The following is a 54,977-nucleotide window of genomic DNA, read 5'->3' on the forward strand; positions in this document are numbered from 1 at the left end:
GATCGGCACCGCTTCGCCCGGCAGGCCGACCGGGCCGCCCGCGACGCCGTACGCGCCGCCACGACCGAATGGGAGCGGGCCCGGCGGCGACTGCGTTGACGCCCGGGCGGCCGGACCGTTCAGGTGTCCCGCCGCTGTCCCGAATCCTATGATGGGAGAAGGGGTTCGCCGCTGTTCGGGGGTTTCATGCGTCCACCGTCACCACATCCGTTCGATACCGGGCCCGACCGGCACCCGGCCCCTCCGCCGCGGCGCGGGGCCCGGATCCGGAGCATGCTGCGTTCGCCGCGCGCGACCAGTATCGCGGTGGTGGTCCTGGTCGGCCTGCCGCTGCTCGTGTTCGGGCTGGTATCGGCCGCCGACGCGGTATTCGGCTCCGGGGAGCCCGATCCGTCGGCCGGTGCGCCGCCGCCCGCCTTACGGGTGGACGCTCCGGTGGACCTGTCCCGGCCCTTCGCCGGGACGCCGGCCGTCGACTGGCCCGAAGGCGAGGCGGGAATCATCGCGCCGCCGGCGGTGCGGATGGGACGGTATACGGCCGAGGACGTCGCGACCGCCACGGCGGCGGTGCGGCGGTTGATCGCCACGGCGCGGCTGGATCGGCATGTTCTCGAAACCCACGACGCCGAACCGGTACTCGCATTGCTCGCCCCGCACCAGGCCGCGGAGGCGCGTGCGCTGCTGCGTCCCGGCAACGAAGCCGAGACCTGGTGGATCTCGACCAAGATCGCGCCCGGGTTCCGGCTGTTGCCGGTGGCGCCGCGGGTCACCGGATGGCTGACGCCCGTCGTGGACGCGAAGGGCGAATTGGTGATCGAGACCAACGTCCTGGTCGCCTACGCCTTCGACGCCGACGACCCGCGGACCCTGACGGGCCCGCTCGATATCGTCGCGGTGGACCGCTGGGAGGCCGATTACGTCTGGGTGCACGACGCGCAGTACGACGCGGGATCGCAGGGCCTGTACTACGGCGAAGTCCGGGGCTACATGTATCCGGTCGGCTGTGTACACGGCGACAAGGGTTTCCTCGCCCCGAACTACAGCAATCCGCCGGTCGCGGTACCGGATCCGGATCAGCCGGATCCGGAGACCTTCTTCGACCCGGAGGCGGAGTTGCCGGCCGGGAGCGGGTGCTGACGGCCGTTCGCCGCCGCTGACCCGGCGTGCCCGGCGGGGGCCGAACGGTTACGGCACAGAACGCGCGGGTGACCGTCAGGTCCCGGGCCGGCTCCCGGTGTCCGAGAGCGGCAGGCCCATGACGACCGCGTCCCAGAGTTCGCCGTTGCGGCGCCGGTAATGCGCCCGCAGCACGCCCTCGACCTCGAAACCGGCGCGGGCGTAGAGGGCCAGGGCCCGGACATTGTGCGGCCACACCTGCAGGGCGACCTTGTGCGCGCCGTGCTCGCGGGACCAGTCGATCACCCGGGCCAGCAGCGCGCCGCCCAGGCCCCGGCCGCGCTGGTCCGGGAGCAGCATCATGCCGAATTCGGTGACCCCGCTGCCGGTGAACCGGACCGTGGCGGAGCCACACACCGCGCCGTCGGTCTCGGCGACGAACACGGCGAATTTCTCGTCATCGAGCGCTTCACGGAGCCGGTCGGCGGCCTCGGTGGTATCCAGCGGGCCCTCCGTGCCGATCCAGCGGCCCTCCGCGGCCACGCTCGCGCGGATCGCGACGATCCGCTCGATATCCTCCGGTCCGGCGGTCCGGACGGGGGAGCGGGGGTCCGGATCGGCCGCCGGGCGGGGTTGTTCTGTCACTCGATCATCATCGCCGAGACCTCGCTTCCCGGGCGATTGGTTTCACCGGGGCGGGGTATGCCGGGAGCCCGGAGGGTCCGGGGGAACGGGGTCCCCAGGACCTCGGGATTCATGCTACTTTTCGTTACACATATCCCCGCCAGCAGTGTGGAGGTTCCGTGCCGGAGGGTACGTACGAAATGGTCGAGTGGACGGCCGCGCCGGGCAGCGAGGGCGGCGGCGCCGCCTGGGATCAGGTCGCGATCATGTCCGGGTCCGCCGGGCTCATCGCCCTGGTGCTGCTGTGGATCGGATATCTGCACCGCACCCGGCGGATCACCTGGCTGCAGCGCCTGGCCGACCGGCTGGGCCGGATCTTCAACCGGCCCGGCTGGGTGGCGCTGCCGCTGGCGATGTTCCTGGCCACCATCCTGACCGCGCTGCTCGGCTTCATCTGGGACGTCAGCCTGCATATCGGCAACGGCCGCGACGAGGGCCCGCTGGCCAATCCGGCGCACTATTTCATCCTCGCCGGGCTCTTCTTCCTGTTCACGGCGGGGATGTCGGCGATCGTGCTGCCCTTGGACGAGAAGCCCGGCGCGGCGGCCGTGCGGATCACCCGCACCTGGTACGCCCCGGTCGGCGGTATCCTGCTGGCCGGCGCCGGGCTCTACGCGCTCATCGGGTTCCCGCTCGACGATGTCTGGCACCGGATCTTCGGCCAGGACGTCACGCTCTGGGGCCCGACCCATCTGATGCTGATCGGCGGCGCCGGACTGTCCCTGGTCGGGGTGCTGCTGCTGGAGTTCGAGGGCAGCCACAACCGGCCCGATCCGGACCGTCCGGAAACCCGGCGCATGTGGTTGCTGCGCGCGTTCGCCTTCGGCGGTCTGCTCATCGGGCTGTCGGTGTTCCAGGTCGAATTCGATTTCGGGGTGGAGCAGTTCCGGCTGGTACTGCAGCCGATGCTCATCGTGGCGGCGGCCTCGATCACGCTGGTCGCCGCCCGCCTGACGCTGGGCGCGGGCGGCACGCTCGTCGTCGTGGTGTTCGCCGCGGTGGTGCGCACGGTGGTCGCCGTACTGGTCGGCGGTCCGATCATCGACGCGCCCCGGAACGTCTTCCCGCTCTACCTCGGTATCGCGGTGGTGGTGGAACTGCTCGCGCTGCTGCCCACCGACCGGCGGATCCTGTGGGGCGCGGGCACCGGCCTGGCGGCGGCGACTGCCGGGCTGTGGCTCGAATCGCTCTGGGTCGGCGCGATGTTCGTCGATCCGTGGCCCGCATCGATGTGGCCGGAACTGCTGGCGATGGCGATCCCGACCGGTATCGCCGGCGGTGTGATCGGCGCGATGCTGGCCACGGTCCTGCGCGGCGAACCCCTGCCCCGGCCGCCGGTACGCCGGACCCTGGTCGCGGCCGCGGTGGTGGTCGTGGCGGCGGCGACCGCCAACGGCCTGATGATCTCGGTTCCCCAGGACGCCCGCGCCACTGTGGCGCTGACCGAGGCCGGTGAACAGGGCGGCCGGATGGTGCACGCCGATATCCGGCTCACCCCGGACGACCTGGTCGGCGACGACCCCGAATGGATCCAGATCCTGGCCTGGCAGGGCGGCGTCGGCAGCGACAGCCCCGGCCGCGGTCTGGTGGTGGATCAGCTGCGCCGGGCCGGGCCGGGACACTACGTCACCACGAAACCCGTTCCCGTACACGGTTCCTGGAAGACCGTGCTGCGCATCCAGGACGGCCGGACGCAGACCGCGCTGCCGATCTTCATGGCCGCCGACCCGGGAATCGGCGCGGAGGAGGTCCCGGCGCTGGAGAGCTTCACCCGCCCGTTCGTCGCCGAGATCACCGTGCTGCAGCGGGAGCGGTCCTTCGACCACCCGGCCTGGCTGTTCGCCGCGGCGTCGCTGGTGGTGCTGGCCTGCAGCCTGATCCTGATCGCGGCACTGTCCTGGGGCGCCGCCCGGATCAACGACCGATACCCGCACCGCGCGCCCGCCGCGGAAAGGGAACGGGCGCCGGTGCCATGACCGATCGATACGACGGTGTGGACATCCTCGCCGACCACTCGATCCTGCTGGCGGTTCCCGCCTTCCTCCCGGCGTTCCTCATCGCCGGTGTCGTGATCGTCATCGCGGTCCGCGATCGCCGCCGCGGTGACGAGCACGAGCCGATCGAGGAGCCGGATGCCGAATCCGGTACCGACAAGGAGAATTGATCGATGTCCTCCCTGACCCGGTCGCCCCTGACCCGCCTCTGCCTGCCACTCCTCGCCGCCGCCCTGCTGGGCGCCGGCTGCGCCGCGGCGGACGAGAAGTCCGGCGAGCAGCCGGTAGCCGCGGAGAATTCACAGACCGCGGAATCATTGCGTATCGACGTGCGGATCGCCGGGGGCACCGTGACCCCGGTCGACGAGCGGCTCGAGGCCCGGGTCGGTCAGCCCATCGAAGTGCTGGTCACCAGCGATACCGCCGACGAACTGCATGTGCACGCCCATCCCGACCACACCTTCGCCGTCACCCCGGGTGACGATCAGCGGTTCCGGTTCACCGTCGACATTCCGGGCCGGGTGGATATCGAACTGCATCACGCCGAGCGCACGGTGGCGACCGTGCTCGTTCGCGAATGACACTGCTCGCCCAGGGGCGAACAACACTGCTCGCCCACGGGCTCGGCGGCGCGAGTGATCTGCCGATCCCGCTGACCTACGCATTGATCGGTGCGGCATGGGCGCTGGCCTTCTCCTTCGCCGTGATCGCGTTCGCCTGGCGGGAACCGCGACTGGATCCGGATTCGGCGGGAATCGCGCTGCCGCCGGCGGTCCGCGCGACGGCCGATTCCCCGGTGGTCCGGGCCGCGCTCGCGGTCGCGGGCGTCACCGGGTTCGGATTCGTCCTGGCCGTCGGCGTGTTCGGGCCCGCCGATCCGGCCCGCAATCCGGTACCGGGCGTCGTCTACGTGTTCCTCTGGGTGGGCGTCATGGTCGCCTCCCTGATCGCCGTGCCGGTGTGGAAAGTGCTGTCGCCGGCGCGGGCCCTGCACCGGCTGCTGTGCCGGATCCAGGGCCGGTCGCCCGTGGCCGGCCGCCGGCCCTATCCGCGGTCCTGGGGCCGGTGGCCCGCCGCGCTCGGATTGTTCAGCTTCGTCTGGCTGGAACTGGCCTCCCCCGAACCGGGTTCGGTGCTCGCGGTGACGGTCTGGCTGCTCGGTTACCTGACCGTCACCCTCACCGGCCTGCTCGTCTACGGCACCGCCTGGGCCGAGCACGCCGACCCGCTGGAGGTGTACAGCAGTCTGCTGGGCCGGCTCAGCCCGCTGGGCCGCGACGCGGCCGGGGCGCTCGTCCTGCGCTCGCCGCTGGCGAATCTCGCGGGGACCCCGGTGGGACGCGGCTCGGTGGCGGTCGCCGCGACGCTGCTGGGTTCCACCGCGTTCGACAGCTTCTCGATGTTCCCGTGGTGGCGCGATCTCCTCGCCGCGGCCGGAAGCGCCGCGGGCCGCACCCTGGTGAGTACAGCCGGTTTGCTGGTCTTCGTCGCGGTCGTCGGGGTGAGCTTCCATCTCGCGGCCGCGGCCACGGGCGGCCTGCCGCGGGCCGAACGGACACTGTTGCCCACCCGGCTGGCGTATACGCTGACACCCATCGTCGCCGGATACGTCGTCGCCCACTACCTCACCTTCCTGGTGGAGAAGGGGCAGGCGACCGTGATCCTGTTCGCGGACCCGTTCGGGGCCGGCTGGAATCTGTTCGGGCTCGGCGGCCGGGACGTCGCCTACGTCCTGTCCACGCATCCCGGGCTGCTGGGCACCGTGAAGGTCCTGGCGGTGGTTCTCGGCCATATTCTCGCGGTCGCGGCCGCCCACGACCGGTGCCTGCGGCTGCTGCCGCCCGCGCACCGTCTGACCGGGCAGCTCGCGCTCATGCTGCTGATGGTGGGGTTCACCTTCACCGGCCTGTACCTGCTGTTCGACGCCTGACCCGGGCCGGATCAGCCCGAGCCGCCGACCGCGACCCGGTCGTCGGGCACCAGGTGGGTGATCGACAGGTCCCGGCGGGCGATCCCGGGGCCGTGCGCGTGAATCGGGCGCAGCGCCTCCACGACGTTCACGCAGGTCAGATGATCGGCGGGATGCAGTCCCTCGGTGAACCGGAACCGGACGTTCGCGGTGCCGCGCGCGGTCCCGGTGGTCGTCACGAGCTGATAGCGCAGCGGTGCGCGGTCCGCGCCCGGCGCCGACCAGATGGACCGGTAGCTCAGGGTGGGCCCGAGATCTCTTTCCACGATGACCTTTTCGACGGCACCGTCGGCGTCGGTGACCACCTCCACTTCCGACCGGTGCGTGGTCGTGGCACCGGCCGCCCCTGCGAAGACCGCGTCGTCGAGGACACGCAGCCCGGCGGCGTAGTACCCGTCCACGACCGCCGCCGCGGCAGTGGCGGTAGCGGTCTCGGTGGTCCCGATCCCGATATCGCGCACCGTATCCCACGGATAGACGCCCGAGGTGCCGAAATCGAGTTCCTCCACCAGTTCGACACGGCGGATATCGCGGGTCACCTCCGCCAGGGAGCGCAACATCCGGGCCGGAATGGTCGACTGGAACGCCCCCGTGGCGTGAAACGTCGATTCGCCGGCGTGGCAGGCGTCCACGAGTTCGGCGGGGGCCACATGGTCGTCCAGCGGAGCGGTGGAGACGACATCGAATCCGTCGCGCAGTAGTTGCGGGAGAACGATATCCGGCGCGGCTCCGGTGATCTCGGCGAAAGCCGGTACGTAGACCACACATTCGGTTCCCGAGGGCGGGGCCTGCGACGCCGGAGTGCAGGCGGTCACCTCGAGACCGGGTCGCGCGCCGATCCGTTCGGCGATCCGTTCGGCGAGGAGGCCGCCCCCCAGCACCGCGACGGCGAGAGCGGGTGAACTCATTCGGACTCCAGACGATAGTGAGGACTCAGATCCGGCATCACCACGCCGGGCGGTGCCGCGCACAACTCCGGAATCACGCTCAGCATGGCGGCGACCGAGATATCCGTCACGGCCGACCAGTCGTTGTCGTCGGTGGTGTCGTCCAATTCGTTACGCATCTCGATACCCCCGGGACTTCCGTCGATGGTTATCACATGCCCACCGGAGGCACTGCGTGGATGGTCCGGCCCCAGATGGGCATTGCCGCTGCCGACATGCCAGCACTCCTCGTTGGTCATGAACAGCCGGTCACCGAGGTAGCCACGGTAGGTCATATGGATCGCGCCGACCGTGCCGGGTTCCACCACCGTGCCGCCGGCGGTGACCCGCACCCGGGCCGGGACCGGATAGACCTGTCGTTCGACCCGCACGTCGTCCGGAGCGGCGCCGAAGAGCGTATGCGCCACATTGCCCAGGACGGCGTCGAAATAGAAATGCTGCATCAGGGCGATGGCGTGGTCGGAATCCACCGCACCCAGCGGCATACCGAAGCCCAGGCTCGACAGCCCGCCCCACATCCCGTCGGGTGCGGGGGACAGATCACCGACTTCGAGGAACCGGACCTCGCGGACCTCGTCGAGCAGCCCCGCCAGCCGCAGCAGGAGCTGTTCCACCATGAGGCCCGGATGCAGGCCGGTGCCGTGCAGCGAGACACCCCCGGCCAGACAGGCCGCCTGCAGCCGGCTGCCGAGCTGCCGGCGCGGGAGTACCCGGTCGACCACCGGCCCGGCCAGCAGCTGCAGTCCGGGTCGCAGTGGTCTCAGCAGCGGGGAATCGACGATCCGCATCCCCGCCCGGAGCGCGGCCAGCCCCCGCCGCAGGCCGCCGCCGAAGGCGTCCCCGGTGACCTTCATCCGCGAGACCGTGCGCAGCACGTCCAGAGGCGGGCGCGCGGCCGACAGCCAGGTGTTCGCCGCCGGATTGTGGTAGGAGGCCGCCGATACGACGTTCTTTCCCGATTCGAGGAGTGCGACGACGTCGGCGTCGACGCCCTGTACGAGGGCCGGGGTGGTGGGTGTGTGGATCACGCAGTCGGCGTCGAGGGCGAGTATCTGCGCGGTGGAGGTCGTGGCGGTCACGCCCACCGGCGCCAGTCCGGCCAGTTCGCCGATATCCCGGCCGTGCTTGTGCGGGCTGAAGACCTTCACACCGACGACCTCGAACCGTGGTGATTCCAGGGCCGTACGCAGGGCTCGCCCGCCCATGTCGCCGGGGCCCCAGACGATGAGCCGATATGGACGTGACACACCCGTCTCCTTGCCGTTCGCGCACTTTCTAACACACCGGCGCGGACAATGATCGGGAACAGCCGGGTCTTGTCCGACACATGAGGATTGTCATGAAACCCACCCCATCCGAGCCGGCGGAAATCGCGGTGCGCGCACTCCGGGTCATGTCCGAGGGATCCCTCGCCGATTTCGAGACGGTGGTCCATCCCGACGCGCGCAACCGCGAAGCGCAGGCCGAACCGCCCGCCTGCCGGGCGCCCGGACCGGCCGGATTCCACGCCACCGCGGTCTGGCTCCGGGCGACCTACGCCGATCTGCGCTGGGAGGTCCACGAGGTGGTCGCGTCCGGCGACCTCGTCGCCGCCCACACCACCATGTCCGGACGCCAGGTCGCCACCTTCGTCGTCTACGACGCGGCCGGCCGCCCGGCGCAGGCCTTCCCGTCCACGGGCCGGTCGTTCGCCGTCACGCAGACCCATTGGTTCCGTATCGCCGACGGCACCGTCATCGAGCACTGGGCCAACCGTGACGACCTCGGCAACGCCCAGCAACTGGGCTGGGTACCGCCGACCCCGCCGTACCTGTTCCGGATGTGGCGGGCGCTGCGCGCCGCCCGCCGCGCCGCGCCGGACACCCCGCGCTGACGGGCTACCCCGGAACGCGGCTCACAGCGGACCCCAGGTGGTGGCGGTGCCGTCCCGGAACGCGGCGAACGAGGCGCCGAGTTCACCGGTCGCGCTGCACATCACCTGGGTCCGGTTCTCGATATCGAGGGCGTGGCGCAGACTCGGGGCGTCCACCGTCTGCCACATCGTCTCCTTGGTCATCCACACCGCGAGCGGGGAATGCGCGGCGATCTCCTCGCCTTTGGCCACGGCCCGCTCGACCAGGGTGTCGCCGCCGGTCACCTCGAGGACCAGCCCGATCCGCTCGGCCTCCGCGGCATCGAAGACCCGGCCGGTGAGCAGCAGCTCGGCCGACCGTGACGCGCCGACCAGCCGGGGCAGGTGGTAGCTGGTGCCCATATCGCAGGCCGAGATCCCGTGCCGGATGAACACCGCGCCGAAGGTCGCCTCCGCCGCCGCGAACCGGATATCGCAGGCCAGGGCCAACGCGAACCCGCCGCCGACCGCCGCGCCGTTCACCGCGGCGATCACCGGCTGACGTAACCGGTGGATCTTCTCGAAGGCCGAGGCCATCAGCTCCTGGGAGGCGTAGATCCGGGCCACCGGTGAGCGCACCGAATCCAGCAGCGCGGCGGTGGGGGTGGCGCCGGTGGCGGTGAAGTCCTCCGGGTCGGCCCTGAGGTCGGCGCCGGCACAGAATCCCGCGCCCGCGCCGGTGACCACCACCGCGCGGATCTCGGGGTTGCCGTTGATCTCGTCGAGGGCCGTATGCAATTCGGCGACGGTCTGGTTGTCGAGAGCGTTGCGCCGGTGCGGGCGGTCGATCGTCAGCACGGTGACACCCGAGGGCAGGTGTTCCACGGTCAATTCCGACACTGTCGTCTCCTTTCCGGGGTGGTGATCTCAGCGGGCGACGGTGCCGCCGTCGATCAGGAACGTCTGCCCGGTGATGAAACTGCCCGCGTCCGAACAGAGCAGCAGCGCGGCGCCCACCATCTCGTCGGGTTCGGCGATCCGGCCCAGCAGCGCGGCTCCGGCCATGGCCTCGATGAACTCCGGTGGGTTCTTCCGGACCATATCGGTGTTCACCGCGCCGGGAGCCATGGCGTTCACCCGGATCCCGTCGGCGGCGAATTCGGCGGCCATGGACCGGGTGAACGACAGCAACGCCGCTTTACCCGCCGCGTACATCGACAGCGCGGGTGCGAACTGCATGGCCGCGACCGAACCGAAGTTGAGTACCGCCGCGTGTGCGCTCGCCCGCAGATAGGGCAGCGCGGCCTGGACCAGGAACAGCGGGCCCTCCACGTTGACCCCGAACGATTTGCGCACCGCCTCGGGGTCCATAGCGCCCAGCGGCTGTGCCAGCGCGTTGGCGGCATTGTTGACCAGGATGTCGATCCCGCCGAAGGTATCGGCCGCGGTCTGCACCAGCGCCGAGAGCGCCGCCACATCGCCGAGATGAGTGGGGACGCCGATCGCCTCGGCGCCGAGGTCCCGCAACCGGGCCGCGGCCGACTCGCAGGCCTCGGGTTTGCGGCTGGCCACCACCACGTTCGCGCCGGCGCATGCGAACCCCTCGGCGATCGCGAGCCCGATCCCGCGGGTGCCCCCGGTGATCACCGCCGTCCGTCCGCTCAGGTCGAACAACGTCTGGAAGGTTTCGGTGTTCACTGGCCAACCTCTCGATCCGCGGGCCGCGTCGCCCGCATCCGGAAACCACGCGGCCCGCGCCACGGGGCCGCAGCCAAGTTGTACCAATCCGGGCGGCGCCGGGGTCCACCGGCGGAGTGCGACCGGCCGGTGCGGCCGCGGCGGGGCCCGCTGCCACAGCGGTTCGACACGCGTGTGTTTGACATGCCGAATCCCGGGAATGCCGGACGCACACTGTTTCTCGACACATGGGAATTGCCATGATCATCGTTCTAGGGCTTGTCCTCGCCGTCGCGGCACTCGCCGCCGGAGTGGCCGGAGTCGCGGCCAACACCAGCGATACCAACAAGCTGACCAGTGATTTCTCGGTATTCGACTACCAGTTCTCCGGAACCACCGGTGAACTGTTCCTGATCGGCATCGTGATCGGTGTGATCGGCGGCCTGGGTGCGGGCATGGTGGCGGCCGGCGCCATCCGGTCCACCCGCACCGGGCTGGCGACCCGCCGGGAACTGCGGCAGTCCCGTCGTGAGACCGCCGCGGCACACAAGGATCTCGCCAAGACGCGGGATTCGTCGAAGAAATCCCCGGCCACCACGGCCACCACACCGACCTGGTCGGTGAACCGTTTCCTGCCCAAACCGGGCAAGCGCGGGGCCGCGGCCGAATAGCCTCGCTCGCGCTCTCCACCACACCGCTTCAGCACAGAAAGACCTGATCATGATCGTTCTCGGACTCGTTCTGCTCATCGTCGGCTACCTGCTCAATATCGGGCTGCTCACCACCGTCGGCATCATCCTGCTGCTCGTCGGCGCGGTGCTCGCGATCGCCGGCTCCGTCGGCCGCCCGGTCGGTAGCCGCCGACACTATTACTGACCCCGGTCCCGGCGCCGGCGGACGACTTCCGAGTCGTCCGCCGGCGCCGTCGGTTCGGCGGTCCGGACGGTGATCCGGTAGGACAGCACCGCCATCGCGAACAGGCCGGCCGCGACCGAGATCAGGGCGCCGAAACCCTCGGTCGCGAAATCGGCGAAGGCGTTGAGAACGGTGAAGATCAGGGCCGCGGTACGCAAGGTCTGCAGCGGCCACAGCGGCCCGTCCCCGCGATAGCGGATCATGGACGGCGTCGCGATCAGGAAGGTCAGGCAGGCGCTGACGAAAAGGATCAGCTCGGCGATCCCCATTCGCTGGATATCCAGAGTCGTATCGGAGGTCTTCAGCGCGAGTCCGCCGGTAGCGAGCGCGATGATCCCGGTGACCACTCCCGCCGCGGAGGCCAGCACCAGCGACCAGCCGATCACCGGCACCCACCGCGGACTGCGCAGGAATCCGGGAACGAGCCGGGGCAGGAACTGCTGCATCGAATACAGCCGGTCGGCCCGGTGGCCGGCCGCGTCCAGGAGCAACCGGATACCCCGCACGGCCGTCGGATCGGCGCCGCCCTCTTCGGCCCGGACGAGCATCGCGTGCGCCGCGGCCCGCCGATGCGCGGGCAGCCCGCCCGACATCCCGGTCGCCGCGACCGCGGCCGCGTTGGCGAGATACTCGTCCACCGTGGGCGCCCGCAGCACCCGGACCAGCCGGTTGGCGACCAGGATCAGCAGCACCAGGACATACATGATCTCGGCCGAGGGGCCGTAGAAGTAGTCGTTGTCCGCGGTGACGAATTTGCCGACCTCGTCGAGGAACAGCCCGAACCCGATACCGCCGATCACCACGGCCACCGCCCGGGCGGTGGTACCGAGCAGCAACCAGCCGAGCAGCAACGCCACCATCATGGCCGCTCCGCCGTACAGGGCGTGCGCGATATGCAGTGAGCCCCGCCCGACCTGGGGGTAGCCGGTGGCGGCCAGATAGGCCCGGGTCACCAGGATGGTCGTGATCGCGATGACCAGGAAGGTTTCCGCGGCCGAACTGCCGTAGGCGTTGCGTATGACGCGAGTGGGCCGCCGGGTGCCGCGGATCCCGGGCATCGCGCTCACGCCGCTCCTCCCACCACCTCGTTGCCGACGCGCCCACCGGGCCCGGAAGGCGACGATAACCCCGGGGCCGGGTGAATCTCCGGCAACGCGCGGCGGGCGGGCCGGATCACGCGACCGGCGCCCGCGGTCGTGTTGGGGACCCGCGTTCCGCCCGGATCCGTACAGTGCGTTGGGGTGAGCACCACGGAGCTGCCCCGGCTCGGCACGGCCACCGGCCGCTGGATCGTGCTGGCCACCGTCCTGGGATCGTCGGTGGCGTCGCTGGACGCGACCGTCGTCAATATCGCGCTGCCCCGGATCGGCGAAGTGCTGGACACCGATGTGGCGGGGTTGCAGTGGACGCTCAACGGCTACACCCTCACGCTCGCGTCGTTCATCCTGCTCGGCGGTTCGTTCGGCGACCGGTTCGGCCGGCGCCGGGTATTCCTCACCGGTGCGGTGGGGTTCGCGGCGACCTCCCTGCTGTGCGGGGCGGCGATGAATATCGAGATGCTGGTGGTCGCGCGGGTGCTGCAGGGGGTGGCGGGCGCGATGCTCACACCGGGCAGCCTGGCCCTGATCTCCTCCTCGATCGATCACCGCGATCAGGGCGCGGCCATCGGGCTGTGGTCGGGGTTCGGCGGGGTGTCGGGCGCGCTGGGCCCGTTTCTCGGGGGCTGGCTGATCGAGGTGGCGGGCTGGCGTTCGATCTTCTTCATCAATGTGCCGCTGGTGCTGGTCGTGGTGCTGGTGTCGCTGCGGCATGTGCCGGAGAGCCGTGATCCGAATGCCGCCACCCGGCTCGATCTGCCGGGTGCGCTGGTCGTCGCGATCGCGCTCGGCGCGCTCACGCTGGGACTGATCGAGGGCACCGCGCTGCTCGTGGTCGCCGGACTGCTGCTGCTCGCCGCGTTCGTGGTGATCGAACTGCGTAGCGATCATCCGCTGGTGTCGCCCTCGTTGTTCGCCTCGCGGGTGTTCACCGCGGCCAATCTGGTCACTCTCGCGGTCTACGCCGCGCTGGGCGGAGCGTTCTTCCTGCTGGTCCTGCAACTCCAGGTGGTGGCGGGCTATTCGCCGTTGCAGGCCGGCGTCGCCACCGTGCCGTTGACCCTGCTGATGCTGCTGCTCTCCGCGCCGTCGGGCCGGTGGGCGCAGCGGCACGGGCCCCGGCTGCCGATGACCGGCGGGCCGCTTCTCGCCGCGAGTGGGCTGGTGCTGCTGCTGCGTATCGGACCGGACGCGTCCTACGTGGCCGATGTGCTGCCGGGTGTCCTGGTCTTCGGGCTCGGGCTGTCGGTACTGGTGGCCCCGCTCACCGGCGCGGTACTCGGTGCGGTGCCCGCGAGTGAGGCGGGGATCGCCTCCGGGGTGAACAACGCCGTCGCCCGGACCGCGCAACTGCTCGCGGTGGCCGCGTTACCGGGGCTGGCCGGTATCTCCGGGGCTCTGGACGATCCGGCCGCCCTGGACGCCGGGTTCACGGTCGCGATGTGGATCTGTGCGGGGTTGCTGGTCACCGGTTCACTGCTGTCCGCCGTTCTGCTGCGGCCGCCGCGCCGCGCGCCCGATCTGGGGCATATCGACTGTCTGCCGCAGTGCGGGGTCGGGGGGCCTGCGGTTTCGCCCGTTCCCGATACCGCCGGCGGCTCCCGCTGAGGGTGCCGGGTGGCACGGATCGGCTGCTCCCGGCCGGACGCTTCGGGGAACTCCGGATCGGGGCCGGAGATCTGCGCGGTCACTGACACGCTGGCGAGGGTTTCCCTCTTATAGCCGATCGGTATCGGGAGTAGCATCACAGTCGTTCGTCGACGAGTCGAGATGAGATGCACGAACTCGCCCTGACACAGAGTGTCGTCGACGCCGTATGCGAGCACGCGGCCGGTCGGCGGGTACATCGTGTGACGGTCGAGGTGGGCGTTCTGACCGCGGTGGTGCCGGACGCGATGCGCTTCTGTTTCGAACTGGCCGCCGAGGGGACGCTCGCGGAAGGCGCGAGTCTGGACCTGCGGTCCGTCCCGGGCGCGGCGCACTGCCGCACCTGCGGTGCGGACTTCAGCATGACCGATCTGATCCTGCTCTGCCGGTGTGGAAGTGCCGATGTGGAGATCAGGGCGGGCCGGGAACTCCGAATCCGATCGATGGAAGTGAGCCGGGAATGTGCGCAACCTGCGGATGCGGGAAGGACACGGCGGGCGTGACCGTCATCGGGCGCGACGGCCCGGCACGCCACGACCATCCGCACGATCACGATCACCCGCATGATCACGACCACTCGCACGAGCACGGTGATCACGGACATCCGCCGCTGACCGAGACGGTATCGCTGGAGCAGCGGGTGCTGGCCAAGAACGATCATCTCGCACAGCACAACCGCGAGTGGCTGCACGATCGCGGAATTCTGGCGCTGAACATGACCAGTTCGCCGGGTGCGGGTAAGACCACGCTCCTCGAGCGGACCATCCGCGAACTGCCCGACACCCCGATCGCGGTGATCGAGGGCGATCAGGAGACCCTGCTGGACGCGGAGCGGATCGCCGCGACGGGCGCTCGATCCGTGCAGGTCAATACCGGTGCCGGCTGTCACCTCGACGCGGAGATGACGCGCCGCGCGCTGGATGCGCTGGATCCGCGGCCCGGCACCGTGCTGTTCGTCGAGAATGTCGGCAACCTCGTCTGCCCGGCACTGTTCGATCTGGGGGAGCGCCGCAAGGTCGTGATGATCTCGGTGACCGAGGGGACCGACAAACCGCTGAAATACCCGCATATGTTCGCGGCCGCCGGCCTGGTGCTGGTGAACAAGACGGATCTGCTGCCGTATGTGGATTTCGATCTCGCCGCCTTCACCGAGTACGCCCGCGCGGTGAATCCGGGGGTGGAGATCCTGTCGATATCGGTCACCGCGGGTGCGGGGCTCGACCGCTGGTACGAGTGGCTCGGCGCGCAGCGCCGGGCTGTCGCGGCCGGTCTTGAGGGTGCGATCGGCCCCGTCTAGACTGTTGTGATCGACGTCACAAATCCGTGAGATACGAGCCGGAACGGTCAGCCTCCGCTTCGACTCCGGAAGGTGGCAGCGCATGCCAACCCAGGAAGCGGTCCGAGCTGAAGAAACGTTGATCCACGTGCTGTGGATCAACGCCGGACTCAGTTGCGATGGCGATTCGGTGGCGTTGACCGCCGCCACCCAGCCCAGTGTCGAGGAAATCGCCCTCGGCGCGTTACCAGGTCTACCGAAAGTGGCCGTGCACTGGCCGCTCATCGACTTCGAATGCGGCCCCACCGGGGGAGCCGACGATTTCCTCGAATGGTTCTTCCGCGCCGACCGCGGTGAACTCGAACCCTTCGTCCTCGTGGTCGAGGGCTCCATTCCCAACGAACGATTGCACGAGGAGGGCTACTGGTGCGGGTTCGGCAACGATCCCGCGACCGACCAGCCCATGACCACCAGCGCCTGGCTGGACCGCCTCGCCCCGAAGGCCACCGCTGTCGTCGCGGTCGGCACCTGCGCGACCTACGGCGGTATCCACGCGATGGCCGGTAATCCCACCGGCGCGATGGGGGTGCCCGACTATCTCGGCTGGGGGTGGAAGAGCAAAGCCGATATCCCGATCGTGTGTGTCCCCGGTTGCCCCATCCACCCGGACAACCTGTCGGAAACGCTCACCTACCTCCTCTACATGGCCACCGGCCAGGCTCCCATGATCCCGCTCGACGAGGCATTACGACCCACCTGGCTGTTCGGCGCGACCGTGCACGAGGGCTGCGACCGCGCGGGATACTACGAGGAGGGCGATTTCGCCACCGAATACGGGTCGCCGAAATGCATTGTGAAACTCGGTTGCTGGGGTCCGGTGGTCAAATGCAATGTGCCCAAACGCGGCTGGATCAACGGCGTGGGCGGCTGCCCGAATGTGGGCGGTATCTGCATCGGCTGCACGATGCCCGGCTTCCCGGACAAATTCATGCCGTTCATGGATGAACCGCCCGGCGGCAAATTGTCGTCCACCGCCTCGGGACTCTACGGATCGGTGGTCCGCAGCCTCCGGCACATCACCGGCCGCACCGTGGACAAGGAGCCGCGCTGGCGGCGCCGCGGCGACAAGCTCGAAACGGGCGCGACCCGTACCTGGTAGGAGGAGCTCCGATGACTCAGATCATCCCCGAGCCGTCGCACCGGACGATCGAACCCGACAGCCTCGTCGAGATGGCATGGGATCCGATCACTCGTATCGTCGGCAGCCTCGGTATCTACACCAAGATCGACTTCGCGAACCAGGAGGTGGTCGAGTGTCACAGCACCTCCTCCATCTTCCGCGGCTACTCCGTGTTCATGCGCGGTAAGGATCCGCGCGACGCCCACTTCATCACCAGCCGGATCTGCGGTATCTGCGGTGACAACCACGCGACGTGTTCCTGCTACTGCCAGAACATGGCCTACGGCGTGCAGCCGCCGCATCTGGGTGAATGGATCATCAATCTCGGCGAGGCCGCCGAGTACATGTTCGACCACAACATCTTCCAGGAGAACCTGGTCGGTGTGGACTTCTGCGAGAAGATGGTCGCCGAGACCAATCCCGGCGTCCTGGCCCTGGCCGAGCGCACCGAAGCTCCCCATACCGAGGCCCACGGTTATAAGACCGTCGCCGACATCATGCGCGCCCTCAATCCGTTCACCGGCGAGTTCTACCGGGAGGCACTGCAGGTCAGCCGATACACCCGCGAGATGTTCTGCCTGATGGAGGGCCGGCATGTGCATCCCTCGACGCTGTACCCGGGCGGTCCGGGGACGGTGGCGACGGTACAACTGATGACCGACTACATGACGCGACTGATGCGCTACGTCGAGTTCATGAAGAAGGTCGTCCCGATGCACGACGATCTGTTCGACTTCTTCTACGAGGCGATACCGGGGTACGAGAAGGTCGGCCTGCGCCGCACCCTGCTCGGCTGCTGGGGGTCCTTCCAGGATCCAGAATTCTGCAACTTCTCCTATGCGGATATGGAGGAATGGGGCCGCAGGATGTTCGTCACCCCGGGCGTGGTGGTGGACGGTGAACTGGTCACCACCTCCCTGGTCGACATCAACCTCGGCCTGCGCATCCTGCTCGGGAGTTCGTACTACGAGGACTGGACCGACCAGGAGATGTTCGTGACAACCGACCCGCTGGGCAACCCGGTGGACCGGCGGCACCCCTGGAACCAGCACACCAACCCGAAACCGCAGAAACGCGACCTCGAGGACAAGTACAGCTGGGTGATGTCACCGCGCTGGTTCGACGGCACCGACCATCTCGCGCTGGATACCGGCGGCGGTCCGCTGGCGCGGCTGTGGGCCACGGCGCTGGCGGGTCTGGTCGATATCGGCTATGTGAAATCGACCGGTCGCGGTGTGGAGATCAACCTGCCCAAAACCGCGCTGGCCGGGCCGGTGACGCTGGAGTGGACGATCCCCGCGCACGGCAGCAACACCATCGAACGCGACCGGGCCCGCACCTACTTCCAGGCCTACGCGGCGGCCTGCGCCCTGCATTTCGCCGAGCAGGCCCTCGCGCAGATCCGGGCCGGCAACACCAAGACCTGGCAGGAGTTCGAGGTACCCGACGAGGGGATCGGCTGCGGATTCACCGAGGCGGTGCGCGGTGTGCTGTCGCACCATATGGTCATCCGCGACGGCAAGATCGCGAACTATCACCCCTATCCGCCGACCCCGTGGAACGCCAGTCCGCGCGACGGGTACGGCACGCCGGGCCCGTACGAGGACGCGGTCCAGGGGCAGCCGATCTTCGAGGAGAACGACCGCGAGCATTTCAAGGGCATCGACATCATGCGCACGGTGCGCAGTTTCGACCCCTGTCTGCCGTGCGGTGTGCACATGTATCTCGGCAAGGGGCAGACCCTGCAGAAACTGCACTCACCGACCCAGGCGCTCACCCCGGAGTGAGAGACGGACCGGAACAGCGACGGGAGGCCGGCTGTGGACGTTTCGCCGGTAGACGACCACCCGGCGCCTGCCGAGCAGCACCGGCGGGCGGCGGGTGACCGGATAGAGACACTGCTCGAGGCCACCTCGGCGGGCGGCGCCGCGGCTCGTGAACGCGCCGAACAGCTGGTTCGCGAGGTGGTCGACCTGTACGGCGCCGGGCTGGCGCGGATGGTGGATCTGGTCGATGCCGACACACTGGCACGGCTGGCCCGCGACGATCTGGTCGGCAGCCTGCTGGTGGTGCACGGCCTGCACCCCGACGAGGTGGAAACCCGGGTGCGGACGGCACTGGACAGTGTGCGGCCCTATCTCGGATCGCACGGCGGCGATGTCGACCTGGTGAGTGTCGATGACGGGGTGGTCCGCCTGGAACTGACCGGCAGCTGCCGGGGTTGCCCGTCCTCGTCGGTGACCCTGGAGCTGGCCGTCCAGGACGCGGTCCGCGCCGCGGCGCCGGAGATCGAGGCGATCGAAGTGGTCGCCGAGACCGCGCCGCAGGCAGAACCGATACCCGCCGATTCGCTGTTCTCCCGGGTGCGCGCCGGTGCGGAGACCGGTACCTGGGTGCCCGTGCCCGCACTGGCCGACCTGGCTCCGGGCGAGGTGGGCGGTTTCGATGTCGCCGGTCTCGGAGTGCTGGCGTGCCGGGTGGGTTCGGATGTCTTCGCCTACCGGGATATCTGCCCCGTCTGCGTGCGGTCGCTGGCGGGCGCCGTCCTGCATCGCCGGCCGGGCGGCTCGGCCGGTGATGCCGTCCTGCGCTGCCCGACCTGCCGCGCCCATTTCGACGTCATCCGGGCCGGTGCCCGCATCGACGGTGAGGGGCATCTCGAACCGCTCCCGGTCCTCGTGCGGGCGGGTGAGCTGTCGGTGGCCGTACCGGTAGGGGTGCACGGGTGAACACCTCGTTCGGCGTGCTGCGCCGGATCGCCACCGGACCTCCGCCCGCCGCGCGGCCCGGTGAACGGTGCGAGATGTGTGCCGAGCCGATCGGGGGTGAGCACCAGCACGTGGTGAATATCGAAGGCAGGCAGCTGATGTGCGTCTGCCGCCCCTGCTACCTGCTGTTCTCCGATCAGGACGCGGTCCTGCGCTACCGGGCCGTGCCCGACCGCTACCGGGCCTTCCCCGATTTCACGATCTCCCAGGGGGAATGGGACGCGTTGGAGATACCGGTGGGCCTGGCGTTCTTCTTCCGGAACTCCGCGCTGGGCCGGACGGTGGCGTTCTATCCGGGACCGGCGGGTGCGACCGAATCGGAACTACCGCTGGCGCACTGGCAGGCGATTCTGGACCGGCATCCGGAGCTGGACACCCTGGCGGCCGATGTCGAAGCGCTGCTGATCCGGGTGCCGGAGCACGGCACCGCGGCCGCGAGCTGCCTGTTGCTCCCGATCGACGCCTGTTACGAATTCGTCGGCCGGATGCGGCTGCTGTGGCGCGGGTTCGACGGCGGGCCGGAGGTGCGCCGCTACCTGGACGAATTCTTCGAGACGGTGTCGGCGCGGGCGGGAGGTGCGCAGTGAGCCCGGTCCATTCGACGACCTTCGCGGTGCTGGAGATCAAGCCGGAGCCGTACGCGGTGGCCCCCATCCTGACCGCGCGGATAGGTATCGCCGCCCTCGCCGAGGAGCCCATCCACGCGGTCGCTCTGCGTGCCCAGGTGCGGATCCAGCCCTCGCGCCGCCGCTACTCCGACGAGGAGAGCGCGGGACTGACCGATCTGTTCGGGGCCCGTGACCGCTGGCCGGATACCCAGCGCTCGTTCGTCTGGATGCATTGCGCCACCATGGTTCCCGGGTTCTCCGGGGGTGCCGAGGTGGAGATGCCGATGCCGTGCACCTACGACTTCGAGGTGACCGGTTCGAAGTATCTGCACGCGCTACGGGAGGGCACCGTACCCCTGTTGTTCCTGTTCAGCGGCACGGTCTTCATCAAGGGCACTACCGGGTTCGCGATCCAGCAGATCCCCTGGGATCGGGAGGACACCTTCGATATGCCGGTCTCGGTCTGGTCGGACCTGATGGCCGCGCACTTCCCGAACACCGGCTGGCTGCGCCTGCACCGCGACACCCTGGACGCGCTGGCCGCCTTCAAATCCGGGCACGGTCTGCTCGGACTCGACGACGCCGTGACCCTGCTGCTCGCCCGCGCCGGGAATTCGCCGTGACCACCACCCCGCTCGCCCGGGCCCGCGCCGTCGCCGACGCGGTCCTCTACGAGGGCTATCTGCTGTACCCCTACCGGGCGGACGCCCGGAAGAACCTGTCGCGGTGGCAGTTCGGCGTGCTGGGTCCGGAAGGTGCGGCGGAATCCGGGTACGGCGAGGAGCCGGCCATGTCGGCGGAGTTCGTGGTCGATCCCGGCGCGTCCCCCATGCTGACCTGGACCCTGCGATTCCTCCAGCTGCAGCGCCGCCAGGTGCGCGACGGTGCGGGCCGGCCGCGTGCCGAACTGTCTCTCGGCGGATCCTCCTGGCTGACCTGGGACGAGGCCGTCACCCAGGAGATCGTCACCGGTCCGGTGGCGCCGGGCCGCCTCGTCCGGGCCGTGGCGGTGCCCGGTGGTTCCGAGACCGAGGACCTCACCGGCGATACCGGGCAGGTGGCCGGCGCCCTGGTCCGAACCCGGCAGCCGCTCGCGGCCGAACTCGACCTCGCCGTCGTTCGCGACGGCCGGTTGCTGCGGATCACGGCCGGGGTCCGCAATACCGCCGCCCCCGCCACCGGCGCCCGGGACGCGATCGCCACATCGCTCATCGGCGCCCACCTGCTCGTGGAAATCACCGGGGGACAGTTCGTTTCCGCGCTGGACCCGCCGCCGCGGGCCGCGCCCGCCGTCGAACGCTGCCGACGGCACCGGTGCTTTCCGGTGCTGGCCGGACCTCCCGGCGATCACAGCCTGCTGCTGATCTCGCCGATCATCCTGTACGACCACCCCGAGATCGCGGAGCAGAGCGCGGGCGATCTGTTCGATGCCACCGAGATCGACGAAATCCTGACCCTGCGCGTTCTGACCATGACCGAGGAGGAGAAGGCCCGCGCCCGCGCCACCGATACCCGAGCCGCCGATATCATCGACCGCTGCGACGCCGTGACACCCGAGGAGATGCGGCGACTGCACGGCGTGCTGCGGGACCCGGATGCCGGCCGGACGCGCCCCGTCCCCGACGTTCCGGAGGGCCTCGACTGGTGGGACCCGGCGGCCGACGGCGCGGTGCGGCCGGACAGTGACGCCGTACCGGTGGCGGGAGTGCCGGTGCGCAACGGGAGCCGGGTCCGGTTGCACCCGTCGCGCCGGGCCGACGCACAGGATCTGTTCACCGACGGGCGGTCGGCCCGGGTCGTCTCGGTTCACTCCGATGTCGAGGGGCAGACCTACGTCGGCGTCGTCCTGGACGACGACCCCGCGGCGGACCTGCACGAATGGTTCGGCCGCTATCTGTACTTCGCACCCGACGAACTCGAACCCCTCGAGGGAAAGGAAGGTCTGCCATGGCAACCGTCGGAATGATCGCGACCGGGGCCGCCGCGCTGGTGGCGGCGATCGGCGTGTACATCGGGATCCGGTCCGTCCCGGATATGCGCCGGTATCTCCGGATCCGCCATATGTGAGATGACCGGTCGGGTACTGGTCGCCGGGATCGGCAATATCTTCCTCGGCGACGACGGATTCGGTTCCGAAACCGTGCGCGGACTGCGTTTCGACGCGGATCCGCGGGTACGGGTGGTCGACTACGGTATCCGCGGTATGCATCTGGCCTACGACCTGCTCGACGGCTGGGATGCGCTGGTGCTGGTCGACGCGATCCCCGGCCGCGGCGCGCCGGGACAGGTCGAGGTGTCGCGCGCCGACCCGGGTGACGACGGGCCCGCCGGACTGGACGCGCACGCCATGGATCCGGCCGCCGTGTTCGCGAGTGTCCGGGCGCTGGGCGGCGCCCTGCCGCCGACGGTGGTCGTCGGATGCCAGGTCGAGTCGGTGGGGGAGCGGATCGGACTGTCCGCACCGGTGGCGGCGGCGGTCGCGCCGGCGGCGCGCGCCGTAGAACGCGTGGTGGCGGATCTGCTGCGGACGAAGCAGGAGGTGTGACGATGTGCCTCGGTATTCCCGGCCGGGTCGTCGAGATACCCGACGGCTACCACGGCCAGATCGCGCTGGTGGATGTCGCCGGGCAGCAGCGCCGGGTCAATATCGGCCTGCTCGAGGACGACCCGGCGCGACCCGGCGACTGGGTGATCATCCATATGGGGTTCGTGGTCGAGAAAACCGATGCGGCCGGCGCGGACGCGGCGCTCGCCGGTCTGCGCGTCCTGGGCCGGGGCGACGGGCCGTGACCGGGGGCCGGGCGCGGCGGCGCCTCGTGGTACGCGGTGTGGTGCAGGGCGTGGGCTTCCGGCCCTTCGTCTACACCACCGCGGCCGAACTGGCATTGAGCGGGAGGGTGTCCAACGACAGCAGCGGAGTATTCGTCGAAACCGAGGGCGCGCCGGCCGATCTCGACGAATTCGAACGGCGGCTGCGCTGCTCGCCGCCGCCGCTGGCGGTGATCGAATCGGTGGAGCGCACCGAGATCCCGGTCCGGGGCGGGACCGGGTTCGAGATCGCCGGCACCACGCGCGGGGGCGGGCGCACGCTCGCCTCACCCGATATCGCCGTCTGCGCCGACTGCGCCGCGGAGTTACGCGACCCCGGCGACCGGCGCTATCGCCACCCGTTCGTGAACTGCACCAACTGCGGACCCCGGTTCACCATCATCGCCGCCCTTCCCTACGACCGGGCCAACACCTCGATGGCCGATTTCCCGATGTGCGACCGCTGCGCACGCGAATACCACGACCCCGCCGACCGTCGTTTCCACGCCCAGCCCATCGCCTGCCCCGACTGCGGTCCCCGCCTGTTCTACACCGGGCCGGGCACCGGCGATCCGCTCGCCGCGGCCCGCGCCCTGCTGCGATCGGGCGGAATCCTGGCGGTGAAGGGGGTCGGCGGCTACCACCTGGCCTGCGATGCGTCCGATTCCGCCGCGGTGACCGAACTGCGGCGCCGCAAGCGCCGGGGCGGCAAACCATTCGCCGTGATGGTGCCGGACCTGCCCCGCGCGCGGGAGATCGCCGTCGTCGACGCCGCGGCGGCCGGACTGCTCACCGGACCGCAGCGTCCGATCGTGCTGCTGCCCCGATCGGGCGGGCGGACGGCCGCGGCCGTCGCGCCGAACAACCCCGATCTCGGTGTGCTGCTGGCCTATACCCCGCTGCATACCCTGCTGTTCGGCCTCCCCGATGATCCGCCCGGCCCGGACGTGCTGGTGATGACCTCGGGTAATCGCAGCAGCGAACCGATCTGCTTCGACGACGCGGACGCCCGCGAGCGTCTCGCCGGCCTGGCCGACGGGTGGCTGTGGCATGACCGTCGCATCCTGGTGCCCTGCGACGATTCGGTGGTCCGGCTGGTCGACGGTATCGAATCCCCGGTCCGGCGCTCGCGCGGCTACGCGCCGCTGCCGCTCGCGCTCCCGGCGCCGGCCCCGCCGACCCTGGCCGTCGGCGCCGATCTGAAGAACGTCTGCGCCGTCGCCGAGGGCCGCTACGCGTGGCTGAGCCAGCACGTCGGCGATATGGATGATCTGGCGACGTTGCGCGCTTTCGGGGCGACCGAACAGCACCTCGAGGAGCTGACCGGGGTGCGGCCCACCCAGCTCGTCGCGGATGGGCACCCCGGCTACCGCTCTACGGAGTGGGCCCGCCGGCACGCGGGCGATCGCCCGGTCCGTACGGTTCAGCATCATCACGCGCATATCGCCGCCGTCATGGGCGAGCACGGGCTCGGGGCCGGCGATACGGTGCTGGGTATCGCCTTCGACGGCACCGGGTTCGGGCCCGACGGCGCGATCTGGGGTGGCGAGATCCTCGCCGCCGGCTACAAGGGGTACCGGCGCCTGGCCCATCTGAAGTATGTGCCGCTCGCCGGTGGGGACACCTCGGTGCACCGTCCGTACCGGATGGCGCTCGCGCACCTGTGGGCCGCGGGCCTCGACTGGTCGCCGGATATCGCCTCGGTGGCGGCCTGTCCGGAAGACGAGCGCGCGGTTCTCGCGCACCAGCTCACCAGCGGACTGGGCTGTGTCCCGACCTCCAGCGCCGGGCGGCTGTTCGACGCGGTGGCCTCGCTGGCCGGGGTACGCCATATCGTGGACTACGAGGCGCAGGCCGCCATCGAACTCGAGGCGCTCGCCCGCCGCGGCGACCCCGGCGCCGCCGTATACCGCTTCGCGACCGGCGCCGATGCCGATCCGGCCCCGATCGATCCCGCCCCGGTGATCGCTGCGGTCGTCGCCGACGCGGCGGCGGGGGTACCGGCGGCGACGATCGGCGCCCGCTTCCACGCCGCCCTCGCACGGCTGGTCCTCGAGACCGCGGTGGCCTTCGCGGCGCCGGACCGGGTCGTCGCGCTGTCGGGCGGGGTCTTCCAGAACGCGCTGCTGCTGTCCATCACCCGGCGACTGCTGCGCGACCACGGATTCACAGTGCTCACCCATCGCAGACTGCCGCCCAACGACGGCGGCCTCGCGTTCGGACAGGTGCTCGCGGCGGCCGCGGGCTGAGCGGAGAGGAGGAACACTATGTGCCTGGCAGTTCCCGGAAAGGTGCTCAGCCTCGAGGAGCGTGACGGCACCCTGATGTCGGTCGTCGATTTCGGCGGCGTGCACAAGGACGTCTGCCTGCAATACATCCCGGACGCGGCGATCGGCGATTACGTCGTCGTACACGTCGGTTTCGCGATCCAGCGGCTGGACGAGAAATCCGCGCTCGAAACCCTGGCGGAGTTCGAACACCTCGGTGTTCTGAAGGAGGAGTTCGCGGACGGTTTCGCCCTCGCGGCCGCCCAGGCGGGCGAGGAGAACCCGGAGACGCGGCAGCGTGACCGTGAAACCGCGACGCGGCAGCGTGACCGTGAAACCGCGACGCGGCAGGACGACCACGAGGAGCAATTATGAAATACCTCGACGAATTCAGTGATCCGGAGCTGGCCCGGCGTCTTCTCGACCGAATCCGGGCCACTACCGACCGCCGCTGGGCCATCATGGAAGTGTGTGGCGGGCAGACGCATTCGATCATCCGGCACGGGATAGATCAGCTGTTGCCGGACCGGATCGAAATGATCCACGGCCCGGGGTGCCCGGTGTGCGTGACACCGCTCGAAGTGATCGACAAGGCGCTCGAGATCGCCGCGCGGCCGGGAGTCGTCTTCTGCTCGTTCGGCGATATGCTCCGCGTCCCGGGTAGCGAGAAGGATCTGTTCCACGTCAAGAGCGAGGGCGGTGATGTCCGGGTGGTCTACTCGCCTTTGGACGCGCTGGAATTGGCCAAGGCCAACCCGGACCGGCAGGTCGTCTTCTTCGGTATCGGTTTCGAGACCACCGCCCCGGCCAACGCGATGACCGTCTATCAGGCGCGGCGACTCGGGATCGAGAATTTCTCGCTGCTGGTATCGCATGTGCTGGTGCCCCCGGCGATCGCCGCCATCATGGAATCGCCGCAGTGCCGCGTACAGGCGTTCCTGCTGGCCGGGCACGTGTGCACCGTGATGGGCACCCAGGAGTATCCGCCGTTGGCGCAACGGTACGAGGTGCCGATGGTGGTGACGGGCTTCGAGCCGCTGGACATCCTGGAAGGTATCCGCCGCACGGTGGCGCAACTGGAATCGGGCCGCCACGAAATGGAGAACGCCTATCCGCGCGCGGTCTCGGACGCCGGGAACCCGGCGGCCAAGGCCATGCTGGCCGATGTCTTCGAGGTCACCGACCGGGCCTGGCGCGGTATCGGCGTGATCCCCGGCAGCGGCTGGCGCCTGTCGCCGCGCTACCGCGACTACGACGCCGAATACCGTTTCTCCGTGGGCGAGATGCGCACCTCGGAATCGGCGATCTGCCGATCGGGTGAGGTCCTGCAGGGTCTGATCAAACCGAACGAATGCGCCGCCTTCGGCACCCAGTGCACACCGCGCAATCCGCTGGGCGCCACCATGGTGTCCTCGGAGGGCGCGTGCGCCGCCTACTACCTCTACCGGCGCCTGGACCAGCCCGCGGAGGTGGCCCATGCGTGAGGACACGGGGACCACCGGGCCGGCGACGATCGACGTGGACGGGTGGGTCTGCCCCATGCCGCTACGTGATTCGCCGAATATCGTGATGGGCCACGGCGGTGGCGGCGCGATGTCGGGGGAACTGATCGAGCATCTGTTCCTGCCGGCGTTCGGTCCCGCGGCCGACGCGGGGATGGGCGATTCCGCCGTGCTCATGGTCGGAGCCTCCCGGCTGGCCTTCTCCACCGACTCCTTCGTCGTGAAACCACTCGTCTTCCCCGGTGGTTCGATCGGTGAGCTCGCCGTGAACGGGACCGTCAACGACCTGGCCATGGCCGGTGCCCGCCCGCTGGTACTGTCCACCGCCTTCATCCTCGAGGAGGGCACCGCGCTGTCCGAGATCGCCGGTGTCGCCGCCGCGGTCGGCACCGCGGCCTCGGCCGCCGGGGTGCGCCTGGTGACCGGCGACACCAAGGTCGTCGACGCGGGGCACGGGGACGGGATCTTCGTCAACACCGCCGGTATCGGTCTCCTCGGCGAGGAGGTCGATATCCGGCCCGAGCGCGCCCGCCCCGATGATGTGGTGATCGTCAGCGGTGATATCGGCGTGCACGGTATCGCGGTGATGAGCTGCCGCGAGGGCCTGGAATTCGGGACCACGGTACTCAGCGATACCGCGCCGCTGCACGGGCTGGTGGCCGCCATGCTGGACACCGGGGCCGATGTGCACACCCTGCGCGATCCGACCCGGGGCGGAGTGGCCGCCACCTTGAACGAGATCGCCCGCGCCGCCGGGATCGGGGTCACTCTCGAGGAGACCGCGCTCCCGGTGCCCGCCGGGGTGCGTGATGCCTGCGGACTGCTCGGCCTCGACCCGATGTACGTCGCCAACGAGGGCAAACTGATCGCCTTCGTACCTCCGGACGACGCGGATCGGGTCCTGGCGGCGATGCGCGCCCATCCACTCGGCGCGCGGGCGGCGGTGATCGGCCGCTGCGTCGAGGAACATGCGGGAATGGTGGTGGCGCGGACCGCCCTCGGCGGTACCCGGGTGGTCGATCTGCCCGCCGGGGAGCAGTTGCCGCGAATCTGTTGACGCGGCGTGATCCAGGACCGCCGCCCGGAAGGAAATGAGGTGCCCGCAGTGGGGGTATCGGCGGCGGCCGTCAGGGCCGGATGGTCGGATCTCGATCCGGCGCAACGACGCAGCATCGTGGGAATGGGCCTGGCGATCGCCGCGCTACATCTCGTCGGGTTCGGCACACTGCTGTTCCTCGTGGTACCCGGCGGCTACCTGGTGGACGGCGCGGTTTTCGGTCTCGGCCTCGGCATCACCGCCTACACACTCGGGGTGCGGCACGCCTTCGACGCCGACCACATCGCCGCCATCGACAACACGACGCGCAAGCTCGTCGCCGAGAACCAGAAACCCATATCGGTCGGATTCTGGTTCTCGCTGGGCCATTCCACCATCGTCTTCGTTCTCGTCGCGCTGCTGGCGGCCGGAGTGAAAGCGCTCGCGGCCAACCTCGAGGACGAGAATTCGCGGCTGCAGCAGTGGACCGGCGTTTTCGGCACCAGTGTTTCCGGTACCTTCCTGATCCTGATCGGTCTGCTGAACCTCGTATCCCTGATCGGGATCTGGCGGGTGTTCCGCGGGATGCGGCAGGGCCGGTACGACGAGGCCGAACTCGAACGCCGCCTCGACGACCGGGGCGCCCTGAACCGGGTGTTCGGGCCGCTGATGCGTGCCGTCCGCACGCCGTGGCAGATGTACCCGGTCGGCCTGCTGTTCGGGCTCGGCTTCGATACCGTCACCGAGGTCGGATTGCTGGTCATCGCGGGCGGCGCGGCCGCCACCGATCTGCCCTGGTACGCGATTCTCGTCCTGCCCGTGCTGTTCTCGGCGGGAATGTCGCTGTTCGACGCGATGGACGGCACCTTCATGAACTACGCCTACGGCTGGGCGTTCGCCCGCCCGGTGCGCAAGATCTACTACAACATCGTGGTCACCGGGCTGTCGGTCGCGGTGGCGCTGCTGATCGGCGCCCAGGAGATCATCTCGATCATGACCGAGAAACTGGATCTCACGACCGGCCCGCTGGCCTGGGTGGGCGCGCTCGACCTCGGTGCGATGGGTTTCATCATCGTCGGGTTGTTCGTGCTCACCTGGGTGGTCGCGATCGCGGTGTGGCGTCTCGGCGATGTCGAACGACGGTGGCAGCCCGATGTTCCGGTGGACCCGTGAACGCGCGGGGCGCGGGGACATGAACGCGCGGGGCGCGGGGACATGAACGCGCGGGGCGCGGAGGTCTTCGCGGCGTTCGCCTACGAGCCCAACCGGCTCGGATACTGCGGACCGCCCGGGGCGAGCGCGCTGCGGGAGGGCACGCCCGAACAGATACGCGACGTCGCACGCACTTTCACCGGAGTGTGGCCGTATCTGCGGGTGCTGTCGCGGATGACCGGGATCGCGGATCCGCTGGATTCGCGCCTCGTGGAGTCGTATTGGCTCGGCGGCGGTATCGGGGCACGGGTGGACCGGGTGGGGTTCGTGGCCGAACTGCTGGCGGCGATCGGCCCGGCCGCCGGGCACTACTGGAGTTACCTGTCGGAGGGCTCCCTGAGCGAGGAGGCCGCGCCGAACCACTGTTTCCACGTCTTCGGCATCTATCCGTGGACCCGGCTGCTCGGCCGGGGCGATCAGCCGCTGCGCGTGCTCGACAACTGCCGGATCAGCTGGGGCACGGTCCGGTCGCGTGCGGGCGGCGAGGTCCTGGTCGACACTCCGCGACTGGCATTCGACGGCCGGCGGCTGGTGCTCACCGCCCCGGAGACGCGGCGGATTCCGCTGTGGACCGAGGGTTTCTCGTCGATGCCCGACGCCGCGCCCGGACAGCGGGTGGCGCTGCACTGGGACCGGGTTTGCGGGCCGCTGACTCCGGTCCGGGCCTATATGCTGGCCGTGACCACCGAACGGCAGTTGCGCGTCACGAACCGCAGGCTCGCCGGCTGAGACGCGATCAGCAGGTCACGGATACATCGGCGGCCGAGGCGAACGAGACGTGCACATGGTCGTAGTGGTTCTCGGTGGGGCTGCCGCGGTCTTCCATATAGCTCCAGCCGCTGCCGTCGTTGTAGCGCTGCTGCCAGATCACGTAGGTGACCCCGAAGCGTTCCTTGTTGGCGAGGACGAAATTCGCGATCGCGTCGCCGTGTGCGGGATCGGACGTCATGAAATCGAGTGCCTGGCCCGCGCCGTGGTCGCCGTCGTAGCGGCCGTGGGCGCCGCCGATATCGGAGATGCCGAAGGTCTTGCCGATCAGATTGCCCACCTGCGCCACATGCGGCAGGGTCCCGGCGAGTTCCGTCGAGCACGGTATCGCGGGTGGCGCGAGCCGTTTCGCGGATCTCGGCGGCTCGAGCGGGCGGTCGACCGCGGCCACCGCCATCGGCGCTCCGGGCGCTGCCTCCGGAGCCCTGCCGAGGCCGGCGGCGGGAACCTCCGCCGCGTCGACCGCGGCCGCGGCGGCCGGCGGAGCGTCCGGGCCGGGGCGGGCCGCCACCGATATAGCGATCACCGCGGTGGCCGCGACCGCGCTGCCTGCCAGCGGTACGAACTTCGTGGCTCGGGGCGGTTTGCGGTGTCGACCAGGCATAATCGTGATAACTCGTAACGCTCGGAGACAAGATCACCGTTAGATTACGAAACAGTCGCGGCAAAGTCACGGCAACTGTCGCACTTCGGTCATTTCGGCCGACGCGGTCCGAGGCGGCCGGTATGCGGCGGTATTTCCGGCTCGAATCGCCGAGTTCTCCCGGCGGAAACTGATCAGGAATCGAGAAGTGCTGGTCACGGCGCCGCCGATAGCGTCCTCGGTATCGAACTCGCGCGGCAGGCCGCCGCGGGACGTGAGCCGCTCGGAGGAGACGCGATGAACTGGAACAGGCAGGTCCGCCGGACGCACCGGGTGCTGGCGATCGTCTTCACCGCGACCGTGGTGATCACCGTCGCGGTACTGGCACTACAGGGACCGGAGTGGGTGTCCTATCTGCCGCTGCCCCCGCTCGCGCTGCTGTTCTTCTCCGGCCTCACCCTGTATGCGCGGCATATCGCCGCGGCCCGGCGCGGCCGTCGTGGCGCCGGGGCACACCCGCGCCCCGGGACCGGTGCCCCCGCGCCCCGGGTCCGGCAACTGCACCGGTGGGGCGCCGCGGTCTTCACCGTGACCGTGCTCGCGACCTTCGTCGCGCTGTCGCTACCGGAACCGATCGTCTGGGTGTCGTACCTGCCGCTGATCCCGCTCGCCCTGCTGCTGTTCTCAGGGCTCTACCTGTACGTACTCCCGTATCGCGCGGCCGGCCGGAACTCGGGCGGTGCCGGCGAGCGGTCCGCCGCGGTCCGCGCCCGCTGATCCGGGCGCCGGAAACACCATCCGGGCATAGGATTCGGACATGGTCCCCACCGCGAATCTGCTCGCCTTCTTCGTTGCGGCCACCCTTCTCATCATCGTCCCCGGACCCGGAGTGCTGTTCACCATCGGGCGCGCGCTCACGCTGGGGCGGCGGGCGGCCTTGATCTCCGTGCTGGGCCACACACTGGGGGTGCAGATCGCGCTGCTGTTCGTCGCGGTCGGGCTGGGCGCGCTCCTGGCGGCATCGGCGGTGGCCATGTCGGTGGTGAAGGTGGCGGGTGCGCTGTATCTGATCCACCTCGGGGTGCAGGCGATCCGGGAGCGCAAGGCGTTGCGCGAGGTCCTGGGTGCGCCCGCGCCCGCGGCGAGTGGGCGCCGGGTGTTCCGGCAGAGCGTGGTGGTGGGGGTGACCAACCCGAAGGCGATCGTCTTCTTCGCGGCGGTGCTGCCGCATTTCACCGATGCGGCGTCCGGGTCGATTCCCCTGCAGCTGCTGGTGCTCGGCTGGGTGTTCCTGGTGATCGCGCTGGTGAGCGATAGCGCGTGGGCGTTGCTCGCCGCCGCCGCGCGCGATTGGTTCGCGCGGTCGCCGAAGCGGCTCGAAGCCGTCGGCGGCGCGGGCGGCGCGCTGATCGTCGGCCTGGGTGCGTCGGTGGCGGTGGAGCCGGCCCTGTCCGGTCGCTGAACGAGGTTCCGGAGCAGCCGCGCACGGGTCGGCGCAGTTCAGCGGTTTTCCGGGTCGGGGGCTGCCGATACGGGCGGGGGAGCGGCCCCACCGGCACGCGCACGGCTGATATGGTCGGAATCGTTCCGACACGGGGTGCTCCACGCGAGTGGGGCTGAGATGAGACCCGAGAACCTGTTCAGGTAATGCTGACGAAGGGATGTCCTGGTTTTGCGCGCGCAATCCTCCGAAACCGCCCGATTCACCGACCACCTCTGGGATCGGACGAAAGAACTGCGCGGCGCCATCGACGACCTCGAATTCCTGCGCCGGCTCGGCGACGGCAGCCTGCCGCTCGAGGTATTCCGCACCTATGTCGAGCAGGATTCGCTGTATCTGGCCGGATACTCGAAGACACTGTCGCTGCTGGCGGCCAAAGCACCCGATCCGGAGACCGCGCAGTTCTGGGCGCAGTCGGCCGGAACGGCGGTCGCCGTCGAATCGGCCCTGCACCACGACCTTCTCACCGGCGGCCGGATCCCGGTCCGGGAGGGTGAGCCGGAGCATTCGACGGCCTGCCTGGCCTATATCTCCTATCTGATCGCCACGGCCGCGACCGAGTCCTATGCCGTGGGCGCGGCGGCGGCGTTGCCGTGCTTCTGGATCTATGCCGAGGTGGGCCGCGATCTGGCCGCGAAGGCCGCCGAAGTTCTCGCCGCCGATCCCGAGCACCCCTACGCGCAGTGGGTGTCCACCTACGGCGCCGAGGAGTTCCAGGAGTCCGCGGCCGCGGCCAGGTCGCTGGTGGACGCGGCGGCCGAGGCCGCGAGCGCCCGGGACCGGGCGGCGATGGAAACGGCGTTCGTCGTCGCCACCCGCTACGAACTGATGTTCTGGGATACCGCCCTGCATCCGCAGCCCTGGCCCGCCGGATGACCGGGAGCCTGCGCCGCGCCCTCGTATGCGCCGTCGTCGCGGTGGCGGCGCTCACCGCGCTGACGGCCTGCTCCGGTGCCGATCAGGGCCGGACCATCCGGTTCGCGCTGGACTGGACGCCCAACACCAACCACACCGGACTGTTCGTCGCACTGCAGCGCGGGTATTTCGCCGATGCCGGCCTGGATGTGGAGGTCCTGCCCTACAACAACACCGCCGTGGATACGGTGGTCGACGCCGGGAACGCCGAATTCGGTGTGAGCACCCATAATTCGTCGACCTTCTCGCGGGCCTCCGGCGCGCACACCGTATCCGTGCTGGCGCCGCTGCGGCATTGGGCGACGGGGATCGGGGTGAAGGCCGACCGCGCCGATATCGCGAGCCCGAAAGACCTCGACGGCAAAACCTATGCCGGTTTCGGCGATCCCGGTGAAGTGGAGGCGCTGCAGCAGGTGATCCGCAACGACGGCGGCACCGGCGATTTCACCTCCGTCACCCTGGGCACCTCGGCGTACGAGGCGGTCTACTCCGGCCAGGCGGATTTCACCGTGTCCTATCTGGGCTGGGAGGGGATCGAGGCCGAACACCACGGCACCCCGATGAAGTATTTCCGGTACACCGATTTCGGTTTCCCCGACGCCTACGCCATCGTGATCGACGGCAACGAGGACTGGCTGCGAGCGAACCCGGACCGCGCGGCGAAGTTCGTCCAGGCGCTGCAGCGCGGATACCAGTTCGCCGCCGACGATCCGGACGCCGCCGCCCGGGACCTCATCGACGCCAACCCCGGTGCGTTCAACGACGAGAACCTGGTGTTCGAGAGCCAGCGCATGCTCGCGAGCCGATTCATGAAGGACACCGACGGCCGGGTGGGCGCGCAGACCCGGGAACAGTGGGCCGCGAACTCCGGGTTCCTGTACGAGAAGGGGCTGCTCGCGGGTCCCGACGGCGCGCCGCTGACCGAGGAACCCGACTGGTCGGGGTATTTCACCAATGACTACCTCGCCCCCACTTAGCGATCCAGTCCACGCGAAGCCTGGCCGGATCGCCGCCGACACCCCACGGAGGGCGCGGGCCGGGCGGCTGGTGCCGGCGGTCGTCACCGTCGCGGTGCTGGTCGCGTGCTGGCAGGTGTATGTCGAGATCAGCGGCATCCGCCCGCAACTGCTCCCGTCTCCGCTGCGGGTCGTGCGACAGGGCTGGGCGCATCGCGACGAGATCGGCACCCACGCCGCCGCCACTGTCCAGGTGACTCTGACCGGATTCGCGGTCTCGCTGAGCCTGGCCTGGTTACTGGCCGTGGTGGTGGATTTCTCGCCGTGGCTGCGCCGCGCGTTCGTCCCGCTGTTCGTCGCCTCCCAGACCCTGCCGATCATCGCCATCGCGCCGCTGATGGTGATCTGGTTCGGTTTCGGACTGCTGCCGAAGGTGCTCGTGGTCGCACTGGTCACCTTCTTCCCGATGGCGATCGGGCTGATCGAGGGGTTCGCGGCGGCCGACCGGGACGCCGGCGCCCTGCTGCGCAGTATGGGCGCCTCCCGTGGTCAGATCTTCCGCTACGTCCGGCTGCCCTCGGCGCTCCCGCGGTTCTTCACTTCCTTGCGGATCGGGATCACCTACGCGGTCGTCGGCGCGGTGTTCGCCGAATACGTCGGAGCGACCGAGGGGCTCGGCATCTATATGAGCCTGCAGAAGAATTCGTTCCGTACCGATCTGGTGCTGGCCGCGGTGCTGGTCACCGCCGTGCTCAGTATCCTGCTCTACCTACTGACCTTCGCGATCGAACGGCTCGTGGCCCCGTGGGCGCGCGCGGAGAACAGGAACGGGGATGTCTGATCCGCGCGGCGGCCTGATCGTCGATTCCCTCACCAAATCGTTTCCGGTGCCCGGCCGGCATCGCCCGGCCCGGCAGGTCCTGGACGGGGTGTCGTTCACCGCGCGGCCGGGTGAGTTCGTCTCCGTTATCGGCCCGAGCGGCTGTGGCAAGAGCACCGTGTTCGCCATGCTCGCCGGTCTGGACACCCCGGATTCCGGCAGTATCCATTTCGGGCGCAGCGACGACGAACCGACCGCGTCGCACTGTGCCTATATGCCGCAGAAGGATCTGCTGTTCCCGTGGCGAACGGTCCTCGACAACACCATCCTGGGCCTGCTGGTTCGCGGCGTGCCCAAGGCGGAGGCCCGGCGCCGGGCCCGCGAACTGTTCCCCGTTTTCGGGCTGTCCGGTTTCGAGGATGCCCGCCCGTCCCAGTTGTCCGGCGGGATGCGGCAGCGGGCAGCCGTGCTGCGGACGGTGGTCCAGGAACGTGACCTGCTGTTGCTGGACGAACCGTTCGGCGCCCTCGATTCGCTGACCCGTACCGAGATGCAGTCCTGGTTGCAGGAGGTCTGGCAGCGGTACCGGTGGACGGTGCTGATGATCACCCACGATATCCGCGAGGCCGTCTACCTGTCGGATCGCGTGGTCGTGCTGTCGGCGCGCCCGGCCACCGTGCGCCGTGAGGTGCGCGTCGAACTGCCGCGTCCGCGGGATCTGGCGATGATCACGGCTCCCGAGTTCGTCGCGGTCGAACAGGAATTGCTCGAGGTGCTCCACGACGAAACCCGCCACGCGGCGGCCCGGCGGGATCTCTGAGCCCGGTATCGGGCGCACGTCCCGGATCAGCTGCCGATATCGCGGGCCAGCAGGTCGGCGGTGGTCTCCCGGCGCACCAGTTCCCGGGCGTCACCGTCACGCACGGCGACGATCGGCGGCCTGCCGACGCAGTTGTAGGTAGCGGACAGGCTGTGGTGGTAGGCGCCGGTACAGGGCACCGCCAGCAGATCGCCGGGATGCAGGTCCGCCGGCAACCGGACATCGCGAGCGATGATGTCACCCGCTTCGCAATAGCGGCCGGCCACGGTGACAGTCCGGTGCGGGCCGTGTGGGCGCCGGTTCGCGAGTTCGGGCTCGTAGTGCGCGCCGTACAGCGCGACCCGCAGGTTGTCGTTCATACCTCCGTCGACGGTGACGAAGGTCGTCCCGCCCTCCGTGTGTTTGATCGACATGACCCGGTACAGCGTGACCCCGGCCCGCGCGACGATCGCCCGGCCTGGCTCCATGGCCAGCGTGGGCCGGGGGAACCGGTGCCGGGCGCAGGCGGCGTCGCACGCGTCCTCGAGGATCTCGGCCAGCTCGACGAGGTTGAGTTCGGCATCCCCGGGCCGGTACGCCACCGCGTGACCGCCGCCCAGATCGAGTTCGGTCAGCACCTGCCGGTATTCGTGCCGGATCCAGGACATCTCGCCGATCAACCGGCGGACGGCCTCCCCGTAGTGGTCGGGATCGCAGATCTGCGACCCGAGATGGCAGTGCAGGCCGACCAGCTGCAGGAGCGGCTGCTCCATCACCCGCCGCACGGCTTCGGCCGCGATATCGCTGCCGAGCGGGAAGCCGAACTTCTGGTCCAGGACACCGGTCCGCACCGCCGGATGCCCGTGCACGTCGATACCGGGGGACAGCCGCAGCAGGACCGCCTGGGGCCTGGTCAGCTGGCTGGCCAGCAGCGCGATCTCGGAGAGCGAATCGATCACGATACGACCCACCCCGGCGCGGACGGCGGCTTCGAGTTCGTCGCGGGACTTCCCGGCTCCGTGCAGGATGACGCGTCGCGGATCCACCCCGGCCGATAAGGCCACCGCGAGCTCGCCCGCGGAGCACACGTCGATCGAGAGTCCCTCCTCGCTCACCCATCCGGCGACCGCTCGGGTGAGCAGGGCTTTGCCCGCGTAGTAGATCCGGACCCGGGGAAAGAACGCGTGGTAGGCGCGGCAGCGGGCCCGGACTTCCGCTTCGTCGAGCACGTAGGCGGGGGTTCCGAACCGGTCGGCGATATCGGTGACCGCCACCCGGCCGAGGGTGATGCGGCCCTCGGCGTCGTAGTGGGCGTCGCGCGGCCAGATCGCCGGGCTCAGCCGGGGCGGTATCCCCGGCTGCAATGACGGGATCATGTCGAGCAAGGTCACGGTGTGCTCCTGGTGTGTCCCCGCCGTTCGGTATGCGGGGCCGACCCCAGGACTACGCCGCTCATGGCCGGGTGGGCGGGCTCCTGACGATTTCTTGACCGTCCGGGGCGGATTGTTGCCGCGGAATTCCGGCCCGCCCGTCACCGGTCCGGAGAGACAATCGTCGGACCGGGAAGCTCGCACCGTCGTTTCCGGGCACGACCCGTAGGAGGACCATGTTCGTCCCGCTCACTGTCTCCGACTTCCTCGACCGCGCCGAAACCGTGTACGGCGATCGGGTCGGTGTGGTCGACGAACCCGCGCAACCGGCCCCGGACCAGGGTTCGCTGACCTACGCCGAGGTCGCCGATCTCGCCCGCAGACAGGCCGCCGCGCTGGACGCGTTGGGTATCGGCGTGGGTGAGCGGGTCGCGATCGTCAGTCACAACTCGAGCCGCCTGCTGACCTCGTTCTTCGGGGTGAGCGGCTGGGGCCGGGTGCTGGTGCCGATCAACTTCCGGTTGCGTCCCGACGAAGTGCGATACATCGTCGAGGATTCCGGCGCCAGGGTCCTGTATGTGGACCCGGAACTCGCGGATTCGCTCGCCGATGTCGCGTGCGAGCACGTCTTCGTACTCGGCGCCGATACGGACCTCTACGCGGCCCCGGGCGCGGCACCCCGGCCGTGGGAACCGGACGAAGGCGCCACCGCGACCATCAACTACACCTCCGGCACCACCGCCCGGCCGAAGGGTGTGCAGATCACCCATCGCAATATCTGGGTCAACGCCGTCACCTTCGGCCTGCACGCGACGATCGGTGACCGCGACGTCTATCTGCACACCCTGCCCATGTTCCATGCCAACGGCTGGGGAATGCCGTTCGCGATGACCGGTGTCGGCGCCCGGCACATCGTGTTGCGCAAGGTCGACGGCGCGGAGATCCTGCGGCGGGTCCGCGACCACGGTGTCACCGTGATGTGCGCGGCCCCGGCCGTGGCGGCCGCGGTGCTCGAGGCCGCCCAGACCTGGGAGGGCGAGATTCCCGGCCGGGACCGGGTGCGGATCATCATGGCCGGCGCGCCGCCGCCGACGAAAACCGTCGCCCGGGTCGAGGAGGAGCTCGGCTGGGAGTTCATCCAGATCTACGGCCTGACCGAGACGTCCCCGCTGCTGACCGTCAACCGCGCGCGAGCCGAATGGGACGACCTCGACCCGGAGACCAAGGCCGCGAAACTGACCCGCGCGGGCGCCCCGGCGCTCGGTGTCCGGTTGCGGGCCGAGGAATCCGAGGAGGAGGGGTCCGGGGAGGTGCTGGCCCGGTCCAACGTGGTGATGGAGGGCTATTGGGGCCGGCCCGAGGAAAGCGCGTCGGCGCTGGCCGACGGCTGGTTCCACACCGGTGACGGCGGTGAGATCGGCGCGGACGGCTACCTCACCATCGCCGACCGCAAGAAGGATGTGATCATCACCGGCGGTGAGAACGTCTCCTCGATCGAGGTCGAGGACTGCCTGTTCTCCCACCCCGCGGTGGCCGAGGTCGCGGTGATCGCGGTGCCCAGCGAGAAATGGGGCGAGACGATCAAAGCGCTGGTGGTGCTGGGTCCGGATACCGACGCGAGCAACGCGACCGAAGCCGAACTCATCGCCTGGTGCAAACAGCGGCTGGCCGGTTACAAGGCACCGACCTCGGTCGAATTCCGCGACGAACTGGCCCGGACCGCGACCGGCAAGCTCCAGAAGTTCAAGCTGCGGGCGCCGTACTGGAGTGGACGGGGCCGCCAGGTCAACTGACCCGGATCGGAACAGCGGAACATTTCTCCAATATCCCGGTGTGATCGGTAGTGGACAGTGATATCGCCCGGCGGGATCGGTCGGCGACCGATATCCCGGCGTGGGCGATATCCGTGTTCACGAAAGGACATGCCGTGACGAGTTCACTCGATTCCGCGACCCTGCGGGAAGCTCTGGACGCCGTGCACCGAGCCGGGATGCCGGGGGTGGCCGCCGAGGTTCGCGACCGCGACCTGGTCCGGCGGGCCGCCGCCGGGGTCGCCGATCTCGGGACCGGGGAACCCCTCACGACCGAGATGCGGCACCGTGTCGGGAGTATCAGTAAGACATTCGTCGCGGCGGCGGTGATGCAGCAGGTCGAGTCCGGGACGATCGAGCTCGACACGCCGATCGATCACTATCTGCCGGGGCTGGTTCCCGGGAGCCGGGGCGCCGCGATCACGGTCCGGATGCTGCTGAACCACACCAGCGGTCTCGCCGAATACCTGCCGTGTGCGTTCCCTTCGCTGGCCGGATTCCCCGATCTCGCGCGGACCCGGCCCGACAGCCTGGAAACCCACCGGTTCACCCGGTTCGATCCCCTGGAGCTGATCGAGAGGGGTGTCGCGGAACCCGCCGCCGGAGCGCCCGGCGTCGCGCCCGGGGTGTATTCCAACACCAATTACCTGCTGCTGTGCGAATTGCTGCAGACGGTGACCGGTGCGTCCCCGCACGAGTACATCACCCGTCACGTCATCGAACGGGCCGGGCTCCGTGATACCGGACTCGCGGTGGGATCGGCCATCGCCGGTCCGCACCCGCGGATGTACGAGGCCTGGTTCGGCATGCTCGAACCGCCACGGGATTTCAGCGTCTACGACATGTCCTGGGTGGGACCGTCCGCCTCGCTGGTCTCGACCGTCGCGGATCTGAACCGGTTCTTCGGCGAACTGCTCTCCGGCGCGATAGTCGGCCGGGACTCGCTGGCGCAGATGCAGCGGACCGTCCCGGTGATCTCGCTGGAGGGCAAGACCATCGACTACGGATTGGGCCTGCACCGGCTGGAGATTCCCGGCCACGGCACCTTCTGGGGACACGACGGCTCGGTCTGGGGAGCCGGGGCATGGTCCATGACCCGCGCCGACGGGCAGCGGCAGGTATCGGTGGCGGTGACCATGCAGCGATGGAACAGGCTGGATTCCGCCGGCCGGCCGCAACCGCATCCGATAGACGGTGCGCTGGCGGCGCTGTACCGGTCGGCTCTGTGCGATACGTGGGGAGCCGGCGCGACGGTCTGACCCGTGGTCGTCGCGTCCGGGCGGCGAGGTCGCGATCCGGGCCGGCGCGGAGGCGTCACCGGAAGTAGGACGCGTAATCGCCGAAGGGGACCCGGCCGGTGGGACTCGCCTCGATCGCGGCGGCGACCGGCGGCGGTATGGGAGCCCACGCTGCGGGCATGGCCGCAGCCAGGGCCGGGTTCAGGACGTAGATCAGGGCGAAGTTCACGATCCACAGCGGGGGCGCCATCGACATGCCGACCTGCGCGGTGACACCGCCCGCGGTATTGGTCACCAACTGTGCCGTACCCGAGATCTGTTGTGCCGCGAAGCCGTAGGCGGCCTGCACCGTATAGGCCGACCGATAGAGCGCGACCAGCGTGTGCGCCGCCCCGTTGTTCCGCAACCAGGTGCCGACGTAGCCGCCGGGTGCGATCAGGGTGTTCACCTGCCTGGTCGGCGCGTCCGCGTTGGCAGGGCTCTCCAGCAGCCCGTCCGGGTTCACATACAGCCCGTAACTCGCCAGTACCGACGGTGTGCGCTGTCCGTTCACCTGCGAGTAGACGGGCCGGCCGGCGGTATTGGTGAGGATCGCGACGCAGGCGTCGATCACCTCGGCGGCCGCGGGGTCACCGCCGGCGCCGCCGCCGGTGCTCAGATCGTGGTACTGCTGTTCGGTCAGCGCGTCGGCTCTGCCGAGACCGATCCGGCCGGCGATCGAATCGGCCGCGGCCTGCCCCAGCGGCCGGTTGATCTGGTCCGGACCGGTGATCTGCGCCGGCGCCACCTGCTCGAAGCCGGGAGCCCCGGAGAAGGGGGGCGCGAATCCGGCTCCACCCGCCGGCTGGGCGTGCGCCGCGGGGGCGACCGCGGCGAAGAGCAGGCACGCACCCAGCAATGCCAGTATCGAGAAGATCCCGCGGGCCGCTCCGTGCCGATGCTCCGGTCCCGCCGACCACGTGCAGTGCATATGTCGACCTCTCTGAACACAGTCGGATGAGGTAACACAAGCTCTCCGGTAGTCAAAGCCGTGACCGGCGCCGTGTCAAGGCCCGGCGGATCGGCTCCGGCCGGCCGCGGTCTTCGCCGCCGCCTACTCCGCCGATCCGGCGCGCACCCGGTCGGCCGAGGCGAGGGGTATCGGCTCGAACATCGCCGGTTCGTCCGCCGGGAACAGCGCCGTCGGGCCGTAGACCCAGTCGGTGAACGAATAGTCGCCGGTCTCCCGCTCCCGCAGCAGCACATTGCGCTGCTCCCGCCGGAGCCCGTCGAGATGCCACAGCTCACCCCAGACCCGGGCCGTCAGCACCACCCGCCGACAGTGTTCCGGACGGACCGCCTCGTACGCGGCGAGCGCCCCGGCCCAGTCCACGGCCCCGTCCGCGCCGCGTAGCCGCCGCACATGTTCGGCCAGCACCCAGCCGTCCTCGATCGCCATGATCGCGCCCTGCGCCATGTACTGCAGCGGTGGATGCGCGGCGTCGCCGAGCAGGGCGATCCGGCCGTCGACCCAGGTGTCGATCGGATCGCGGTCGTACATCCGCCACCATTTGTCGCGCCACATATGGGGCACCCGGTTCCGGACGAAATCACAGGTCGCGGCGAACGCGGTATCGAGTTCGTCCGGTGTGCCCCACTCGTCGAGCCCGGCGACGGCCTTCGGCGATTCGAATACCGCGACCTGGTTGAGCAGATCTCCGCCCCGCAGCCCGTAATGGACGAAATGGCAGCGCGGGCCCACGTAGACGACCACCTCGGAGAGGTCCACCGGACGATCCACCTCCGTGATCGGCACGGTGCCGCGGTAGGCGACATAGGCCGAGGAGACGGGCCGGTCATCGACGAAGAGTGCGCGTGCGACGGAATGCAGTCCGTCGGCCGCGATCACGACACTCGCCTCGTGCACGGCACCGGTCCGCGTTGTCGCGGAAGCCGTTTCGCCGTTCTGCCGATACGCGACGACCTTCTGCTCGGTGAGCAGTTCGACGCCCGCCTCCCGGCACACCTCGAGGAACAGCGCGTGCAGATCGCTGCGATGGATCACCAGATACGGAAAGCCGTACTCGCGTTCGAGGTCACGCAGATCGAGCGCGGTGAGCTCGCTGCCGTCGACCGCGTCCCGCATCACCATCCGGTCGGGTACGACCCCGCGCGCCTTCACCCGGTCGAGCAGGCCGTAGTCGTCGAGGATGCGGGTGCAGTTGGGTGCGAGCTGGATCCCCGCCCCGACCTCACCGAATCGTCTCGCCTGCTCCAGCACCCGCACCCGCAGGCCGAGCCGGGTCAGCGCGAAAGCGGTACTCAGCCCGCCGATTCCGCCGCCCACGATGACGACGTCCGGATTGCTCACGATGAGCCTCCTCTACAGCCAGGGGCCGAGGTCGGCGACATCGGCGAGAGTATGGGGACGGCCGGCGAGATACGCGGCGACCTCCGGCAGCGGACCGCCGGGCACCGCACCGAGTCCGCGCTTGGCCCGGATATCGGCGATCAGCGCGGTCAGGAATCCGGCGGGCAGATCCGCGAAGGTGGTGTCCGTGCCGAGGTCGACGGCATGGACACACACCTCGCGGGCCCGCAGCCACGGGATCTCCGTGGCCGGGACGGTCCGCCCCTGCGCGGTGACGATCTCGGCCTGCCAGTCGTCTCCGGTCAGGGCGTCCATGGCGCCGGACAGTGTGTGCACCGCCCGGTTCAGCCAGGTCTGCAGTTCGATCGCGGACAGATGCGCGCCCGATTCGATATCGGCGTCGCGTTGTGCGGCCGAGGAGTACATCGGGGTGCGCTCACCCGTGCGCGCCCAGTGCACCAGATTGCCCAGTGCCTCGGCGTTCGCCGCGAGATGGGCCACCAGATGTTTGCGGGTCCAGCCCGGTAGGAGGCTCGGCCGGGCCATCGTGTGCTCGTCCAGGAGTGCCACCTGGGTGACGAACAGTCCTGTTCCGTACTCGGCCCAGGCGAGCGAGTCCGCGTGCGTCCGCGCGCTCATGTCCTGTGCGCGGGCCGCGAGCGCGGGCACCGCGCGGTGCCGCGCCGATTCGCTCATGCCTTCACGATCCGGTTCGTGCAGGAACCGAGGCCGGAGATCCGGGTCTCGACCGTTTCGCCGCCCACCAGGTAGACCTTCGGATCGCGCGCGTGCCCCACTCCCGCGGGGGTTCCGGTGGCGATCAGATCGCCCGGATTCAGCCGGATCACCGTCGAGACGTACTGCACCAGGAAGACCGGGTCGAACAGCAGTGTCCCGGTGTCGTCGTGCTGCATGACCTGTCCGTCGACCAGGGTCTGCACCTCGAGCGCCGGCCGCACCCCGCCGACCTCGTCGGGGGTCACGACATAGGGGCCGACCGGAGTGGCGGAATCCCAGATCTTGCCCTGTGTCCATTCCACGGTGCGGAACTGCCAGTCCCGCATCGAGATATCGTTCATCACGGTGAATCCCGCGATGGCGCCTGCGGCCTGCTCCTCGGTGGCCCGGCGTACCGGCCGGCCCACGACCACCACCAGTTCGACCTCCCAATCCAGGGCATCGGTTTCGGCCGGTTTCACGATCGGATCGTCCGGTCCGATGAGGCTGTCGGCGAACTTCGGGAACAGCGTCGGGTAGGCGGGGAGGTCGCGCCCCATCTCCGCGATGTGGTTGGTGTAGTTGTGCCCGACACAGATGACCTTGGACGGATTCGGTACCGCGGGAGCGAAATCCGCGCCCGCGGCCGGCCGGGCCGGTCCGGCGGCCGAGGCGGCGATCGTGGGCCAGTCCTCCTGCGCGAACAATGCGCCGAGGTCGTCGTAACCGAGGTCCACGAGCGTATCCCCGTCGAGCCGCACCGCGCGGGTGCCGCCGTCGACGCGAAGGGTGGCGAGTTTCATCGGAGAGTCTCCTGACGGTCGAGCCGGAGCGCCTCGAAAACGGGCGCGTCCGAGAAACGGAAGAGGTCGAGGGCACCGGAATCGGAATCGGTGGTGCCGGCTTCGGAAACGGCGGAGAACGGCTGCCAGGAGGGGACCACGAACAGGTCACCGCGCGTCACCGACCAGGAGCTGTCGCCGACGGTCACCGTGCCGGAACCGTCGAACACCTGGAACACCGAGGATCCCGTCTCGCGCACCGGCGCCGTTTCCGCGCCGCGGGCGATCCGGTGGAACTCCGCCCGGATGGTCGGCAGCACATCGGTGCCGTTGTGCGGATTCGAGAACCGCACCGCCGCGTGCCCCGGTTCCACGGTGCCGCCGTAGCCCTCCTTTTCCAGGAGCAGCTGATCGCGCAGCGCGGCATCGGTGTGCTCCCATTTGTAGGCGAGCAACGGCGAACCGGGCGCGATCTCGCCCACCGACAACGGCCGCAGCCCCGGATGACCCCACAGCCGTTCCGACCGCGAACGGTCCGGCGTGACCCGTTCGGCCGCACTGATCTCCGTGCGCCCGAACTCGAAGAACTGCGCCTCCATCGTGTACTGGAACGGGATGTCCAGCCCGTCGATCCAGGCCATCGGTGCCGAGGTCGCGTTGTGGTGGGCATGCCAGTTCCAGCCGGCCTGCGGCAGGAAGTCCCCGCGCCGCATCGGCACCGCGTCCCCGGTCGCGGTGTCCCCGGTGCCGCCGACCACGGTCCACACCCCCGATCCCTCCACCACGAACCGGAAGGCGTGCTGGGTGTGCCGGTGCTCGGGGGCGTCCTCACCCGGCATCAGATACTGGATCGCCGCCCACAGGGTCGGGGTGGCGAACGGCCGCCCGCCCAGCGCCGGGTTCGCCAGGGCGATGGCGCGCCGCTCCCCGCCGCGGCCGACCGGCACGATATCGCCCGCCTGCGCGGCCAGCCGCAGCAGATTCTCCCACCGCCACCGATGCGGTACCGCCCGCGAGCGCGGATGCGCCGGCATCAGATCGCCGATCTCGGTCCACAACGGGACCAGCAGCTCCTGCTCGAAGCCCCGGTACAGCTCCTCGAGGGCAGGGGTGACATCCGGCTGATCCGGGGCCGTGACCGCCCGCAGGCGGACCGGGGTGTCAGTCGTGCTCATATCGCCTACAGTGGCGCGTGTCGATCCAGCAGAACATGAAATTCTGCAGAGCGGAACGGATGGATATGGCCACCACAGCACCGAAGACTCCCCCCGCATATGTCGTGACCAGTGCGGATCACGCGCTGCGGGCGGCGGTGATGCTCCAGTTGGAGGGTGGCCTGACCGTCAGCCAGGTCGCCGATCGGCTCGGGGTGGCACGGTCCACGGCGCATCGGCTGCTGCAGACGCTGGTGTACCGGGACTTCGCGGTGCAGGACGAGCAGCGGAGGTACCACCCCGGGCCGGTTCTCGAACTGGCGGCCCATTCGCAATCGCGGACCTCGCTCCTGCGCGCGACGGCGCTGCCGCATCTGCAACGGGTGGTCGATCTGCTGGGGGAGTCGGCGAATCTGACGATCCGGACCGGCGATACGACCCGCTTCATCGCGAGCGTCGAATGCCGTCAGGCGCTGCGGGTCGGATCGCGGGAGGGGATGGTCTTCCCGGCCCATCGCACCACCGCCGGCCTGGTGCTGCTCGCCGACCTCTCTCCGGGCGAGGTGACCGAACTCTACGACGAGTCCCGATATACCGAGCGCCCCGACGAACGGCCGGATCTGCCGAGTCTGCGCGCCCGGCTCGGCCGGGTCCGCCGGGCGGGTTTCGCCCTGAACGACGGGCTGTCCGAACGCGGTGTGGTGGCGGTCGGCGTCCCGGTCCGGGATACCGACGGCACGGCGCTGGCGGGTCTTTCCGTCTCGATGCCCTCGATCCGCTATGACCGCAACCGGCTACCCGCCCTCGTCGCCACCCTGCACCGCGCCGCGGGCGCCATCGAAGCCGGCCGCGGCGACTGACCGGATATCGGTCCACGATCCGCGGTGGCCACCGCGGGCGGGCACGCCGCTTCAGGCGATAGTGGTGTCGATCGTGACGTCGATATTGCCGCGGGTGGCGTTCGAATAGGGGCATACCTCATGGGCGGCGGCGACGAGTGCGTCCGCGCTCTCCTGCTCGATACCGGCGAATTCCACGTGCAGTGCGGCGCTGAGGCCGAAACCGCCCCGGCCGTCGGGGAGTATGCCGATCTCGGCGACCACGGCCGAATCCGTGAAGGTGATCTCGCGGCCGGCGGCGACAGCCTTCAACGCGGAGTGGAAGCAGGCGGCCCAGCCGGCGGCGAAGAGCTGCTCGGGGTTGGTCGCGCCACCCGGCCCACCCATCGCGCGCGGGATGGCCAGGGTGAGGTCGATCAGGCCGTCGTCGCTGTGCACGCGCCCTCCGGCACGGCCGTCTCCGGTAGCGGTGACGATGGCGGTGTAGACAGGATCGGACATGGTGGTGGTCTCCTTCGATCAGGGGGTTTCGGGGATGCGGCGATGATTTCGCGCGCCGGGCGGGGAGCGAATTCGGTACGTGCCCAACGGATCACCGCGTCCGGCTCGTGCGGAGATGCAGGCGGATCGCCGAGGCCAGGAAGAAGAGGCCGCCCAGCGTCGCGTACCCGGCGAGGGTTCGCAGCGACGCATCGGAGGAGCCGGCCCCCGCGATGAAGCTCGCGCCGGCCAGAGCCGAGATCGCGCCGCTGAGGATCATCGCCCACTGGCCGCCGAGACGGTAACGCCGGATCGCGACGACCAGCTGCACGATGCCCGCGGTGATCGCCCAGACGCCCCACACCCGGAGTACGTCGGGAATTCCGGAGGTCACCGCGACTGCCACCGCGAGCGCGGCGAGCGAACTCGCTGCCATGTTCAGGTAGAGCGGCGTCCGTGCGCGCGCGGTGCCCGAGGTGCGGAGATCGATAACGGCCGCGGCCACGTCGAACAGCGGATAGATCACCAGCAGGGCGATGTCGAACGGGCCCAGTGCCGTAGCGGCCGGAATCAGCAGGAGCGCCCAGGCGAGCGCGAACCCGAAGCGGGCGTAGTACAGGTTCCGTAGCGGCCGGGTGCTGTCGGCGTCGGTGACAGCACTGATCGTGCCGGTCTCGAGTGAGCTGGACATCGGATCTCTCATTTCGGTCGGAACGCGAATCAGTAGAAGAAAGAACGATCGGTACACTTGGAGTCTGCGGTTCGCGGACGGGGTTGTCAATACCGATCGTTCTTTCTGCTAGCCTCGATCGAGAGTCGGGAAAGGCAGGAGAGGCCGATGTCGGAAGCGCGCGCACGATTGCTCGACACCGCGAGCAGGCTGTTCTACGCGGAAGGGCTCCATACCGTCGGCGTCGAACGCATCCTTGCCGCCGCCCAGGTGACACGGGCGACGATGTACCGGCATTTTCCCGGTAAGGACGATCTGGTCGTCGCCTATCTGACAGAGGCCGACGAACTGATCCGCACGCAGGTCGAGGCCGCGCGCGGCGGGAAATCGACCGCCGGCGACGTCCTTCGCGCCGTAGGCCGGCTCCTCGCCGACGGCATCCGGGCGCCGGGCTTCCGCGGATGTGCGTTCCTCAACGCGGTGGCCGAATATCCCGACCCCGCACATCCCGTCCACAAAGCCGTTCTCGCGCACCGGCAATGGTTTCTCGCCACGATCACCGACCTCTTCGCCGCGACCGGCGACGCCGATCCGGGACCTGCCGCCCGGCATTTCGTCATGCTGCGCGACGGCGCGATGGCGGCCGGTTGCCTGACCGATCCGGATCCGGTCTGTGAGACGTTCCTGCTCGGAATCGAAGGACTGCTGAATACGCGCGAACGCGCCCGCCGGGAACCGGGGGCGTAGGGGTCACCCCGCCTATCGGACCGGGTGGGCGTCGACCTCGATGAGCATGCCGCGGAGGGTGTAGCCGCCGATCGCATCGTTGAATCCGACTCGGGGCGGGGTCCGCATACGAACCCCCGGCAGGGCGAGCAATTTGCCGAGGAAGATATCGGCCTCCACGATGGCGATCGTGGAGCCGGGGCATTTGTGCGCACCGTCTCCGAAGGAGAGCACCGGCGCGGTGGCGTCCGTGCGCGTGCGCCCGGGGCATACCGCCAGGGGGTCTTCGCCGACCGCGCTTCGATCGGTATTGGTGGCGGCGACGTCGATATCGATGAGCTCTCCGGCTCCGACGGTGACCGACGATCCGTCCCCGGCGCAGAGTTCGACGGGTGCCGTGGTGCGGCGCCGGAGGTGCGCGACAACGGGTTCGAGCCGGAGGATCTCGTGCAGGATCGCGAGGCGTTCCGGTTCCCCACCGGCGCGGTAGCGGTCGTGGAGGTCTTGGTCGGCGAACAGATGCCAAGCGGCGAGGCCGATGAATTCGCGGGTCGTGACCATACCCGCGGCGGCGAAGGTGATGCATTCGCCGAGGATCTCGACCGCGGAGCAACCCTCGTCCAGCAGATGCGAGATCAGGTCGTCACGGCGCTCGGCGCGGCGGGCGCGCACCGCCGGTCGCACATCGCCGAGATAGATACCCGACCAGTTCCGGGCCTGCCGCCATACCCAGTAGAGGCCGTTGAGGGACGTGAACCCCGGTGAGCCGAACTCGTCGGGGAAGAACCGCTCCAGGCGCCCGGTCAGCCCGGGGCGGCTCTCGGTCAGGCCGATCACCGCGCATGTCACGTCGATGGCGAGGCCGAAGGCGAGGTCCGAGAGGTCCGCGCGCCCGCTGTCACGAAGGATGGACAGCTGCCGGTCGGCCAAGCGGCCGATGACACCACGATAGGACTCGTCGACCCGCCGGGGCGTGAAGAATCGCGCGGTCTGCCGCCGGTGTTCGCGATGCTCCGGACCGTCCCGGTACAGCACCGGACGCCGGATACGAGTGGGCAGATTGTCGAGTGTCTCCACGCCGAGCCCGGCCTGGACGGTATCGAGGCTGCGCAATACGGCGCGGGCGGTGGCGTAGTCCCGGACGAGCCAGGTTCCCTCGGCGTCCCGGGCGATCGGGCAGGCGGCGGGGGTGTCCCCCCGGTCGATCTTGCGTGCGTCGGTGCTGTCGGTCGGCATGGCCGGCGGTCCTGTTCGTCGTCGCGATATCGGGCGGTGCGGCTGCCCTCGGCAGCCGCGGCACGACGGGGCCGGGCCGTCCGATCCTCCGCCTCCCTCCTCCGATTATGGTGCGTGAGAACAGCTTCTATCGCTTTTCGGGATTCGCCCCGGCTACGACTGCGGCGCGCGGGCGATACCGGATCCGACGTCCAGGGGATCGGCATCCGCGGCGAGCCCGTCGAAGGTGGCTGTGGGAGCGCTCAGGAAATATCGATATCGGCGAAGATCGCGGCATGATCCGAGGCGGCGTGCACCTTGCTGGTCATGGTGTCGAAATGGGGGAACAGGGTGCCGTGGGTGCCGCCCCAGACGCCTTTTCGGAATATGCCACCGGCCGTCATCCGGTCGGACAGGCCCGGTGACAGCAACAGGTAGTCGATCTTGTTGTTTTTCGTGCCGTTGCCGAACGTTCCGGGACGGTCCTCGTCGGGATCGCCGTCGTCGAAGTTCGGGGCCGCCGAGAAATCGGTGAGGTCGGTTTCGTCCAGGAGCGGCTTCAGGGGAGCGCTGCCCGGTATATCGTTCAAATCTCCCATGACCACGATGTGCTCGATACCTTCGGCGCGCCGTTCCCGGTAGATCCGGGCGACCTCCTCGGCCTGCCTGCGCCGGCGCTTGTCACTCGTTGCCTGATTCGAGCCGAATTTGCTCTTCAGATGATTCACCAGTACCAGCAGCGACCGGCCGGCCAGGCCGGTGTCGCCGGGAAAGGTGAAGTGGTACTCCGGGCAGTCGCGGCTGAAGACGCGGTTGCCGAACGGACCGTCGTCCACATGGGACCGGATATCACGGATCGGGTATTCGTCGGTGGCGAGGATCCCGACGTCGATGCCGCGGCTGTCGTTACCGTCGATCAACATGACGCGCGGGTACCGGGGTGCGCTGCCGTCGGGGATCAAGGCGTCGCCGAAGCGGCGCAGCGCGATCCGGTCCTCGGCCTCTACGACGCCGACGATATCCGCGCCGACCTCTCGGATGACCCGGGCGGTATGAGAGACGGCGAGTGCGTCGATACGGTCCTTGATCAGATCCACCCAGCCCACCCAATCCGCACGGCCCTCCGCGACCACGACGACGGCGTCCTCGCCTCCGGGTGGGCGCTTCAGCAACTGCCCCCGGATCTTGCGCAGGACGGCGAAAGTGCCCTTCCGCTCGGGGTCTCCGTCGTCGAGCAGCAGGCGCAATTTCTTCAGCAGCCGGAGGATGCCGGCTTTATCGGCCGCGGTATAGGTCTCGTGCCCGAACAGGGTGTTCACCTGTGCGTGGGCATCGAGGATTTCGGTGGCGACCGTTTCGGGCGCGCTCATGGCCCGCGGCCGGGAAAACAGGTTCTCGACGTTGTAGGCGGCGATTCGCAGGTGGTCGGTGGGCATTCCGGTCTCCTTCCGGTGCTCGGTGGGGTCATTGGTCTGTCTCGGTCAGGAATCCGAGCACATAGGCGCGGACCGCGTCGGCGGCACCGTCCACGTCGTCGAGGAAGTGCCGGCGCCGCTCCGGGCCGGATACTCCGCCGTAGTCGGTGACGACGGCGATGAGCGTGTGCGACGACTGCGGTTCGAGCCGGACCAGGCACAGTCCGTACGGCGATGGGTGCGACCTCATAGGCCCAGGGTCGCGCACCCGGTGTCACCGGTGCGTTGCCGTCTGTCCGGTGGTGGGCGGGCCTGTACGGCGCCGGCGGGCCAGGGTGCTCGAATCGGTATGGGCGGTCGCGGCGGCTGTGACAGCCCGGTGACGCTCGCGAATTATGCTTACCTGCTATTAAACGCGGACAGTGAGCCGAGGTCATGGACACTCCGAGTCGGCGAGGCGACCCGGAAAGCGTCGCTTCGTATCTGCATTTGTTCGGCGGACCGTATGTCACGGTCGGCGCGCAGCGCTGTGAGGTCGCGGAGGGCAGTAAACGGCTGTTGGCTCTGCTCGCGTTACGGCGCGGCCGGGTGGAGCGCTGCTGCGCGGCCGGTCTGCTCTGGCCGGGTGTCCGTGACCGGCGGGCCGCCGGGAACTTGCGTTCGGTGCTGTGGCGGCTGCGTGCGGCGGGCCTGGAGCTGGTGGCCTCCGACCAGGTATCGCTCATGCTGCGCGCCGATGTCCGGGTCGACGTGGACGAGGTGAGCGCCTGGGCGCGGCGGTTGATCCGAGGCGCCCCCGCACCGGCGGACCTGGTGCTCGACCCGGCTGTCGACGCGGCCCTCGATCTGCTGCCGGGGTGGTACGACGATTGGGCGATCTTCGAACGCGAACGTTTGCGGCATCGGGTCCTGCACGCCCTGGAGAATCTCAGCAGGCTCCTGTGTGCCCGGGACCGGTGCGCCGAGGGCGTGGAGGCGGCGTTGCTCGCGGTCGGAGCCGACCCGATCCGCGAAAGTGCCCAGCAGGTGCTGATAGAGGCGCACCTGTCCGAGGGCAATATCGGCGAAGCGAGGCACGCCTACACCGTTTTCCGCCGGTTGATCCTGCATGAGCTCGGTGTGCCGCCGTCGCGGCGGCTGACGTGTCTGCTCGCGCAACCGCCGGGGCCGATCGACGGCCGTGGCGCCGATCTCGACAACAGCCGCTGCGATCAGCGGACATCTCTGCCAGGTGGGTGAATCATGAATTATCGCGGACATATCCATGCGGCATGGCTCGAACAGATCCGGGCCGCGGCGAAACGGTACGCGGCCACCGAGACCACGCGCGAGGACATCGAGGAGCGGCGCAGCAGACAGGAGAGCCCGGTCGTCGATACCCCGGAGCAGATCAGCGCCCGGGTGCAGCGCCTCGTGGTCCACGGTGAGATGCCGGTCGAGGCCATGGTCGAAGCGGGCAGGACCGAGCCCGCCGACCGGATCACCACCCTGGAACGGATCATCGGCGCGAGCAACGAGCTGCAACCGGCCAACTTCCTGGCGCGGGGGGCGCGCACGGCGGCCTCGGTCGCGCGGATTTCACTGGGCCGCAACGGCCGTGAGATCCCCATGGGCACCGGATTCCTGGTTTCGCCCAGACTGCTGCTCACCAACAACCATGTACTTCCCGACCAGGACTCCGCGGCGCAGGCCTTCGTCGAATTCGGCGCCGAGACCACGATCGACAACGAGCCGTCGCTACCCTCGAGGTTCCGTCTCGATCCCGATTTCTTCGTCACCGACGAACATCTGGACTTCACCCTCGTGCCGGTCCGGCCGGGGTCCGACGGCAGGATGCCCGCCGACGTCGTCGGCTGGTGGAACCGGCTGGTCGTGGACCAGGGCAAGATCGTCGTCGGTGAGGCCATGAACATCATCGGCCATCCGATGGGCCGCCTCAAGGAGATCGGGATCCGCAAGAATCAGCTCGATCTGCAGCTCGACAATTTCCTGCACTATTCGACGGATACCGAACCGGGAAACTCCGGCTCCCCGGTTTTCAACGATCAGTGGGAAGTGGTCGCGCTGCACCATTCCGGTGTGCCGAGCACCGACGACCAGGGCCGGATTCTGCGTCGCGACGGGGCTGTCTGGAGCCGGGACGACGGTGACGACGCGATCGGCTGGACGGCGAACGAGGGCGTGCGGATCAGTGTGATCCTCGGCCACCTGGCCGGACTCGCCCGTACCGCGCGCCATCAGGAGTTCTTCGCGGAACTCGGCCCGGATTCCGGGCTCACGGCCGCGGCGCCGGACATGATCTCGATGCCCGCCCCGGAAGCAACAGCGTTCACTTCTCCCACCGCGGCCCCCACCGCGGCCCCCACCGCGGCACCCGCCGGGGACCGCCGCGGTATCGCCGCCCGCCCGGATGCCTTCGGCGGCACCCGCCACCTGGTCTTCCTGCACGGCCGCAGTCAGCACGGCCGTGATCCCGAGCTCTTGCGCCGGGAGTGGACCGCCGGACTGAACAAAGGGCTCACCCTCGCCGGATTCGGATCGCTGGATCCGGCCGATGTGTACTTCCCGTTCTACGGCGACAGATTGGCGGCACTACTGCACACTCCCGAGACAGCGGAGACGACCTCCGAGGCCGTGGCCCTCGACCATGCCGTGGCGATGGCGCCGCCCGCGCCACCGGCCCGCGCCGTCTACGAACAGCTTCTCGAGGACGCGGCCACGGAAGCCGGGCTCCCCGAAGAAGAATCGGCGCATCCCACCGAGACCGAGGGGCTGGGTGCGCTCGGCAGCATGGTCGTCGGCAAAGTGCAGCGACAGCTCGGCTGGATCGCCGCACGCAGTGACCTGGACGACCTCATCATCGCGCAGGTCTTCCGCGATGTCGCCGCCTACCTCGCCGACGAGCAGACCCGGCACGCCGTCCTCGAGTGTGTTCTCGAAACGGTTCCCGAATCGGGGCAGCTCACGCTGGTGAGTCATAGTCTGGGCACCGCCGTCGCCATGGATCTCCTCACTCTGCTCACGCCCCGTGTCGACGTCTCCGTCCTCGTCACGGTGGGCAGCCCGCTCGGGCTGGACGCGGTGCACAGCAGACTCCTGGTCCGGGGCCCGCACCGGCCCGAGCGAGTGGGAGACTGGCTCAACGCCTGGGCGGCGGTGGATCCGATCACCATCGGATGCCCGCTACGACACGTCTGGAAGGGGCAGCTCCGGGAGATCCCGGTCGACAATCCCGGGGAGCGCGCACACAGCATCTCCGAATACCTCGCGCACCCGGCCGTCGCGCAAGCCGTCCACAGCGGCATCGCGTCCACGTGAAGGCGGGCTCGGTGCACTCCGTCGCGCCTCCGGCCGGGTAATGCTCAGCGGAGTTCGTCTTCCGCGGCCGCGAGCGCGGCGAATTCCTCGTCGGGGGAACCGGCGACGAGCCGGGTCCGGCTGTAGAGGGCGAAATACAGCATGAACAGCACGAATACGATCAGGCAGCCGAAGGCGGCGGTGGAGTCGACGAGGAAGGTCGCGATCACCGACAGCACGGCGACCACCAATGCGAAGCCGGCGGTGACGAGACCGCCGGGGGTGCGGTAGGGCCGTTCCATCTCCGGTTCCCGGATCCGCAGCACGATATGGCTGATCATCATGAGCACGTAACTCAGCGCCGCGCCGAACACCGCCATATTGAGCAGCGTCGCGCCGTTGCCGAAGATCGACAGTACGAAACCGATCACCCCGGGCACGATCAGCGCGAGCGCGGGAACCTTGCGCGCGTTGGTGATCGAGAGCCCGCGCGGCAGGTAGCCCGCGCGGGAGAGCGCGAACAGTTGCCGTGAATAGGCGAAGATGATGGAGAAGAAGCTGGCGACGAGACCGGCCAGGCCGATGTAGTTGACGACCGTCGCCGCGGCGCCCGAGCCCAGCGCTTCGACGAGCGGGTTGCCGGAGGCCTGCATGGCCGCCGCCCCGCCGGCCCCCGGAACGAGAACCAGCACCACCGCTCCCGTGACGACGAGGACGGTCATCGCCGCGATGATGCCGCGCGGCACGTTGCGGGCAGGGTCGCGCGCTTCCTCCGCGGCGAGCGGGACCCCTTCGACGGCCAGGAAGAACCAGATCGCGAAGGGCAGCGCGGACCAGATTCCGAGATAGCCGAACGGCAGGAATTCGCTCGCGCCGGCGGCATCCGGGTCGGGGGCGATATCGGTCAGGTTCGACCACGAGAAGCTGCCGAGGCTCGCGACCGCGAAGATCACGAGACCCACGAGCGCGATCGCGGTGATGACGAACATCGCCTTCAGGGCTTCACCGACCCCGGCCAGATGGATGCCGACGAAGAGCGCGTAGACGGCGAGGTACACCCACCAGCCGTCGACGATGCCGAACAGGCCGAGGGATTCGACGTAGGCGCCGATGAACGTGGCGATCGCGGCCGGCGCGATCGAATATTCGATCAGCACCGCGGTTCCGGTCGCGAATCCGCCCCACGGGCCCAGAGCCCGGCGGGCGAAGGTGTAGCCGCCGCCCGCCGTCGGCAGGGCGGCCGACATCTCGGCCATGCTCAGCACCATCGCGCCGTACATCGCCGCGATCACGACCGTGGCGACCGCCAGCCCGCCGAACCCGCCCTCGGCCAGGCCGAAGTTCCATCCGGAATAGTCGCCGCTGATCACGTAGCTGACGCCGAGCCCGGCCAGCAGCACCCAGCCCGCGGTTCCGGTGCGCAGGGTCCGCTTGCCGAGGTATTCCTGGTCGGTCCCGGAGCCGGACCCGCCGGGTGTGGTGACGCTCATTCGATACTCCCCGCAACGATGCTGCCCGTCCGGATCTCGTCTCCGCCGGGTCGACAGAGGACATCTGGACAGCGTGAGAGTAATGATCCGATATTTCACAACACTTGCGGGCGTGTTTCGGCGGCGAGTACCCGGACCTCTCCGCGCGGCGGGCCGATGAGTTCCGCGGCCGTGTCCGGTCGACACATCAGAGGAGATTCATCCGAGCCCTGGGAGGAACCATGACCGAGCCCACCGCCGGCGCGCTGCCCCCGATCGTCGATCGGCGGACCTGGCAGGCCGCGCTCGACGATCTACGGGTGCGGGAGAAGGCCGCGACCCGGGAGCTCGATGCCATCGCCGCGCAACGCCGCAGGTTGCCGATGGTCGAACTCCCGGACTACACGCTGATCGGTGCCCACGGCCCGGTCCGGCTGGCCGATATCTTCGACGGCCGCTCCCAGCTCATCGTCTACAACCACATGTGGTCCGACGGCGCGGAATGGCAGTGCGGCGGCTGTACGAGCCTCACTTCGCAGTACGTGCGGCTGGGCTTCCTCGAGCCCTA

At 69.3% G+C, this 54,977-nt stretch carries 59 protein-coding genes and 1 riboswitch (2 of these 60 running past the window's edge); of the genes, 40 read left to right on the forward strand and 19 right to left on the reverse strand.

The annotated features are described in order from the left end of the window. A protein-coding gene (locus ACZ6SF_RS03165; RefSeq protein WP_466060294.1) for a hypothetical protein crosses the window boundary here: on the forward strand, window positions 1-99 show its end. 753 nt of this gene lie to the left of the window's left edge; only the last 99 of its 852 coding nucleotides appear in the window; its start codon lies beyond the left edge, outside the window; the stop codon is at window positions 97-99. 174 nt (window positions 100-273) lie between these two features. After that, on the forward strand, window positions 274-1,137 hold the full coding sequence (locus ACZ6SF_RS03170; protein ID WP_466060296.1) for a hypothetical protein: 864 nt from the start codon (window positions 274-276) through the stop codon (window positions 1,135-1,137). A 75-nt stretch (window positions 1,138-1,212) separates the two neighbouring features. Here the strand turns inward: ACZ6SF_RS03170 and ACZ6SF_RS03175 are convergent, their stop codons facing one another. Beyond that, the gene (locus ACZ6SF_RS03175; protein WP_466060298.1) at window positions 1,213-1,761 is read right to left on the reverse strand and encodes a GNAT family N-acetyltransferase; all 549 of its coding nucleotides are present in this window, start codon (window positions 1,759-1,761) and stop codon (window positions 1,213-1,215) included. Between the two features lie 179 nt (window positions 1,762-1,940). Here ACZ6SF_RS03175 and ACZ6SF_RS03180 point away from each other — a divergent pair, with 179 nt between their 5' ends. Genes ACZ6SF_RS03180 through ACZ6SF_RS03195 form a run of 4 tightly spaced genes read left to right on the forward strand, consistent with a single transcriptional unit; the run spans window position 1,941 to window position 5,724 of the window. Next, window positions 1,941-3,776 carry a hypothetical protein gene (locus ACZ6SF_RS03180; RefSeq protein WP_466061321.1) on the forward strand — a complete coding sequence of 612 codons (1,836 nt, stop codon included), beginning with the start codon at window positions 1,941-1,943 and terminating at the stop codon, window positions 3,774-3,776. Next, on the forward strand, window positions 3,773-3,964 hold the full coding sequence (locus tag ACZ6SF_RS03185; RefSeq protein WP_466060300.1) for a hypothetical protein: 192 nt from the start codon (window positions 3,773-3,775) through the stop codon (window positions 3,962-3,964). Before ACZ6SF_RS03180 ends, ACZ6SF_RS03185 begins: the two co-directional genes overlap by 4 nt. 3 nt (window positions 3,965-3,967) lie before the next feature. After that, a complete protein-coding gene (locus ACZ6SF_RS03190) occupies window positions 3,968-4,375 on the forward strand; it encodes a hypothetical protein (protein WP_466060302.1) in 408 nt (135 codons plus the stop codon). After that, complete coding sequence (locus tag ACZ6SF_RS03195; protein WP_466060304.1) at window positions 4,372-5,724, forward strand: hypothetical protein; 1,353 nt, start codon at window positions 4,372-4,374, stop codon at window positions 5,722-5,724. The genes ACZ6SF_RS03190 and ACZ6SF_RS03195 overlap by 4 nt, the downstream gene beginning before the upstream one ends. Before the next feature lie 11 nt (window positions 5,725-5,735). Here ACZ6SF_RS03195 and ACZ6SF_RS03200 read toward each other — a convergent pair whose 3' ends face one another. Both ACZ6SF_RS03200 and ACZ6SF_RS03205 read right to left on the reverse strand, forming a co-directional pair. Next, window positions 5,736-6,671, reverse strand: a complete 936-nt coding sequence (locus ACZ6SF_RS03200) for a hypothetical protein (protein ID WP_466060306.1) — start codon at window positions 6,669-6,671, stop codon at window positions 5,736-5,738. After that, window positions 6,668-7,957 carry a hypothetical protein gene (locus ACZ6SF_RS03205; RefSeq protein WP_466060308.1) on the reverse strand — a complete coding sequence of 430 codons (1,290 nt, stop codon included), beginning with the start codon at window positions 7,955-7,957 and terminating at the stop codon, window positions 6,668-6,670. The genes ACZ6SF_RS03200 and ACZ6SF_RS03205 overlap by 4 nt, the downstream gene beginning before the upstream one ends. Window positions 7,958-8,049: 92 nt before the next feature. Here ACZ6SF_RS03205 and ACZ6SF_RS03210 point away from each other — a divergent pair, with 92 nt between their 5' ends. Then, window positions 8,050-8,583, forward strand: a complete 534-nt coding sequence (locus ACZ6SF_RS03210; protein ID WP_466060314.1) for an ester cyclase — start codon at window positions 8,050-8,052, stop codon at window positions 8,581-8,583. 21 nt (window positions 8,584-8,604) lie between these two features. Here the strand turns inward: ACZ6SF_RS03210 and ACZ6SF_RS03215 are convergent, their stop codons facing one another. Next, a complete protein-coding gene (locus ACZ6SF_RS03215; protein WP_466061322.1) occupies window positions 8,605-9,432 on the reverse strand; it encodes an enoyl-CoA hydratase/isomerase family protein in 828 nt (275 codons plus the stop codon). 36 nt (window positions 9,433-9,468) lie between these two features. Further along, window positions 9,469-10,239 (reverse strand): SDR family NAD(P)-dependent oxidoreductase, encoded by a 771-nt coding sequence (locus ACZ6SF_RS03220; RefSeq protein WP_466060316.1) that lies wholly within the window; start codon window positions 10,237-10,239, stop codon window positions 9,469-9,471. 239 nt (window positions 10,240-10,478) lie between these two features. Here ACZ6SF_RS03220 and ACZ6SF_RS03225 point away from each other — a divergent pair, with 239 nt between their 5' ends. Further along, window positions 10,479-10,889: a hypothetical protein gene (locus ACZ6SF_RS03225; protein ID WP_466060318.1), complete on the forward strand. Its 411-nt coding sequence runs from the start codon at window positions 10,479-10,481 to the stop codon at window positions 10,887-10,889. A 49-nt stretch (window positions 10,890-10,938) separates the two neighbouring features. Continuing rightward, on the forward strand, window positions 10,939-11,094 hold the full coding sequence (locus tag ACZ6SF_RS03230) for a DUF6131 family protein (RefSeq protein ID WP_466060320.1): 156 nt from the start codon (window positions 10,939-10,941) through the stop codon (window positions 11,092-11,094). On the opposite strand, the gene ACZ6SF_RS03235 is transcribed toward ACZ6SF_RS03230, so the two are convergent. Next, on the reverse strand, window positions 11,088-12,191 hold the full coding sequence (locus tag ACZ6SF_RS03235; RefSeq protein WP_466061323.1) for a hypothetical protein: 1,104 nt from the start codon (window positions 12,189-12,191) through the stop codon (window positions 11,088-11,090). The two genes, ACZ6SF_RS03230 and ACZ6SF_RS03235, sit on opposite strands and share 7 nt — an antisense overlap. A gap of 183 nt (window positions 12,192-12,374) precedes the next feature. On the opposite strand from ACZ6SF_RS03235, the gene ACZ6SF_RS03240 reads away from it, so the two are divergent. The 18 genes from ACZ6SF_RS03240 (at window position 12,375) to ACZ6SF_RS03325 (ending at window position 29,263) form a co-directional block, all read left to right on the forward strand. Then, window positions 12,375-13,838, forward strand: a complete 1,464-nt coding sequence (locus tag ACZ6SF_RS03240; protein WP_466060322.1) for an MFS transporter — start codon at window positions 12,375-12,377, stop codon at window positions 13,836-13,838. 167 nt (window positions 13,839-14,005) lie between these two features. Continuing rightward, window positions 14,006-14,380, forward strand: coding sequence for a hydrogenase maturation nickel metallochaperone HypA (hypA, locus tag ACZ6SF_RS03245; protein WP_466060324.1), 375 nt, complete (start codon window positions 14,006-14,008; stop codon window positions 14,378-14,380). Further along, the gene (hypB, locus tag ACZ6SF_RS03250) at window positions 14,338-15,174 is read left to right on the forward strand and encodes a hydrogenase nickel incorporation protein HypB (protein WP_466060326.1); all 837 of its coding nucleotides are present in this window, start codon (window positions 14,338-14,340) and stop codon (window positions 15,172-15,174) included. Before hypA ends, hypB begins: the two co-directional genes overlap by 43 nt. An 82-nt stretch (window positions 15,175-15,256) precedes the next feature. Next, window positions 15,257-16,312, forward strand: a complete 1,056-nt coding sequence (locus ACZ6SF_RS03255) for an NADH-quinone oxidoreductase subunit B family protein (RefSeq protein WP_466060328.1) — start codon at window positions 15,257-15,259, stop codon at window positions 16,310-16,312. An 11-nt stretch (window positions 16,313-16,323) separates the two neighbouring features. Further along, entirely contained in the window at window positions 16,324-18,120 is a 1,797-nt protein-coding gene (locus tag ACZ6SF_RS03260) for a nickel-dependent hydrogenase large subunit (protein WP_466060330.1), read from the forward strand. Between the two features lie 33 nt (window positions 18,121-18,153). Further along, window positions 18,154-19,062, forward strand: a complete 909-nt coding sequence (locus tag ACZ6SF_RS03265) for a NifU family protein (RefSeq protein WP_466060332.1) — start codon at window positions 18,154-18,156, stop codon at window positions 19,060-19,062. Next, window positions 19,059-19,688, forward strand: coding sequence for a DUF5947 family protein (locus ACZ6SF_RS03270; RefSeq protein ID WP_466060334.1), 630 nt, complete (start codon window positions 19,059-19,061; stop codon window positions 19,686-19,688). Before ACZ6SF_RS03265 ends, ACZ6SF_RS03270 begins: the two co-directional genes overlap by 4 nt. Then, window positions 19,685-20,332: a DUF6084 family protein gene (locus tag ACZ6SF_RS03275; RefSeq protein WP_466060336.1), complete on the forward strand. Its 648-nt coding sequence runs from the start codon at window positions 19,685-19,687 to the stop codon at window positions 20,330-20,332. Before ACZ6SF_RS03270 ends, ACZ6SF_RS03275 begins: the two co-directional genes overlap by 4 nt. Next, on the forward strand, window positions 20,329-21,675 hold the full coding sequence (locus tag ACZ6SF_RS03280) for a hypothetical protein (RefSeq protein ID WP_466060338.1): 1,347 nt from the start codon (window positions 20,329-20,331) through the stop codon (window positions 21,673-21,675). The genes ACZ6SF_RS03275 and ACZ6SF_RS03280 overlap by 4 nt, the downstream gene beginning before the upstream one ends. Next, complete coding sequence (locus ACZ6SF_RS03285) at window positions 21,657-21,776, forward strand: DUF6893 family small protein (RefSeq protein WP_466060340.1); 120 nt, start codon at window positions 21,657-21,659, stop codon at window positions 21,774-21,776. Before ACZ6SF_RS03280 ends, ACZ6SF_RS03285 begins: the two co-directional genes overlap by 19 nt. A gap of 1 nt (window position 21,777) precedes the next feature. Continuing rightward, window positions 21,778-22,254, forward strand: coding sequence for a hydrogenase maturation protease (locus ACZ6SF_RS03290; RefSeq protein ID WP_466060342.1), 477 nt, complete (start codon window positions 21,778-21,780; stop codon window positions 22,252-22,254). Between the two features lie 2 nt (window positions 22,255-22,256). Beyond that, window positions 22,257-22,499 carry a HypC/HybG/HupF family hydrogenase formation chaperone gene (locus ACZ6SF_RS03295; RefSeq protein ID WP_466061324.1) on the forward strand — a complete coding sequence of 81 codons (243 nt, stop codon included), beginning with the start codon at window positions 22,257-22,259 and terminating at the stop codon, window positions 22,497-22,499. Next, window positions 22,496-24,766, forward strand: coding sequence for a carbamoyltransferase HypF (hypF, locus tag ACZ6SF_RS03300; protein WP_466060344.1), 2,271 nt, complete (start codon window positions 22,496-22,498; stop codon window positions 24,764-24,766). Before ACZ6SF_RS03295 ends, hypF begins: the two co-directional genes overlap by 4 nt. An 18-nt stretch (window positions 24,767-24,784) precedes the next feature. Then, complete coding sequence (locus ACZ6SF_RS03305; protein WP_466060345.1) at window positions 24,785-25,159, forward strand: HypC/HybG/HupF family hydrogenase formation chaperone; 375 nt, start codon at window positions 24,785-24,787, stop codon at window positions 25,157-25,159. Further along, window positions 25,156-26,268, forward strand: a complete 1,113-nt coding sequence (gene hypD, locus ACZ6SF_RS03310; RefSeq protein WP_466060347.1) for a hydrogenase formation protein HypD — start codon at window positions 25,156-25,158, stop codon at window positions 26,266-26,268. Before ACZ6SF_RS03305 ends, hypD begins: the two co-directional genes overlap by 4 nt. Next, complete coding sequence (gene hypE / locus ACZ6SF_RS03315; protein ID WP_466060349.1) at window positions 26,261-27,343, forward strand: hydrogenase expression/formation protein HypE; 1,083 nt, start codon at window positions 26,261-26,263, stop codon at window positions 27,341-27,343. The genes hypD and hypE overlap by 8 nt, the downstream gene beginning before the upstream one ends. A gap of 48 nt (window positions 27,344-27,391) precedes the next feature. Beyond that, window positions 27,392-28,495 (forward strand): Nickel transporter NicT, encoded by a 1,104-nt coding sequence (gene nicT / locus ACZ6SF_RS03320; RefSeq protein WP_466061325.1) that lies wholly within the window; start codon window positions 27,392-27,394, stop codon window positions 28,493-28,495. A gap of 42 nt (window positions 28,496-28,537) precedes the next feature. Next, window positions 28,538-29,263, forward strand: a complete 726-nt coding sequence (locus ACZ6SF_RS03325; RefSeq protein ID WP_466060351.1) for a DUF6390 family protein — start codon at window positions 28,538-28,540, stop codon at window positions 29,261-29,263. Between the two features lie 7 nt (window positions 29,264-29,270). On the opposite strand, the gene ACZ6SF_RS03330 is transcribed toward ACZ6SF_RS03325, so the two are convergent. Continuing rightward, window positions 29,271-29,906 (reverse strand): VldE C-terminal domain-containing protein, encoded by a 636-nt coding sequence (locus ACZ6SF_RS03330; RefSeq protein ID WP_466060353.1) that lies wholly within the window; start codon window positions 29,904-29,906, stop codon window positions 29,271-29,273. A 276-nt stretch (window positions 29,907-30,182) separates the two neighbouring features. Here ACZ6SF_RS03330 and ACZ6SF_RS03335 point away from each other — a divergent pair, with 276 nt between their 5' ends. From ACZ6SF_RS03335 to ACZ6SF_RS03360, 6 genes are all read left to right on the forward strand, one after another. Then, complete coding sequence (locus tag ACZ6SF_RS03335; RefSeq protein WP_466060355.1) at window positions 30,183-30,662, forward strand: hypothetical protein; 480 nt, start codon at window positions 30,183-30,185, stop codon at window positions 30,660-30,662. 40 nt (window positions 30,663-30,702) lie between these two features. Beyond that, window positions 30,703-31,347 (forward strand): LysE family translocator, encoded by a 645-nt coding sequence (locus ACZ6SF_RS03340; RefSeq protein ID WP_466060357.1) that lies wholly within the window; start codon window positions 30,703-30,705, stop codon window positions 31,345-31,347. 121 nt (window positions 31,348-31,468) lie between these two features. Further along, window positions 31,469-31,564, forward strand: a riboswitch (TPP riboswitch). Continuing rightward, entirely contained in the window at window positions 31,558-32,262 is a 705-nt protein-coding gene (locus ACZ6SF_RS03345) for a TenA family protein (protein WP_466060358.1), read from the forward strand. It overlaps the preceding riboswitch by 7 nt. Beyond that, entirely contained in the window at window positions 32,259-33,278 is a 1,020-nt protein-coding gene (locus ACZ6SF_RS03350; protein WP_466060359.1) for an ABC transporter substrate-binding protein, read from the forward strand. Before ACZ6SF_RS03345 ends, ACZ6SF_RS03350 begins: the two co-directional genes overlap by 4 nt. 28 nt (window positions 33,279-33,306) lie before the next feature. Further along, on the forward strand, window positions 33,307-34,098 hold the full coding sequence (locus tag ACZ6SF_RS03355) for an ABC transporter permease (RefSeq protein WP_466061326.1): 792 nt from the start codon (window positions 33,307-33,309) through the stop codon (window positions 34,096-34,098). Then, window positions 34,091-34,897: an ABC transporter ATP-binding protein gene (locus ACZ6SF_RS03360; protein WP_466060360.1), complete on the forward strand. Its 807-nt coding sequence runs from the start codon at window positions 34,091-34,093 to the stop codon at window positions 34,895-34,897. Before ACZ6SF_RS03355 ends, ACZ6SF_RS03360 begins: the two co-directional genes overlap by 8 nt. Before the next feature lie 26 nt (window positions 34,898-34,923). Here ACZ6SF_RS03360 and lysA read toward each other — a convergent pair whose 3' ends face one another. Then, entirely contained in the window at window positions 34,924-36,267 is a 1,344-nt protein-coding gene (gene lysA / locus ACZ6SF_RS03365; RefSeq protein ID WP_466060361.1) for a diaminopimelate decarboxylase, read from the reverse strand. Window positions 36,268-36,482: 215 nt separating this feature from the next. Here lysA and ACZ6SF_RS03370 point away from each other — a divergent pair, with 215 nt between their 5' ends. Continuing rightward, complete coding sequence (locus tag ACZ6SF_RS03370; RefSeq protein WP_466060362.1) at window positions 36,483-38,039, forward strand: AMP-binding protein; 1,557 nt, start codon at window positions 36,483-36,485, stop codon at window positions 38,037-38,039. Between the two features lie 134 nt (window positions 38,040-38,173). Then, window positions 38,174-39,316 (forward strand): serine hydrolase domain-containing protein, encoded by a 1,143-nt coding sequence (locus tag ACZ6SF_RS03375; RefSeq protein ID WP_466060363.1) that lies wholly within the window; start codon window positions 38,174-38,176, stop codon window positions 39,314-39,316. 55 nt (window positions 39,317-39,371) lie between these two features. Here the strand turns inward: ACZ6SF_RS03375 and ACZ6SF_RS03380 are convergent, their stop codons facing one another. The 5 genes from ACZ6SF_RS03380 to ACZ6SF_RS03400 all read right to left on the reverse strand — a co-directional run bounded on the left by ACZ6SF_RS03380 (window position 39,372) and on the right by ACZ6SF_RS03400 (window position 44,319). Beyond that, window positions 39,372-40,265 carry a hypothetical protein gene (locus tag ACZ6SF_RS03380; protein ID WP_466060364.1) on the reverse strand — a complete coding sequence of 298 codons (894 nt, stop codon included), beginning with the start codon at window positions 40,263-40,265 and terminating at the stop codon, window positions 39,372-39,374. 123 nt (window positions 40,266-40,388) lie between these two features. Then, complete coding sequence (locus ACZ6SF_RS03385) at window positions 40,389-41,645, reverse strand: FAD-dependent oxidoreductase (RefSeq protein WP_466060365.1); 1,257 nt, start codon at window positions 41,643-41,645, stop codon at window positions 40,389-40,391. 12 nt (window positions 41,646-41,657) lie between these two features. Beyond that, window positions 41,658-42,341, reverse strand: coding sequence for a maleylpyruvate isomerase family mycothiol-dependent enzyme (locus tag ACZ6SF_RS03390; protein WP_466060366.1), 684 nt, complete (start codon window positions 42,339-42,341; stop codon window positions 41,658-41,660). Continuing rightward, a complete protein-coding gene (locus ACZ6SF_RS03395) occupies window positions 42,338-43,165 on the reverse strand; it encodes a fumarylacetoacetate hydrolase family protein (RefSeq protein WP_466060367.1) in 828 nt (275 codons plus the stop codon). Before ACZ6SF_RS03395 ends, ACZ6SF_RS03390 begins: the two co-directional genes overlap by 4 nt. Then, window positions 43,162-44,319, reverse strand: a complete 1,158-nt coding sequence (locus tag ACZ6SF_RS03400) for a cupin domain-containing protein (protein ID WP_466060368.1) — start codon at window positions 44,317-44,319, stop codon at window positions 43,162-43,164. Before ACZ6SF_RS03400 ends, ACZ6SF_RS03395 begins: the two co-directional genes overlap by 4 nt. Window positions 44,320-44,384: 65 nt before the next feature. On the opposite strand from ACZ6SF_RS03400, the gene ACZ6SF_RS03405 reads away from it, so the two are divergent. Beyond that, the gene (locus ACZ6SF_RS03405; protein WP_466060369.1) at window positions 44,385-45,158 is read left to right on the forward strand and encodes an IclR family transcriptional regulator; all 774 of its coding nucleotides are present in this window, start codon (window positions 44,385-44,387) and stop codon (window positions 45,156-45,158) included. Between the two features lie 51 nt (window positions 45,159-45,209). Here the strand turns inward: ACZ6SF_RS03405 and ACZ6SF_RS03410 are convergent, their stop codons facing one another. Next, window positions 45,210-45,638 (reverse strand): organic hydroperoxide resistance protein, encoded by a 429-nt coding sequence (locus ACZ6SF_RS03410; protein WP_466060370.1) that lies wholly within the window; start codon window positions 45,636-45,638, stop codon window positions 45,210-45,212. A gap of 91 nt (window positions 45,639-45,729) precedes the next feature. Next, a complete protein-coding gene (locus tag ACZ6SF_RS03415) occupies window positions 45,730-46,308 on the reverse strand; it encodes a hypothetical protein (protein ID WP_466060371.1) in 579 nt (192 codons plus the stop codon). Window positions 46,309-46,455: 147 nt separating this feature from the next. On the opposite strand from ACZ6SF_RS03415, the gene ACZ6SF_RS03420 reads away from it, so the two are divergent. Then, complete coding sequence (locus ACZ6SF_RS03420; RefSeq protein ID WP_466060372.1) at window positions 46,456-47,034, forward strand: TetR/AcrR family transcriptional regulator; 579 nt, start codon at window positions 46,456-46,458, stop codon at window positions 47,032-47,034. A 12-nt stretch (window positions 47,035-47,046) separates the two neighbouring features. Here the strand turns inward: ACZ6SF_RS03420 and ACZ6SF_RS03425 are convergent, their stop codons facing one another. The 3 genes from ACZ6SF_RS03425 to ACZ6SF_RS03435 all read right to left on the reverse strand — a co-directional run bounded on the left by ACZ6SF_RS03425 (window position 47,047) and on the right by ACZ6SF_RS03435 (window position 49,893). Next, complete coding sequence (locus ACZ6SF_RS03425) at window positions 47,047-48,249, reverse strand: cytochrome P450 (RefSeq protein ID WP_466060373.1); 1,203 nt, start codon at window positions 48,247-48,249, stop codon at window positions 47,047-47,049. A 242-nt stretch (window positions 48,250-48,491) separates the two neighbouring features. Beyond that, window positions 48,492-49,664, reverse strand: coding sequence for an endonuclease/exonuclease/phosphatase family protein (locus ACZ6SF_RS03430; protein ID WP_466060374.1), 1,173 nt, complete (start codon window positions 49,662-49,664; stop codon window positions 48,492-48,494). 28 nt (window positions 49,665-49,692) lie between these two features. Continuing rightward, window positions 49,693-49,893: a hypothetical protein gene (locus ACZ6SF_RS03435; protein WP_466060375.1), complete on the reverse strand. Its 201-nt coding sequence runs from the start codon at window positions 49,891-49,893 to the stop codon at window positions 49,693-49,695. A gap of 185 nt (window positions 49,894-50,078) precedes the next feature. Between ACZ6SF_RS03435 and ACZ6SF_RS03440 the strand changes: the two genes are divergently transcribed. Beyond that, a complete protein-coding gene (locus tag ACZ6SF_RS03440; RefSeq protein ID WP_466060376.1) occupies window positions 50,079-50,882 on the forward strand; it encodes an AfsR/SARP family transcriptional regulator in 804 nt (267 codons plus the stop codon). A gap of 3 nt (window positions 50,883-50,885) precedes the next feature. After that, a complete protein-coding gene (locus tag ACZ6SF_RS03445; RefSeq protein WP_466060377.1) occupies window positions 50,886-52,961 on the forward strand; it encodes a trypsin-like serine peptidase in 2,076 nt (691 codons plus the stop codon). Window positions 52,962-53,005: 44 nt separating this feature from the next. On the opposite strand, the gene eat is transcribed toward ACZ6SF_RS03445, so the two are convergent. Then, a complete protein-coding gene (gene eat / locus ACZ6SF_RS03450) occupies window positions 53,006-54,430 on the reverse strand; it encodes an ethanolamine permease (RefSeq protein WP_466060378.1) in 1,425 nt (474 codons plus the stop codon). Between the two features lie 221 nt (window positions 54,431-54,651). Here eat and ACZ6SF_RS03455 point away from each other — a divergent pair, with 221 nt between their 5' ends. Then, window positions 54,652-54,977: the 5' portion of a DUF899 domain-containing protein gene (locus ACZ6SF_RS03455; RefSeq protein ID WP_466060379.1), read on the forward strand. The gene runs 400 nt beyond the window's last position; only the first 326 of its 726 coding nucleotides appear in the window; its start codon is at window positions 54,652-54,654; the stop codon falls past the right edge of the window.

The organism is Nocardia sp. NPDC049935, from assembly GCF_055586645.1.

Excerpts from the sequence above, each read along its gene's own strand:
- ACZ6SF_RS03370 (WP_466060362.1), top strand. The coding sequence starts at position 36,483 with ATGTTCGTCCCGCTCACTGTCTCCGACTTCCTCGACCGCGCCGAAACC.
- ACZ6SF_RS03230 (WP_466060320.1), top strand. The coding sequence starts at position 10,939 with ATGATCGTTCTCGGACTCGTTCTGCTCATCGTCGGCTACCTGCTCAAT.
- ACZ6SF_RS03390 (WP_466060366.1), bottom strand. The coding sequence starts at position 42,341 with ATGAGCGAATCGGCGCGGCACCGCGCGGTGCCCGCGCTCGCGGCCCGC.
- ACZ6SF_RS03195 (WP_466060304.1), top strand. The coding sequence starts at position 4,372 with ATGACACTGCTCGCCCAGGGGCGAACAACACTGCTCGCCCACGGGCTC.
- ACZ6SF_RS03395 (WP_466060367.1), bottom strand. The coding sequence starts at position 43,165 with ATGAAACTCGCCACCCTTCGCGTCGACGGCGGCACCCGCGCGGTGCGG.
- ACZ6SF_RS03190 (WP_466060302.1), top strand. The coding sequence starts at position 3,968 with ATGTCCTCCCTGACCCGGTCGCCCCTGACCCGCCTCTGCCTGCCACTC.
- ACZ6SF_RS03425 (WP_466060373.1), bottom strand. The coding sequence starts at position 48,249 with ATGCCGACCGACAGCACCGACGCACGCAAGATCGACCGGGGGGACACC.
- ACZ6SF_RS03410 (WP_466060370.1), bottom strand. The coding sequence starts at position 45,638 with ATGTCCGATCCTGTCTACACCGCCATCGTCACCGCTACCGGAGACGGC.
- ACZ6SF_RS03180 (WP_466061321.1), top strand. The coding sequence starts at position 1,941 with ATGGTCGAGTGGACGGCCGCGCCGGGCAGCGAGGGCGGCGGCGCCGCC.
- ACZ6SF_RS03210 (WP_466060314.1), top strand. The coding sequence starts at position 8,050 with ATGAAACCCACCCCATCCGAGCCGGCGGAAATCGCGGTGCGCGCACTC.
- ACZ6SF_RS03335 (WP_466060355.1), top strand. The coding sequence starts at position 30,183 with ATGAACTGGAACAGGCAGGTCCGCCGGACGCACCGGGTGCTGGCGATC.
- ACZ6SF_RS03380 (WP_466060364.1), bottom strand. The coding sequence starts at position 40,265 with ATGCACTGCACGTGGTCGGCGGGACCGGAGCATCGGCACGGAGCGGCC.
- ACZ6SF_RS03290 (WP_466060342.1), top strand. The coding sequence starts at position 21,778 with ATGACCGGTCGGGTACTGGTCGCCGGGATCGGCAATATCTTCCTCGGC.
- hypD (WP_466060347.1), top strand. The coding sequence starts at position 25,156 with ATGAAATACCTCGACGAATTCAGTGATCCGGAGCTGGCCCGGCGTCTT.
- ACZ6SF_RS03445 (WP_466060377.1), top strand. The coding sequence starts at position 50,886 with ATGAATTATCGCGGACATATCCATGCGGCATGGCTCGAACAGATCCGG.
- ACZ6SF_RS03305 (WP_466060345.1), top strand. The coding sequence starts at position 24,785 with ATGTGCCTGGCAGTTCCCGGAAAGGTGCTCAGCCTCGAGGAGCGTGAC.
- ACZ6SF_RS03360 (WP_466060360.1), top strand. The coding sequence starts at position 34,091 with ATGTCTGATCCGCGCGGCGGCCTGATCGTCGATTCCCTCACCAAATCG.
- ACZ6SF_RS03340 (WP_466060357.1), top strand. The coding sequence starts at position 30,703 with ATGGTCCCCACCGCGAATCTGCTCGCCTTCTTCGTTGCGGCCACCCTT.
- hypB (WP_466060326.1), top strand. The coding sequence starts at position 14,338 with ATGTGCGCAACCTGCGGATGCGGGAAGGACACGGCGGGCGTGACCGTC.
- ACZ6SF_RS03405 (WP_466060369.1), top strand. The coding sequence starts at position 44,385 with ATGGCCACCACAGCACCGAAGACTCCCCCCGCATATGTCGTGACCAGT.
- ACZ6SF_RS03225 (WP_466060318.1), top strand. The coding sequence starts at position 10,479 with ATGATCATCGTTCTAGGGCTTGTCCTCGCCGTCGCGGCACTCGCCGCC.
- ACZ6SF_RS03295 (WP_466061324.1), top strand. The coding sequence starts at position 22,257 with ATGTGCCTCGGTATTCCCGGCCGGGTCGTCGAGATACCCGACGGCTAC.
- ACZ6SF_RS03235 (WP_466061323.1), bottom strand. The coding sequence starts at position 12,191 with ATGCCCGGGATCCGCGGCACCCGGCGGCCCACTCGCGTCATACGCAAC.
- ACZ6SF_RS03350 (WP_466060359.1), top strand. The coding sequence starts at position 32,259 with ATGACCGGGAGCCTGCGCCGCGCCCTCGTATGCGCCGTCGTCGCGGTG.
- ACZ6SF_RS03255 (WP_466060328.1), top strand. The coding sequence starts at position 15,257 with ATGCCAACCCAGGAAGCGGTCCGAGCTGAAGAAACGTTGATCCACGTG.
- ACZ6SF_RS03260 (WP_466060330.1), top strand. The coding sequence starts at position 16,324 with ATGACTCAGATCATCCCCGAGCCGTCGCACCGGACGATCGAACCCGAC.
- ACZ6SF_RS03325 (WP_466060351.1), top strand. The coding sequence starts at position 28,538 with ATGAACGCGCGGGGCGCGGAGGTCTTCGCGGCGTTCGCCTACGAGCCC.
- ACZ6SF_RS03440 (WP_466060376.1), top strand. The coding sequence starts at position 50,079 with ATGGACACTCCGAGTCGGCGAGGCGACCCGGAAAGCGTCGCTTCGTAT.
- ACZ6SF_RS03415 (WP_466060371.1), bottom strand. The coding sequence starts at position 46,308 with ATGTCCAGCTCACTCGAGACCGGCACGATCAGTGCTGTCACCGACGCC.
- ACZ6SF_RS03330 (WP_466060353.1), bottom strand. The coding sequence starts at position 29,906 with ATGCCTGGTCGACACCGCAAACCGCCCCGAGCCACGAAGTTCGTACCG.
- ACZ6SF_RS03400 (WP_466060368.1), bottom strand. The coding sequence starts at position 44,319 with ATGAGCACGACTGACACCCCGGTCCGCCTGCGGGCGGTCACGGCCCCG.
- eat (WP_466060378.1), bottom strand. The coding sequence starts at position 54,430 with ATGAGCGTCACCACACCCGGCGGGTCCGGCTCCGGGACCGACCAGGAA.
- hypA (WP_466060324.1), top strand. The coding sequence starts at position 14,006 with ATGCACGAACTCGCCCTGACACAGAGTGTCGTCGACGCCGTATGCGAG.
- ACZ6SF_RS03185 (WP_466060300.1), top strand. The coding sequence starts at position 3,773 with ATGACCGATCGATACGACGGTGTGGACATCCTCGCCGACCACTCGATC.
- ACZ6SF_RS03430 (WP_466060374.1), bottom strand. The coding sequence starts at position 49,664 with ATGCCCACCGACCACCTGCGAATCGCCGCCTACAACGTCGAGAACCTG.
- ACZ6SF_RS03285 (WP_466060340.1), top strand. The coding sequence starts at position 21,657 with ATGGCAACCGTCGGAATGATCGCGACCGGGGCCGCCGCGCTGGTGGCG.
- ACZ6SF_RS03435 (WP_466060375.1), bottom strand. The coding sequence starts at position 49,893 with ATGAGGTCGCACCCATCGCCGTACGGACTGTGCCTGGTCCGGCTCGAA.
- ACZ6SF_RS03170 (WP_466060296.1), top strand. The coding sequence starts at position 274 with ATGCTGCGTTCGCCGCGCGCGACCAGTATCGCGGTGGTGGTCCTGGTC.
- ACZ6SF_RS03420 (WP_466060372.1), top strand. The coding sequence starts at position 46,456 with ATGTCGGAAGCGCGCGCACGATTGCTCGACACCGCGAGCAGGCTGTTC.
- hypE (WP_466060349.1), top strand. The coding sequence starts at position 26,261 with ATGCGTGAGGACACGGGGACCACCGGGCCGGCGACGATCGACGTGGAC.
- ACZ6SF_RS03200 (WP_466060306.1), bottom strand. The coding sequence starts at position 6,671 with ATGAGTTCACCCGCTCTCGCCGTCGCGGTGCTGGGGGGCGGCCTCCTC.